Source organism: Nostoc sp. ChiQUE02, assembly GCF_034531305.2.
Taxonomy (GTDB): Bacteria; Cyanobacteriota; Cyanobacteriia; order Cyanobacteriales; family Nostocaceae; genus Nostoc.
This window is the reverse complement of record NZ_JAVRBN020000011.1, coordinates 57,672-115,342: the sequence shown is the minus strand read 5'-3', so window position 1 is coordinate 115,342 and position 57,671 is coordinate 57,672. Positions and strand designations below refer to the sequence as shown.

General features: G+C 42.4%; 54 protein-coding genes and 3 pseudogenes (2 of these 57 cut by a window edge). 36 read left to right on the top strand and 21 right to left on the bottom strand.

Annotation, left to right across the window (positions count from 1 at the left end; translation table 11 throughout):
• A protein-coding gene (locus RM347_RS14310; RefSeq protein ID WP_322717241.1) for an NADH:flavin oxidoreductase crosses the window boundary here: on the bottom strand, nt 1-974 show its 5' portion. 421 nt of this gene lie to the left of the window's left edge; only the first 974 of its 1,395 coding nucleotides appear in the window; its start codon is at nt 972-974; the stop codon falls past the left edge of the window.
• 654 nt (nt 975-1,628) lie between these two features.
• On the opposite strand from RM347_RS14310, the gene RM347_RS14305 reads away from it, so the two are divergent.
• The 4 genes from RM347_RS14305 to RM347_RS14290 all read left to right on the top strand — a co-directional run bounded on the left by RM347_RS14305 (nt 1,629) and on the right by RM347_RS14290 (nt 7,533).
• Nucleotides 1,629-3,638, top strand: a complete 2,010-nt coding sequence (locus tag RM347_RS14305) for a hypothetical protein (RefSeq protein WP_322717240.1) — start codon at nt 1,629-1,631, stop codon at nt 3,636-3,638.
• A gap of 290 nt (nt 3,639-3,928) precedes the next feature.
• Nucleotides 3,929-5,401, top strand: a complete 1,473-nt coding sequence (locus RM347_RS14300) for a lipase/acyltransferase domain-containing protein (RefSeq protein ID WP_322717239.1) — start codon at nt 3,929-3,931, stop codon at nt 5,399-5,401.
• A gap of 153 nt (nt 5,402-5,554) precedes the next feature.
• A complete protein-coding gene (gene ccsB, locus RM347_RS14295; protein ID WP_322717238.1) occupies nt 5,555-6,553 on the top strand; it encodes a c-type cytochrome biogenesis protein CcsB in 999 nt (332 codons plus the stop codon).
• Nucleotides 6,554-6,741: 188 nt separating this feature from the next.
• The gene (locus RM347_RS14290; RefSeq protein WP_322717237.1) at nt 6,742-7,533 is read left to right on the top strand and encodes an SDR family NAD(P)-dependent oxidoreductase; all 792 of its coding nucleotides are present in this window, start codon (nt 6,742-6,744) and stop codon (nt 7,531-7,533) included.
• Nucleotides 7,534-7,666: 133 nt separating this feature from the next.
• On the opposite strand, the gene radC is transcribed toward RM347_RS14290, so the two are convergent.
• Nucleotides 7,667-8,398 carry a RadC family protein gene (radC, locus tag RM347_RS14285; protein WP_322686525.1) on the bottom strand — a complete coding sequence of 244 codons (732 nt, stop codon included), beginning with the start codon at nt 8,396-8,398 and terminating at the stop codon, nt 7,667-7,669.
• 170 nt (nt 8,399-8,568) lie between these two features.
• Here radC and RM347_RS14280 point away from each other — a divergent pair, with 170 nt between their 5' ends.
• Nucleotides 8,569-9,132 (top strand): hypothetical protein, encoded by a 564-nt coding sequence (locus RM347_RS14280; RefSeq protein ID WP_322717235.1) that lies wholly within the window; start codon nt 8,569-8,571, stop codon nt 9,130-9,132.
• Between the two features lie 207 nt (nt 9,133-9,339).
• Entirely contained in the window at nt 9,340-9,939 is a 600-nt protein-coding gene (locus tag RM347_RS14275) for a hypothetical protein (protein ID WP_322717234.1), read from the top strand.
• A 119-nt stretch (nt 9,940-10,058) separates the two neighbouring features.
• On the opposite strand, the gene RM347_RS14270 is transcribed toward RM347_RS14275, so the two are convergent.
• On the bottom strand, nt 10,059-10,997 hold the full coding sequence (locus RM347_RS14270; protein ID WP_322717306.1) for a phosphoribulokinase: 939 nt from the start codon (nt 10,995-10,997) through the stop codon (nt 10,059-10,061).
• A 197-nt stretch (nt 10,998-11,194) separates the two neighbouring features.
• Nucleotides 11,195-11,629 carry a CoA-binding protein gene (locus tag RM347_RS14265; RefSeq protein ID WP_322717233.1) on the bottom strand — a complete coding sequence of 145 codons (435 nt, stop codon included), beginning with the start codon at nt 11,627-11,629 and terminating at the stop codon, nt 11,195-11,197.
• A 217-nt stretch (nt 11,630-11,846) separates the two neighbouring features.
• Here RM347_RS14265 and RM347_RS14260 point away from each other — a divergent pair, with 217 nt between their 5' ends.
• The gene (locus RM347_RS14260) at nt 11,847-12,509 is read left to right on the top strand and encodes a class I SAM-dependent methyltransferase (protein WP_322717232.1); all 663 of its coding nucleotides are present in this window, start codon (nt 11,847-11,849) and stop codon (nt 12,507-12,509) included.
• Between the two features lie 84 nt (nt 12,510-12,593).
• Here the strand turns inward: RM347_RS14260 and RM347_RS14255 are convergent, their stop codons facing one another.
• The 3 genes from RM347_RS14255 to RM347_RS14245 all read right to left on the bottom strand — a co-directional run bounded on the left by RM347_RS14255 (nt 12,594) and on the right by RM347_RS14245 (nt 17,904).
• A complete protein-coding gene (locus RM347_RS14255) occupies nt 12,594-14,000 on the bottom strand; it encodes a family 2B encapsulin nanocompartment shell protein (protein ID WP_322717231.1) in 1,407 nt (468 codons plus the stop codon).
• Between the two features lie 140 nt (nt 14,001-14,140).
• On the bottom strand, nt 14,141-15,550 hold the full coding sequence (locus RM347_RS14250; RefSeq protein ID WP_322717230.1) for a family 2B encapsulin nanocompartment shell protein: 1,410 nt from the start codon (nt 15,548-15,550) through the stop codon (nt 14,141-14,143).
• Between the two features lie 92 nt (nt 15,551-15,642).
• On the bottom strand, nt 15,643-17,904 hold the full coding sequence (locus tag RM347_RS14245; protein WP_322717229.1) for a family 2 encapsulin nanocompartment cargo protein terpene cyclase: 2,262 nt from the start codon (nt 17,902-17,904) through the stop codon (nt 15,643-15,645).
• 1,406 nt (nt 17,905-19,310) lie between these two features.
• Here RM347_RS14245 and RM347_RS14240 point away from each other — a divergent pair.
• From RM347_RS14240 to RM347_RS14215, 6 genes are all read left to right on the top strand, one after another.
• Entirely contained in the window at nt 19,311-21,020 is a 1,710-nt protein-coding gene (locus tag RM347_RS14240; protein ID WP_322717228.1) for a fumarate reductase/succinate dehydrogenase flavoprotein subunit, read from the top strand.
• 15 nt (nt 21,021-21,035) lie between these two features.
• A complete protein-coding gene (locus RM347_RS14235) occupies nt 21,036-21,731 on the top strand; it encodes an HAD family hydrolase (protein WP_322717227.1) in 696 nt (231 codons plus the stop codon).
• A gap of 64 nt (nt 21,732-21,795) precedes the next feature.
• Nucleotides 21,796-22,578: a class I SAM-dependent methyltransferase gene (locus RM347_RS14230; protein ID WP_322717226.1), complete on the top strand. Its 783-nt coding sequence runs from the start codon at nt 21,796-21,798 to the stop codon at nt 22,576-22,578.
• Between the two features lie 200 nt (nt 22,579-22,778).
• Nucleotides 22,779-23,006, top strand: coding sequence for a 4Fe-4S dicluster domain-containing protein (locus RM347_RS14225; protein ID WP_069068766.1), 228 nt, complete (start codon nt 22,779-22,781; stop codon nt 23,004-23,006).
• Nucleotides 23,007-23,043: 37 nt separating this feature from the next.
• Complete coding sequence (locus RM347_RS14220; protein WP_322717225.1) at nt 23,044-24,006, top strand: HEAT repeat domain-containing protein; 963 nt, start codon at nt 23,044-23,046, stop codon at nt 24,004-24,006.
• A 19-nt stretch (nt 24,007-24,025) separates the two neighbouring features.
• Complete coding sequence (locus RM347_RS14215) at nt 24,026-24,097, top strand: DUF4058 family protein (RefSeq protein WP_416211881.1); 72 nt, start codon at nt 24,026-24,028, stop codon at nt 24,095-24,097.
• Nucleotides 24,098-24,230: 133 nt separating this feature from the next.
• Here the strand turns inward: RM347_RS14215 and RM347_RS14210 are convergent, their stop codons facing one another.
• Complete coding sequence (locus tag RM347_RS14210) at nt 24,231-24,551, bottom strand: 2'-5' RNA ligase family protein (protein WP_416211880.1); 321 nt, start codon at nt 24,549-24,551, stop codon at nt 24,231-24,233.
• 311 nt (nt 24,552-24,862) lie between these two features.
• On the opposite strand from RM347_RS14210, the gene RM347_RS14205 reads away from it, so the two are divergent.
• The gene (locus RM347_RS14205) at nt 24,863-25,894 is read left to right on the top strand and encodes an Mrp/NBP35 family ATP-binding protein (protein WP_322717223.1); all 1,032 of its coding nucleotides are present in this window, start codon (nt 24,863-24,865) and stop codon (nt 25,892-25,894) included.
• Here RM347_RS14205 and RM347_RS14200 read toward each other — a convergent pair.
• Entirely contained in the window at nt 25,872-26,453 is a 582-nt protein-coding gene (locus tag RM347_RS14200) for a beta-class carbonic anhydrase (protein ID WP_322717222.1), read from the bottom strand. The two genes, RM347_RS14205 and RM347_RS14200, sit on opposite strands and share 23 nt — an antisense overlap.
• Nucleotides 26,454-27,022: 569 nt before the next feature.
• Here RM347_RS14200 and RM347_RS14195 point away from each other — a divergent pair.
• On the top strand, nt 27,023-27,469 hold the full coding sequence (locus RM347_RS14195) for a hypothetical protein (RefSeq protein WP_322717221.1): 447 nt from the start codon (nt 27,023-27,025) through the stop codon (nt 27,467-27,469).
• A complete protein-coding gene (locus RM347_RS14190; protein WP_322717220.1) occupies nt 27,466-28,104 on the top strand; it encodes a GNAT family N-acetyltransferase in 639 nt (212 codons plus the stop codon). The genes RM347_RS14195 and RM347_RS14190 overlap by 4 nt, the downstream gene beginning before the upstream one ends.
• 16 nt (nt 28,105-28,120) lie before the next feature.
• Here RM347_RS14190 and RM347_RS14185 read toward each other — a convergent pair whose 3' ends face one another.
• The 7 genes from RM347_RS14185 to RM347_RS14155 form a co-directional block, all read right to left on the bottom strand.
• Nucleotides 28,121-28,774: an HAD family hydrolase gene (locus RM347_RS14185; protein ID WP_322717219.1), complete on the bottom strand. Its 654-nt coding sequence runs from the start codon at nt 28,772-28,774 to the stop codon at nt 28,121-28,123.
• Between the two features lie 84 nt (nt 28,775-28,858).
• Nucleotides 28,859-29,452, bottom strand: a complete 594-nt coding sequence (locus RM347_RS14180; RefSeq protein ID WP_322717218.1) for a glutathione S-transferase family protein — start codon at nt 29,450-29,452, stop codon at nt 28,859-28,861.
• Nucleotides 29,453-29,621: 169 nt separating this feature from the next.
• Entirely contained in the window at nt 29,622-30,530 is a 909-nt protein-coding gene (locus tag RM347_RS14175; RefSeq protein ID WP_322717217.1) for a hypothetical protein, read from the bottom strand.
• A 28-nt stretch (nt 30,531-30,558) separates the two neighbouring features.
• The gene (locus RM347_RS14170) at nt 30,559-30,705 is read right to left on the bottom strand and encodes a hypothetical protein (RefSeq protein WP_322717216.1); all 147 of its coding nucleotides are present in this window, start codon (nt 30,703-30,705) and stop codon (nt 30,559-30,561) included.
• A 221-nt stretch (nt 30,706-30,926) separates the two neighbouring features.
• Complete coding sequence (locus RM347_RS14165; RefSeq protein ID WP_322717215.1) at nt 30,927-31,841, bottom strand: TauD/TfdA dioxygenase family protein; 915 nt, start codon at nt 31,839-31,841, stop codon at nt 30,927-30,929.
• Nucleotides 31,842-31,914: 73 nt separating this feature from the next.
• Nucleotides 31,915-32,781 carry a CmcJ/NvfI family oxidoreductase gene (locus tag RM347_RS14160; protein WP_322717214.1) on the bottom strand — a complete coding sequence of 289 codons (867 nt, stop codon included), beginning with the start codon at nt 32,779-32,781 and terminating at the stop codon, nt 31,915-31,917.
• Between the two features lie 84 nt (nt 32,782-32,865).
• Nucleotides 32,866-33,537, bottom strand: coding sequence for a glutathione S-transferase family protein (locus tag RM347_RS14155; protein WP_322717213.1), 672 nt, complete (start codon nt 33,535-33,537; stop codon nt 32,866-32,868).
• A 268-nt stretch (nt 33,538-33,805) separates the two neighbouring features.
• On the opposite strand from RM347_RS14155, the gene RM347_RS14150 reads away from it, so the two are divergent.
• Genes RM347_RS14150 through RM347_RS14140 form a run of 3 tightly spaced genes read left to right on the top strand, consistent with a single transcriptional unit; the run spans nt 33,806 to nt 36,139 of the window.
• On the top strand, nt 33,806-34,555 hold the full coding sequence (locus RM347_RS14150; RefSeq protein ID WP_322717212.1) for a maleate cis-trans isomerase family protein: 750 nt from the start codon (nt 33,806-33,808) through the stop codon (nt 34,553-34,555).
• A gap of 44 nt (nt 34,556-34,599) precedes the next feature.
• Entirely contained in the window at nt 34,600-35,448 is an 849-nt protein-coding gene (locus RM347_RS14145; RefSeq protein WP_322717211.1) for a class I SAM-dependent methyltransferase, read from the top strand.
• A 58-nt stretch (nt 35,449-35,506) separates the two neighbouring features.
• Complete coding sequence (locus tag RM347_RS14140; protein ID WP_322717210.1) at nt 35,507-36,139, top strand: HAD-IA family hydrolase; 633 nt, start codon at nt 35,507-35,509, stop codon at nt 36,137-36,139.
• 121 nt (nt 36,140-36,260) lie between these two features.
• On the opposite strand, the pseudogene RM347_RS14135 reads toward RM347_RS14140, so the two are convergent.
• Nucleotides 36,261-36,389, bottom strand: a pseudogene (locus RM347_RS14135) (4Fe-4S ferredoxin); the annotation flags it as partial.
• A gap of 66 nt (nt 36,390-36,455) precedes the next feature.
• The gene (locus RM347_RS14130) at nt 36,456-37,511 is read right to left on the bottom strand and encodes an LLM class flavin-dependent oxidoreductase (protein WP_322717209.1); all 1,056 of its coding nucleotides are present in this window, start codon (nt 37,509-37,511) and stop codon (nt 36,456-36,458) included.
• Nucleotides 37,512-37,750: 239 nt separating this feature from the next.
• Between RM347_RS14130 and RM347_RS14125 the strand changes: the two genes are divergently transcribed.
• The 16 genes and pseudogenes from RM347_RS14125 to RM347_RS14050 form a co-directional block, all read left to right on the top strand.
• On the top strand, nt 37,751-39,010 hold the full coding sequence (locus RM347_RS14125) for an MFS transporter (protein WP_322717208.1): 1,260 nt from the start codon (nt 37,751-37,753) through the stop codon (nt 39,008-39,010).
• A 434-nt stretch (nt 39,011-39,444) separates the two neighbouring features.
• Nucleotides 39,445-40,533, top strand: a complete 1,089-nt coding sequence (locus RM347_RS14120; RefSeq protein WP_322717207.1) for an LLM class flavin-dependent oxidoreductase — start codon at nt 39,445-39,447, stop codon at nt 40,531-40,533.
• Between the two features lie 64 nt (nt 40,534-40,597).
• Entirely contained in the window at nt 40,598-41,413 is an 816-nt protein-coding gene (locus tag RM347_RS14115; RefSeq protein ID WP_322717206.1) for a hypothetical protein, read from the top strand.
• A 415-nt stretch (nt 41,414-41,828) separates the two neighbouring features.
• Nucleotides 41,829-42,911: an aliphatic sulfonate ABC transporter substrate-binding protein gene (locus RM347_RS14110; RefSeq protein WP_322717205.1), complete on the top strand. Its 1,083-nt coding sequence runs from the start codon at nt 41,829-41,831 to the stop codon at nt 42,909-42,911.
• 136 nt (nt 42,912-43,047) lie between these two features.
• Nucleotides 43,048-43,200 (top strand): hypothetical protein, encoded by a 153-nt coding sequence (locus tag RM347_RS14105; RefSeq protein WP_322717204.1) that lies wholly within the window; start codon nt 43,048-43,050, stop codon nt 43,198-43,200.
• An 18-nt stretch (nt 43,201-43,218) separates the two neighbouring features.
• Entirely contained in the window at nt 43,219-44,556 is a 1,338-nt protein-coding gene (locus RM347_RS14100; RefSeq protein WP_322717203.1) for an LLM class flavin-dependent oxidoreductase, read from the top strand.
• Between the two features lie 114 nt (nt 44,557-44,670).
• Entirely contained in the window at nt 44,671-45,705 is a 1,035-nt protein-coding gene (locus tag RM347_RS14095; protein ID WP_322717202.1) for a sulfonate ABC transporter substrate-binding protein, read from the top strand.
• Nucleotides 45,706-45,768: 63 nt separating this feature from the next.
• Nucleotides 45,769-47,007 carry an acyl-CoA dehydrogenase family protein gene (locus RM347_RS14090; RefSeq protein ID WP_322717201.1) on the top strand — a complete coding sequence of 413 codons (1,239 nt, stop codon included), beginning with the start codon at nt 45,769-45,771 and terminating at the stop codon, nt 47,005-47,007.
• Nucleotides 47,008-47,400: 393 nt separating this feature from the next.
• Nucleotides 47,401-47,532 (top strand): annotated as a pseudogene (locus RM347_RS14085) (DUF4351 domain-containing protein); the annotation flags it as partial.
• Nucleotides 47,533-48,262: 730 nt separating this feature from the next.
• A complete protein-coding gene (gene kdpA / locus RM347_RS14080; RefSeq protein WP_322717200.1) occupies nt 48,263-50,008 on the top strand; it encodes a potassium-transporting ATPase subunit KdpA in 1,746 nt (581 codons plus the stop codon).
• Between the two features lie 266 nt (nt 50,009-50,274).
• Nucleotides 50,275-52,416, top strand: a complete 2,142-nt coding sequence (kdpB, locus tag RM347_RS14075) for a potassium-transporting ATPase subunit KdpB (protein WP_322717199.1) — start codon at nt 50,275-50,277, stop codon at nt 52,414-52,416.
• 6 nt (nt 52,417-52,422) lie between these two features.
• Nucleotides 52,423-52,692, top strand: a complete 270-nt coding sequence (locus RM347_RS14070; RefSeq protein WP_322717198.1) for a potassium-transporting ATPase subunit F — start codon at nt 52,423-52,425, stop codon at nt 52,690-52,692.
• Nucleotides 52,692-53,330, top strand: coding sequence for a K(+)-transporting ATPase subunit C (kdpC, locus tag RM347_RS14065; protein ID WP_322717197.1), 639 nt, complete (start codon nt 52,692-52,694; stop codon nt 53,328-53,330). Before RM347_RS14070 ends, kdpC begins: the two co-directional genes overlap by 1 nt.
• A 428-nt stretch (nt 53,331-53,758) precedes the next feature.
• Nucleotides 53,759-54,157 carry a TrkA C-terminal domain-containing protein gene (locus RM347_RS14060; protein WP_322717196.1) on the top strand — a complete coding sequence of 133 codons (399 nt, stop codon included), beginning with the start codon at nt 53,759-53,761 and terminating at the stop codon, nt 54,155-54,157.
• 129 nt (nt 54,158-54,286) lie between these two features.
• Nucleotides 54,287-54,685, top strand: coding sequence for a hypothetical protein (locus RM347_RS14055; protein ID WP_322717195.1), 399 nt, complete (start codon nt 54,287-54,289; stop codon nt 54,683-54,685).
• A 207-nt stretch (nt 54,686-54,892) separates the two neighbouring features.
• A pseudogene (locus RM347_RS14050) lies at nt 54,893-54,994 on the top strand (potassium-transporting ATPase subunit C); the annotation flags it as partial.
• Nucleotides 54,995-55,047: 53 nt separating this feature from the next.
• On the opposite strand, the gene RM347_RS14045 reads toward RM347_RS14050, so the two are convergent.
• The 3 genes from RM347_RS14045 to RM347_RS14035 form a co-directional block, all read right to left on the bottom strand.
• On the bottom strand, nt 55,048-56,172 hold the full coding sequence (locus RM347_RS14045) for a phosphatase PAP2 family protein (protein WP_322717194.1): 1,125 nt from the start codon (nt 56,170-56,172) through the stop codon (nt 55,048-55,050).
• A 131-nt stretch (nt 56,173-56,303) separates the two neighbouring features.
• Nucleotides 56,304-56,951, bottom strand: coding sequence for an HMA2 domain-containing protein (locus tag RM347_RS14040; RefSeq protein WP_322717193.1), 648 nt, complete (start codon nt 56,949-56,951; stop codon nt 56,304-56,306).
• A 173-nt stretch (nt 56,952-57,124) separates the two neighbouring features.
• The gene (locus tag RM347_RS14035; protein WP_428850555.1) at nt 57,125-57,400 is read right to left on the bottom strand and encodes a hypothetical protein; all 276 of its coding nucleotides are present in this window, start codon (nt 57,398-57,400) and stop codon (nt 57,125-57,127) included.
• A 146-nt stretch (nt 57,401-57,546) separates the two neighbouring features.
• On the opposite strand from RM347_RS14035, the gene RM347_RS14030 reads away from it, so the two are divergent.
• Nucleotides 57,547-57,671 carry the start of a WD40 repeat domain-containing protein gene (locus tag RM347_RS14030; RefSeq protein WP_322717192.1) on the top strand. Its footprint extends 2,245 nt past the window's final position, so only the first 125 of its 2,370 coding nucleotides appear in the window; its start codon is at nt 57,547-57,549; the stop codon falls past the right edge of the window.

Sequence of the window (57,671 nt, the reverse complement as noted above, 5' to 3'; positions counted from 1 at the left end):
AATTGCTTTTTGACTCGATTCCATAAAAGATTAAAAACGGGATGCAAAAATGATTTGCGAAATAAAATGTAGTTGCGTGTGGTCTCTACGCCACTCGACAACATGGTGTCATAAGTTTTACTAATTACATCGAAATTAAAATCACCAATGGGATTGAGTGGGTGAGGAAATAAACTACCAGTTGATACATGAACGCCATCAGCCCCAGCTTCTTCTGCCCATTTACAAACTTGGATGGAATCTTCTATAGTATTACCTGGTTTTTCCCAAAAAGTGACGGCGTTGTTATAGTCAACAGCACTAATTTTGAATTGCAGGTGAAAGTCGTTGCCTACTTCTTTGCGAATTGCTCTAATTACATCTAGCAAAAACCGTGCTCGATTCTCTAATGAACCACCATATTCATCTTGACGGTCGTTAATTCCAGAACTGAGAAATTGGTTAAAAAGATATCCATTAGCACTGTGCAATTCTATTCCATCCAAACCTGCTTCACGGACACGTCTAGCACCATCAGCAAAGTATTGGATTGTTTCTTTAATTTCTGCTAGTGTCATTGCTTGACACAGAAATCCGTGGAATGGCTCAGTTTTGCTGGTAGAACTTAACGCTTTTTTCCCTAAGTTTTCTACACCACCGATATCCTGCTGTCGCCCAGAATGACTTAATTGCAAGATAAATTTACAGTCATATTCGTGAACTTTTTCTCCTACTTTTCGCCAAAAGGGAACAGTCTCATCGCTATGAATAGTGGCGTAATTGGGCATAATTCTTCCTCGGATGGCGACTGGGACAAAGGAAGAAATAATAGCCCCTACACCACCACGAGCAAACTTTTCTTCCCAGTTGATCCGGGCTTGAGTACCTGAACCATCATAGTTATCCCACCTTCCGGAAATACTAGAGCGAAATACCCGGTTTTTGACTGTGAGATTCCGGAATCTCAATGGTTCAAAGATAATATCGTTTTCCATGTGTTCCTCTGTTGTGTTGTTTCAGCAATAGGATTCGGCTTTAGAATTCTTCGTAGCACTAATAGCCTCGCCAGAGAACTGTTATTTTCAACGTCTCTGGGAGGGCAATTTTTTTATGTCTACAAATCCACAGTGCAGCTTTTCGGATGCGATCGCTAAGTGTTAAGTTTTTGTTACTTAGGTTTCAGCATGGATGTTTATCGATATTGTTGGTTTTCACAGTTATATAAAGACTTTTGCACTTTGTAAAGCTACAGTACCAACCAACAACCTTTACAAAAAATGAAAATCTTCGTCTTTGATTTCTCTTAAAAGGTTAAGAGAACCTTAAAAGAAGCTCCTAAAAATTTGTTACAAACTTAACCAAGTGCCTAGTTAATCGATATAACCATAGCAAATGCGTTATTGAACACCGTTGTAAATTTACAATTTTTTAAAATTTTGATTTAGAAATGTATAAAAGTTTATTAATGACGTTTTGCAAACTTGTGTAGTAAGTTCATATATAACGAACCTCAGTAAGGTACATTTTAAACATCAAAAATATCCCAAGACTAAATCCGGAAAATGGGAAATTAGTGATGGAGCATTAGTGTACCTCTGAAAACGTGAGGTGCAGTGGAGAAGGTTTAGGTGTTACAACCAGAGAGTTTTATGAAAAAGACAAGTCTAATTTTGAAGGGCTGTCTGCTCCTCCTGTTCGTGGCTATGTTTATAGTCTGCGGCTTTTATGGAACGCCTACAGCTCTAGCTAATGAGTATAGTGAAACACCTGCGCCCATAAGTATTGGGTATTCTGATACGGGTGTAACCGAATACCCTGATAACTGTGAAGGTATCGGTTATCTCCCAGAGTACACAAAGGAGAATTTGACAGATGCCGAGAAACGGGGTCGTTGCACCTGGTACTTATGGACTGGCGGTAACGCCAAGTACTATCGTGATTTAGCGAAGCGAACGCGTGGCGGTGCTGACCTGCTAAAGCTGATTAACTCGGATAAGCATGACGAGCGATTCAAACTCTATGGCGCAATTAACGATCCTGGATGTGAAAAATCGACAGAAAAAGATGAATACGGATTGCTGCTAGATAAGTGTAAAGACCCGCTCTCAACTGGGGTTATTGGGTTGCGTAAGTTCCCAAACCCCAACTTTGACTCGACAAAATGGAACCCCGACGAGTATTTCAAAACCTCACAAGTCGAGCCTCCCTACTTGATCGGGCAATCGTGTGCCATCTGTCACGTAGCGTTAGATCCCCTCAACCCACCCAAAGACAAGGAACACCCAAGATGGGAAAACCTTGTACCAGCATTGGGTAATCAGTACATCAAGGAAAACAAATTCTTTGGAACCAGCGTTGCGGACAATAGTTTTATTAAGCAAGTACTTGACTCTCAGAAACCGGGGACTTCTGATACTTCGCGGATTGCGACCGATCACATCAATAATCCGAATGCGATTAATGCCATTTTTAATTTAGGCGATCGCCCCAGATATCCAGAGGTGATGAACGATGGTTCAACCAAGGATGTTAATCATATTCTCAAGGATGGCGCGGACTCCACAGGAGTAGCAAATGCCTCACTACGCGTCTACGTCAATATTGGGATGTGTGGCGATTACTGGACAAGTCTTCATGAGCCTTTATTAGGCAGAACTCCCCAAAAACCTTTTGATATCGAAAAGGCACGGAAGGAGTGCGAAGGCTGGAGACAGACAGAAGCACGCATGGCTGATGCAGAAGCATTCCTGAAAACCATCAAGCCGATGCACCTGAAAGATGCACCAGGTGGTGAAGAGTTCTTAACTAAAGACGAGGAAGTTCTCAAACGTGGCAAGCTTGTTTTTGCCAGCACTTGTGCTGGTTGCCATTCCAGCAAAAAGCCACCTGCTGCGATCGCTGCTGACCCCGAACAGGCTCAGAAATGGTATGAAGAGTCTGTACTCAGTAGTAATTTTCTCGACCACAACTTCTTGTCTGATGACCAGCGTTATCCAGTCACACTAATTGGTACTAATGCGGCGCGATCGTTAGGGACAAATGCCGCCAAAGGGCATATTTGGGATCAGTTCTCATCGAAGACCTACAAAGAACTACCGTCACCAGGTACTTTGACGCTGTACAACCCCTTCGATGAGAAAAAACCCATCGAATTTAAGATACCGGATGGCGGTTTGGGATATTACCGTACTCCTTCGCTAGTGAGTATTTGGGCAACAGCACCACTTCTTCACAACAACACACTAGGACTTTACAACGAAGATCCTTCAGTGAAAGGACGTGTAGAAGCCTATACGGATGCTATAGAAAAGTTGTTGTGGCCTGAAAAACGTGAGGGAATTATCAGCAGGACAGATCGAGATACTAAGTTAGAGCTTCCCCCAGGAGATCCGAATCCGAGATTTAGGATTCCTATTCCTAAAGGTACACCTGTGAATTTGCTGGCAAGCATCAATATTAGAGAAGCGATTACATCTCTCAATATCGGCAACCTTTTTCAAGACTTGAAACCCAAGGATGGAATTAAGGGTAAGTTGGCACGCGTGCTTTTAAGAGCTAACAAATCTCCTGACTTTGTTGAAGATGAGGGTCATTATTTTGGCTCAAATCTGCCAGATGAAGATAAGAAAGCCCTAATTGAGTTTGTGAAAACGTTCTAAGACCAATATGCTTGGGTTCATGATAATTAGCCCTGGAAGATCCCTCCAACCCACGCCAGTCGCTCCACTTGGGGAGACCCCATCGCGAAGCGTCTCGTAGAGAAGACCGCGCTGGCTCCCCTTCAAAAGGGGGGCTTAATTCCCTCCTTTTTAAAGAGGGTTAGGGAGAATGAAGCCTTAATCTAAGCGTATTTATTTGGTTCTAAGACAATTTGTCTGGATGCTCTGTACTCGTTCCCAGATTAAATCTGGGAACGAGCAAAAATATTTATTAAATAGTGAGGATATATATGCAGTATTTACCAATCATCTTCGTTCGTGGATATGCAGGTACACAAAAAGACGTTGAGCAAACGGTCAATGATCCGTTTTATGGATTCAATAGCGGTTCAACCCATATTCGAGTAGATGAGAAAGAAAATCCTCAGAAGTTTTTTTTCGAGAGTCCATTGCTGCGGCTAATGACCGATCATGGTTATCAACCGATTGTTGACAATCAGAATGTAAGCAATCAGATTAAAAGATTGTCTGGGCAACTTCATAAAACTATTTGGGTTTACCGATTTTATGATATAACTACACGCAGTTTTGGTTCTCAGACCGAAGTCAGACAGGAAATGGAGGAGATAGCGAAGGGTTTAAGAGACCTGATCAATAATGTCAAGCAAACGACGGGTGCTGCCAAAGTTTATCTTGTCGCCCACTCAATGGGAGGTCTTGTTTGTCGCAGCTTGATTCAAAAGATTTATCCAGAACAACGCCAACAAGCTACCGATCATATTGACAAGTTCTTTACCTACGCTACACCTCATGGTGGCATTTATTTTGAAGTCGGGAGTGGCTTACTTGAAGACCTGAGAGACCGGTTCCAATTGAATAATTCTGATGACTTTGGTCCCCAACGGATGTACCAGTATTTAACACCTGGTGTCAAGCCAACCACTGAGTTACCTAAGGGCTTTCAGCTAGAAAAATTACAAAGCCTAGAGAATGCATTTCCGCCAAACCGCGTTTTTTCTCTGATCGGCACGAATGCACATGATTATGAGGAGGCTTTTGGTATTTCACGGAAGACAGTCGGGGTGAAAAGTGATGGTCTAGTTCAGCTCGATAAAGCCTACATCACGGGATCTCATCGTGCTTATGTTCACCGCTCTCATGGTGGGCGTTATGGCATATTGAACTCGGAAGAAGGTTATCAAAACCTGCAACGCTTTTTGTTTGGTGATATTCAGGTGAAACTCTCTCTGAGCAATGTTGAGTTAAAAGACCTGGACAAGAATTTTTATCAACTGGAAACTAGGGTTGCTTTGCGTGGTCTTCCTATTCCCATATATGAGCAAGCGATCGCTCATTATTGCCCAATCACACAAGAGTTAACCAGAACAGATAAACCCATTCCCCTATTTACAGCCTTTTTAATCCCAAGAAACTCATCTAGTGACAATAATGTCTGTAGATATGCGCTGCGTTTAGCACTGCATTCTTTCACAAAACAAGAGACGAATTGGTTACGTGACAGTCATCTTGACCAAGTACCCGTGTGGTCTGACTATCTAATTACTGATGTTGCCGAATCAAATAGTAGATACGAGGCACAGTACAGTTGGAATTCCGATGAAAAAGAGCCACTAACGAAGTTAAATCCCAATCAGGAATCCAGTTCAAATGCATATATTGCAAATGTTCCACTACCTGAACGTGGGCAAAAAGTCTTAGGAACAAATGCAGCAGTTCGCTTGGAAATTTCGCGATGGCAATAAATATGATTGTTAAGTAGTAGTCAGTCAAGCCAACTTTGAGGGGTGAGAGTGGGGAATAGGGAGTAGGGAAAGCTTATTTCGTTTTGTTAAATTTTTCGATACCTAAGTTGCTTTGGTGGACTACTAAGTTGCTGCAAATGAGGTAGAAATTCAATGGATTTAGTCAGATTAGAAAACTGGTTGGATAATGGGGCGTTTGCCGTGCTATTTGTTACCATGCTGCTGTACTGGGTGGGAGCAGCTTTTAAGGACATACCTTATCTATGGACTTTAGGAACAGCTGGGATGGCGATCGCTAATTTGTCTATTGCAACTCTACTTGGGGCGCGATGGCTAGAAGCAGGCTACTTTCCTTTGAGCAATCTTTATGAATCTCTCTTTTTCTTAACTTGGGGGATTACAACCATCCATTTAATTGCCGAAAACAGAAGTGCTAGTCATCTTGTGGGAGTAGTTACAGCACCTGTAGCAATGAGCATTGCTGCTTTTGCAACTTTAACTTTGCCCTCTTCAATGCAGAAGGCAGAACCTCTAGTACCTGCGCTCAAATCCAATTGGCTAATGATGCATGTGAGCGTGATGATGCTCAGTTATGCAGCGTTGATGGTTGGTTCACTGCTAGCGATCGCCTTTTTAATTGTGACTCGCGGTCAAAATATCCAACTACAAGGTAGTTCCGTAGGCACTGGAGGGTATCGCTTGCATAAATCTCCCACGCTAGTTGTTCAATCAGAAGTAGCTGTTTTTGCAGCCAGCAGCAGTACAACCGTTGTTTTAGATAAAGTCAAAACATCCCCAATCGTCAATTCTCAACCTCTTTCACCGCAGCGTCTTAGCCTTGCAGAAACTCTTGACAATATCAGCTACCGCGTTATTGGTCTGGGTTTTCCGCTCCTGACCATTGGCATTATTGCTGGTGGAGTATGGGCAAACGAAGCTTGGGGTTCTTACTGGAGTTGGGATCCAAAGGAAACTTGGGCGCTAATCACTTGGCTAGTTTTTGCTGCCTACCTCCACGCCCGGATCACTCGTAGTTGGCAAGGGCGTCGTCCTGCCATTTTAGCGGCAATCGGCTTGGTTGTGGTTTGGATTTGCTATTTGGGGGTTAATATCTTGGGGAAAGGACTACATTCCTATGGGTGGTTTCTTTGAGCTATTACCATACAAAAAGTGATGTAAATTTTAATATTTGTTTAGCAAAATACTGCTTGTTATTCTGTAGTAAGTGATTAGTTATGGTTAGCACTTTTTAATTATTCTGCCGAGAGAATAATCAAGGTTAAAGAGCGTTAGGTTACTAATGATTCATTTGTTTTCAGGTTGTTAAGAAAGGAAAAATTATGCAGAGTAATCGCAAAGAAACAGCTCTTATTACTGGTGCATCTGGCGGCATCGGTTATGAATTCGCAAAGTTATTTGCTCAGGATGGTTACAATCTGGTGTTGGTAGCTAGAAGCGTGGAAAAGCTGAATAAAATCGCCAATGAATTTAAAAATAAATTTGGTATTGGCGTCAAAGTTATTTCCAAGGATTTATCCAACCCATCAGCCCCAGAAGAAATTTTCACTGAGCTAGAACAAGCATCTATCAGAGTTGATGTGCTGGTGAACAATGCTGGATTTGCTACCTATGGATTGTTTCACGAAATTGACGTCAATGCTGAACTGCAAATGCTACAGGTTAATGTTTTATGTCTCACACATTTAACCAAGTTATTCCTCAAGGGTATGGTTAAACGAGGGTCTGGAAAAATATTAAACGTGGCTTCGACTGCTTCTTTTCAACCAGGGCCGCTGATGGCAGTATACTACGCTAGCAAAGCCTATGTCTTGTCGTTCACAGAAGCGATCGCTAATGAATTAGAAGATACAGGTGTGTCTGTAACGGCGCTTTGTCCAGGTCCTACCGAATCTGGTTTTCAACAAAGAGCTGCAATGGAAGATTCAAAGTTGGTAAGCGGTCAAAAAATTATGACTGCGGAAACGGTAGCCCAGATCGGCTATCGTGGTCTATTGGAAAACAAAACTGTTGTTGTTCCTGGAATTAAAAATAAACTCCTGGCTGAATCTGTAAGATTTACTCCCAGAAAACTAGTAACAAAACTAGTTAGAAATATGCAGGAAAGTAAGTAATAAGTAGGTCGGCGTAAATAATTAAGGCAGGGACAAGGAGAATTGGGGACAATGGGAAAAAGTTGTTGCAAGTTCTCACCTCTTGTCCCCCCTGCCCCCTGCCCCTCTGCTCCCCTGCCCCCCTGCTTTTTCACTAATCCCCTTGCGGATGTTCATCCCACAAGGTTGTCAGTTCCCGTAAACTCTGATGATTGCCATTGCCCAAAATCAGATGATCTAGTACTGGAATGCCCAAAAGCTGCGCCCCTGCTAACAACTGGCGCGTTAATTCTATATCTTCTTGGCTGGGTTCAAGGTTCCCAGAAGGATGGTTGTGGGCAACTATTACCCGCGTTGCGCCTTGACGAATAACTTCTCGAAAAATATCACGGGGAGAAGCTAAGGTTTCGGTTGCTGTGCCAATGGTAATTACTTGCGTACCCAGCAAACGATTCTTGACATCTAACAGCACCACTGCAAAACGTTCTTGTATCTGCCACATCAAATCTTGGCTGAGGGTAGCAGCAGCAGCAAGTGGGCTATCAATTAATGTGCCATCATTGGGACGTGATTGAAAGGCGCGTTTACCCAATTCAATTGCTGCTAAAATACTTGTCGCCTTCGCCGGGCCAACACCAGAAATTTGCATCAACTCAGCAGGGCTAACTTCCCGCAGAACTACCAAAGGATCGCGTTGGTGTTTGCCTAATTCGCTCAAGATATATTGTCCCAAACCCACAGCAGATAGTTTTCCTGGCCCTTGACCAGTGCCTAGAAGAATTGCAATTAACTCCGCTGTGGCTAAAATTTTTGCACCATGCGTCATTAATCGCTCACGCGGACGCTCATTTGTAGGTAGGTCAGCAATTCTGAGGCAATAGGTCATATTAAACTAAGAAAATAGCACCACACATAGAACTATCCTTAGTTATCCCTTGTTTGCTCTCAAAATCATCTTTATTTGAGAAAATCTTTAACCTTGATAAGTTTGTATAGGTAATTTCATTTGCAACTTTTAAAGGGAAGACTAAAAAAAGATGATTTAGGGCGATCGCCATGTTCGATGATTTATTCAACAATCTCAAAGGTTTTATTGACTCTAAAATTCAAGAAGTCGGTAACGATCTGCAAAAACGTTTCGGCGTTCCCGAACCCGCAGAGCCATTTGTGCTGATTCGTCGATTCACACCTGCCGATTCCACGGTGACAAGGGGATGTATTGCAATTGTCGGAGAAAGCTGGCAAATTGAAGCTTATGACGATAATAATCAGAGCTTTTTTACAAATAGTGCAGATCCTTTGCGAAATGTCATCTTGTTTGAAGTTGCAGAACCCGATATCCAAGAGTGTGTTTTTGCTTGTCAATTTAACGCGAAAGCGCTAAACACAGAAAAACCAATTAAAGTTAGCTTAGGTTTTCGGAGAACGGGACAGTGGGGCACAATGAGGGAATTCTGGCCAACAGAAGTTTTACTAACGGAAGATTTTCAGCCTTATGAAGCGCGTGCCTATTTAAAAAAAGAAGCAGATGCTGCCACAGTTCAAATCAGTGTGCAATTTGAGAGTAGTGGCATTCTTCAAATTAAAGATATTGAATTGCTGCAAGCGCCTGTAAATTAACAATCATGAGCAATACCTGAAATTTGAGTAATTAGCAAAGTGCGTAGTTTACCGCCGTAGGCATCGCTTTATATTGTCACAGACAAAAATCGTAAAGTCGTAAATCAGACGTAATAAAGGATGTTTGAGCGGATGAACAAGAACGCCCAAATATGACAAAAGGCTACTATTTCAAAGGGAATACTAAAAATAATATAATTTAGGGCGATGCCTACGGCAGTAAACTACGCTATGTTTGACGAGCTATTCAACAATCTGACAAATTTTATTCTCTCTAAAGCTAAGGAAGCCCTTAAGGAGCTAGAAAAACCCCTCGCTATTCCCGAACCCGCAGAGCCATTTGTGCTGATTCGCCGATTCACACCTGCCGATTCCATAGTCACGAAGGGAGGCATTGCAATTGTCGGAGAAAGTTGGCAAATTGAAGCTTATGACGATAATAGTCAGCGCTTTCTAACTAATAGTACAGATCCTTTGCGAAAAGTCATCTTGTTTGAAATTGCAGAACCCGATGTTCAAGAGTGTGTTCTTGCTTGTCACTTTAATGCGAAAGCGCTAAACACAGAAAAATCAATTGCAGTGAGTTTGGGTGTAGGTAGACCACGAGAATCGGGCGGACTGAGAACAACTTCATGGGGTAGAGGAGTTTCACCAGAGGAAAATTTTCAGCCTTACAAAGTGCGTGCCTATTTTAAAAAAGAAGCAGATGCTGCCAAAATCCAAATCATTGTGCAATTTGAGAGTAGTGGTATTCTTCAAATTAAAGATATTGAATTGCTGCAAGCCCCCGTCAAGTCGGAATCATGAGTAATATCTCAAAGCTTGAGTAAGCAAAGTGCGTAGTTTACCGCCATAGGCATCGTATAATTCAGCAGCCCAACACTACATGCGATCGCAAACCCGTTAAACCCCTCCATCTTCGCTGATTACTGATAAATTTGCGTTGCTTTCAGCATGTGGTAGGTAATGATCAACTGAGTCAGAGCCAGAGGATAACTTTGCAGTGTTTCTCCAGTTGTACCAGCAATTTTACCCAGTTCTGGATTACTTTCGCGATCGCAAATATTTCGTAAATGGGGCATATCAGAACAAATAATATGCTCTAGCTTATTCACCTGGTCTAAGTTTGCATGGCCATCAACTTCTAAGACATCTACAGGCTTACTCATATCTCTGTCTAGCCCCAAGCGAATCGCTGAGTCAGAATTACCATAGCCAGAGTTGACAATCTGGGTAAAATCTGGATGGGGAATTGTCGGACGTAATACCAGACGGACATTGAGATGTCCATTGGTTTCATCATCTTCCCCGGTGGGTGGGTAGAAACTGATTACTATATCAGACCATTGCCGCTGCGGACGGATAAAGTCTGCTGAATCTGGTTCGCGTTTTTCTAATTCCGCCAGCACCTGTTCAGCAGTGTAGCCCCGCTTTTGCGTGTCTCGTTTCACTTTCCACTTAGAGCGTAGTGTTTCTGGAGGAGCAAGATAAACTTTAACATCATAGGAATCGCGAGCCGCACGGGTTGAATAACCGAGTAATCCCTCAATAATCACGAATTTATTAGGCTTGATATACTGCGGTGGCTCGAATGTGCCGGTTTTATGACTGTAAACTGGCTTAAGAATTGGCTGTCCTGTGCGTAGCAGCGACAAATGTTGCTGCATAATATCTAAGTGATTGCAGTCGGGGTGAAGGGCAGTGATCCCAATTTCTGCACGTTGTTGGCGATCGTAACGGTGATAATCATCTGTACAAATAAGCGTAACATTCTCTGGGCCGAGTACCTGAGCGATTCCTCGCGTTAGTGTTGTTTTTCCAGCAGCGCTGTCACCTACAATACCAAGAATTATTGGACGGCTCATCATACCTCCCAGAATAAAAACAAGTTTAGTAATAAAATTCCCAACAATAGTTTTTATTCTAGAAGGGTTTAAGCAAGTAACTCAAGTAAAGGCTTGGTATGCAATATCTCTACATGTTTGGGCGATGGTTTCTTGCATAATCATTACAATCTAGATGGCTGTTAGAGTAATCTGTACGCATAATGATAGATGGAAAATTAGACATTCCCTGTTGAATCTACCTGCAAACGCAGATACTCTATTTTGATACAGGCATCCATCACCACTTTCAGTCCTGCATCTACAGCTTTTTGTGCTGATGCTTGATGCCAGACACCTAATTGCGCCCACACAGTTTTGGCGTTGATGGAAATTGCTTCATCTATAATTTCTGATAAATACTCAGAACGGCGAAACACGTTAACAATGTCCACGGGTTCGGGTATTTCTTGGAGTGCAGCATAGCTAGGTTGACCGTCAATTTCTTTAATTAGGGGGTTGACGGCATAGACTGTATAGCCTGACTGCCGCAAAAATTGGGCGATTTGATAACTGGTGCGATCGCGTTTATCAGAGTGACCAACAACAGCAATGGTTTTGGCTTGGGTCAACACCTCGCGCAGGGCGTTATCATCTTCTTTGAGGTTTGGCATGATCTAAGTAGGAGGCAGAAAGCAAAAGCCAGTTTTTGGGTGGATTTCACTTGCTGGAATTTTATATTTAATTATGTCCACCTACGTAAAATATTCTGAGCGATCGCTTTGCTCATCATAGCGAGTTCGATTTCAAAGATATTACTTATTTTAAGGAGAAGGAAAGTTCAAAGACTCGTCAGCAAGCATCAAAAGCTCATCCCCAATGCCGAATATCATGACAACTCAAACACTAGGACTCGAACAAAATTTATATGAATATTTACTGTCAGTCTCTCTCCGAGAACCGGAAATTTTGACCCAACTGAGACAGGAAACAGCCCAGTATCCAATAGGTAGAATGCAGATTGCTCCCGAACAGGGGCAGCTTCTCGCGTTGCTGGTGCAGTTGTTGGGAGCTAAGAAAACTTTGGAAATTGGGGTATTTACAGGTTATAGTTCCCTGGTGGTGGCATTGGCGTTACCGAGTGACGGTCAAGTGGTAGCCTGTGATATTAGTGACGAATTTACAACGATCGCTCGGCGTTATTGGCAGCAAGCAGGAATTGCGGATAAAATTCAGCTGCACATTGCCCCAGCTTTGGAGACTTTGGATCGGCTACTCACAATTGGAGAAGCGGAAACTTTTGATTTTGCCTTCATCGATGCAGATAAGAGCAACTATGATGGCTATTATGAGCGATCGCTGCAATTAGTGCGACCGGGGGGACTGATTGCGATCGATAATGTCCTCTGGTCAGGCAGAGTTGCCGACCCGCAAGCGCAAGATAACAGAACTAAAAGAATTCGTGCCTTTAATCAAAAGCTGCATCAAGACCAGCGAGTTAATCTTAGTGTAGTAGCGATCGCAGATGGCTTAACTCTGGCACTGAAAAAGTAATGTATTTACGCCATACCCCAATGTTTGCAAATCGCTACAGATACTTGGTTATCTCCTTAGTGTCTAGATGCGCTAACCCTTCCCTCAGCGCCCAATTTCGACATCTTCGAGGATGCCAAGTGCGTCAGGGACGAGGACAGCTGCGGAGTAGTAGGCGGTGACGAGGTAGGAGATAATGGCCTTTTCGCTGATGCCCATGAATCGGACGGACAAACTGGGTTGGTATTCGTCGGGGATACCAGTTTGATGTAAGCCAATGACGCCCTGATCTTTTTCACCAGTGCGGAGTATAAGGATAGAACTGGTCTGGTTTTTGGTAATCGGGATCTTGTTACAGGGCAGAATCGGTACATTGCGCCACGTGATTATCTTGCTCCCATCCATGTCGATGGTGTCTGGATAGATGCCCAGACGGTTGCACTGGCGACCGAAGGCTGCAATAGTGCGAGGATGAGCCAGGAAGAACCTCGACTTCCGCCGACGGGTGACCAGTTCATCCAGGTCATCGGGAGTGGGGGGACCGCTGCGGGTGTAGATGCGCTGTTTGAGGTCGGCGTTGTGCAACAATCCAAATTCGCGGTTGTTGATCAACTCGTATTCTTGACGTTCCCGCAATGCCTCAATTGTCAGCCGCAATTGTTCTTCCGTCTGGTTGTACGGTTGATTGTACAGATCCGCAACACGAGTATTCACTCGCAACATAGTCTGAGCAATGCTTAACTGATATTCGCGGGGTGAGAGTTCGTAGTCAACAAATGTCCCCGGTAACGTCGTCTCTGTGCTATGACTGGTTGACAACGCGATCAAAGCTTCCCCATACTTGTTTTGTGGAAGTTCGGCGCGAGTCCGAAACTGCTCAACCTGAGCCTGCAACGCTTGTGACTGGTTGAGCAGTTCCCGAAATGCCTGTTGTGGTAGCGCCAATACCGTGCATCGGGTCACAGCCTTGACCGTGAACTTCCAATTACTTTCTGAATCCACCAACACGCGATCGCCAAAATAATCACCGTCAGCTAGCATATCCAATAGAGGCTGCTCGTCATACTTGCCAATACCAATCTTGTTTACCTTGCCATGTGCGATCAAGAAAAGCTGATTGGCTGGCTGACCTGACTGGACTATGATATCACCAGGTGCAAACTCCTGCTGAACAAACCGACTTGCCAACGCCCTTAGCACCTCGGTGTCGTCAAACCCTCGCAGCAAGGGCAACTCACCAAGTTCCTGGGGAATCACCTGCACCTCAGCTCCGGTGTTGGAGAAACTCAACCGCCCATCACCCACGGTATAGGTCAACCGACGATTCAGTCGATAAGTGCCACCCTTCGTCTGCACCCACGGCAACATCTTCAACAACCACCGCGAGGTAATTTCCTGTGTCTGCGGTGCAGATTTGGTGGTCGTGGACAAATTACGCGCAGCATCTTTACTCAAACTCAGTTGAGGTTGTCCGCTCTCAACATTGAAATTTGATTCAATAAAATCCGTCATCACCTCATCCTCTAGTTACTAATAAAAGTGCCATTCAGTGCTGAGTGCTGAGTTAAAAGACCGCCCACTTTCTTGCAGGGTATCAACAGTCAGCCCTAATTTTTACTCACTCAACACTCAGCACTCAGCACTCCTGATATTTAGCGCCCGATCTCAACATCTTCAAGGATGCCAAGTGCGTCAGGAGTGAGGACGGCTGCGGAGTAGTAGGCGGTGACAAGGTAGGAGATGATCGCCTTTTCGCTGATGCCCATGAATCGAACAGACAAGCTAGGTTGGTATTCATCGGGGATACCAGTTTGATGTAAGCCGATTACCCCTTGTTTTTCTACACCAGTGCGGAGCAAAAGGATAGAACTGGTGCGGTTATTGCTGATGGGGATCTTGTTGGAAGGAAAGATGGGTACGCCGCGCCAAGATGTGACCTGAACGCCGTTCACATCTACGCTTTGTGGATAGAGACCCAGGCGGTTGGCCTCACGACCAAAGGCAGCGATCGTGCGGGGGTGAGCCAGGAAGAATCCCGGCTCCTTCCATACTGTCGCCAACAGCTCGTCAAGATCGTCGGGGGTAGGTGCGCCGCTACTGCTGTAGATACGCTGTTTGAGGTCGGCGTTGTGCAGCAACCCGAATTCGCGGTTGTTGAGCAACTCGTGTTCTTGACGTTCCCGCAATGCCTCGATAGTCAGCCGCAGTTGTTCTTCAGTCTGGTTGTACGGTTCGTTGTACAGATCGGCTACTCGGGTACTTACTCGCAACACCGTTTGAGCAATGCTCAACTCATATTCCCTGGGTTTGAGTTCGTAATCGGCGAAGGTTCCCGGCAACTCAGCCTCTTGGGGATGATTAGCCGCCAGCTCAATAGCGGCTTCACCTTGGGGAGTCTGTGGCTGGCTCAGGCGAACGCGGAACTGTTCAACATGAGTTCGCAACTCTTCAGACTGATTGATCGCCCTTTCAAACGCCGCTTGGGGAAGTGACAAAACGATGGTTCTGGTAATGGCCTTCAGGGTGTACTGCCAAGTATCCTCGGACTGCACCACAGTTTCATCGCCGAAATGGTCGCCGTCAGCTAGCACATCGAACACGATCTGCTCGCCATACTTGCCAACACCAATCTTGTTCACCTTGCCACGAGCAATCAGAATCACGCGATCGGCAGGCTGGCCAAGTTCGACGATTACATCATCTGGAGCATACTCCTGCTGAACAAACTGGTTTGCTAACCCGATCAATACGTCAACGTTGTTAAACCCTCGCAGCAAGGGCAACTCAGTAAGTTCCAGAGGAATCACCTGCACCGCAGCTCCAGTGTTGGTGAAAGTCACCCGCCCATCACCCACGGAATAACTCAACCGACGGTTGACTCGATAGGCGCCACCTTTCGTCTGCACCCACGGCAACAGTTTCAATAACCACCGCGATGTAATTTCCTGGGTTTGCGGTGCAGATTTGGCCGTTGTCGCCAAATTCCGCGCCGCTGCTGTACTCAAGGTTAAATGGGGCTGCTGATCTTCTACATTCAAATTGGGGTCGTTAGAATACGTCACAACTTAATCCTCCACTTTTTAGTTACTAAAAAAACCGATCTCACGCGATCGCATACTGACCTTGAATTAACTCACCGACAAAAAACCTAACTTCATTGACCGAGTAATGACCTTAGACTCCGCTCACCGATCAACGAGCCAATACGCCTAGCTGAAGTACCCAGCCCTCTGGGACCGCTAAGTAGCCGCCCTGTTAACGAATTACGCAATTCAAATTCCTTATAGCGGTCTACCGTTATATGCCACTTGAGGACGCCGCACATCCACTGCTCTAGTTTCTTGACGTATCCGAGCAGTTTCTCGCGGGTACTTGCATCCAGGTTGAAATCATCGAAAAGAACTGGCAGTTCGGTGGCGACGATGAGTTGAAACTGGAGCGCCCTAGAGGTCATCAGATTGTTGACAACTTCAACGGCCTGCGGCAAATCGCAGTTGAGGAAATTCTGAACGACCAGCACACAATTATGGATTTCGCCCTCGAATTCGATTTCTTTCTGATAGGAAAAGATATCGTTGGTTAAACAGGCGAAGTCGGCGGCCGAGTTATCCAGCGATCGCATCGTTCGGGTGCGGTAAATCTCCTGCGGGATCTCGCTCCCCTGAGCTAGCCGCGACAGGCTCATGGTCAGATCCGAGCCAAAGGTCTTACGGCGCATCTCAACATAATCTATCGGGTCGGGAATCCGATTTTGAATCTGGTTGGCGAGTTCCCACACCCAGCTGTCAGTCATATCCTGGATTGCGCGGCGGAACTGAGTCCGCGCATTGGCAGACATGGGGCCAGCTGTGCGAGACCAAATATCTGCCAAGCCCGCTTCCACCGGATTGGTCGGAACCTCGCTGGGGGTGGAGTCATCCAGAGGCATGAACGCCGACAGTCGGGCGTTGAATACTTTCGCACCAGCCATGTTGCGGTTATTTCCGTAGAGCGCTGGGAAGTAATCGTCGGCATAGGTTCCCCAAACAAGCCAGCACGCTGTCAGATTCAGCTCGTGACCAGACCCATTCGGATGGATCAACGCACCACAGAGGGCTACGTCGGCAACATCAAACTTGTGGTCATCCCAGATGACGGCATCAGGAATCCCAGGTAGTGATTCCAGCATCCCCATCTGACGCGCCCATTCCTTGGAATGCTTCCGCGCGGCATTGAGATGGGGATTCAAACTTGTAGTGAACGGCATGTAAAACTTCGGCAGTTTCACTGGTCCCACAGGCTGGTATGGAACATGAGTGAAGCTCTTAAACCTTCCCAAACCCAAGGTGCTGTATAACGATCCAATCCGTGCAGCCGATGTGCCTAGCCCTGTTGCTCCCCCTAGAAGTGTGGATGTGGAAGAATTGTCTCCTCCCTTGTTCATGTAGCGGCTCGATCGCATGTGCCACTCGTGACCGCCCGACTGCCAGTCCTGAAGTCCTTTGATGTAAAGGAGAACGTTCACACGAGCCACTGGGTCTAATCCATACTCCTCAAAGAGAGGGGGCAACTCGGTGACGGCAGTGTTATCAAACTGGTATAACCGCGAGGTCAGCAGTTCGTTAGTGAGGTTAGCCGCCTCCTGAGTACTCACATTCAAGAAGCGCTCCAAGACCAATACGCAGTTGGCGTTTTCGCCTTCATCCTCCACCTCTCTCTGGTAGGAAAATAGGTCGTTGCGAAGATGCACTCCATCGGCAAATGTGTCTTTGAGTACACGCATTGGCCGAGTCGAGGCAATGTCAGCCGGAATCTCTATAAACACGGCGTGTTCGACGAGATCCGCTGACCACGGAGCGCCACCAACCTTGCGGCGCATCTCAATGTATTCGATGGGGTTAGCGACTCGATCCTGGTTGATATTGGCGAGTTCCCACAGAGACTCTTCCAGGAGGTTCTTGGTACTCTCGAAGAATCGAAGTCGCCAGTCCACAGATTTAGTAAAGGCGGTACGAGACCACAGGTCAGCCAAGCCGCGCTCTACTGGGTTGGTAGGTACTGGGGGGGTTTCGGTGGGGTAAATTGGCATGAACATTGGTAGTCTGCCGAGATACTCCTTCGCCCCAGCCATGTCTTGGGTACGCTTATAGATTTCAAGGAAGTGATCGTCGAAGAAGAACACCCAAACATACCAGTCGGTCACTAGGTCAAGCTCCGTTCCTGGTGCATCTGGATGGGTATACGAGCAAAGCAAGGCGTAGTCGTGAGCATCAAATGTGCGCTCGTCCCAGATAACCGAGCTTTCCGCTTCCTCTTCTGAGCCAAGTATCCCCATCTGGTAAGCCCAGGCTTTGGAATGCGATCGCGCCGCTTCTAGGTTTGGGTTGAGCCGCGCGGGCCAAGGCATGTAAAATTCTGGCAGTTCAAAGGGTTGCATGATCTGCGCTAAACCTCCTCTGGGGTCTTCTTGCTATCTTTGTTTCGTGGCTGATCTGAACATCGTTGCAGTTCACAAGTATCACCACCCAGCTAGATCCCCACATCTGGTTTGCTCATGGTGGCTTGTTTCAAGGCGATAATACAAGATGCTCCTAATTTAAATAACGACCTATGTACGTTTTATTTGAAGTTTCCCATATCGAAAGAGCAGGCATTTGAAAAAGCTGTTGAAGTCATTACTTATTTCCGATGTTGGCAGATGAATTTTTAGTGATTTTATGATATTGCTCTCATAATTTTTCATAGTTGTAGCTAAAAAGCAATACTTAGACTAAAGCAGTTAGGTAAGCAATCGAATAATTAATTGAAGAATTAGAGGACAGTTAAGACAGTTAAGACAGTTAAGCAGATAATTAAATCAAAAATTGAAGAATTAGAAGACAGTTAAGACAGTTAAGACAGTTAAGCAGATAGGTTAAAACATTTAAAACAATTATTAAAGAATAATTTCTAATTGTTAATATTTTGCATATTTTGAAGAGCATCTACACAATCGCCATCCCAGAGGTAGTATGAATAATGCGGGTTTGGGACTTTTAACAAAGATTTTTTATCTGGATTTTATGGATATCTAGGCTCCAATATTCAACAATTCCCAGAACAAGCAAAATAAGAAGCTTGTATTATCCTGCGGAAATTAAACCTGCTGATAGTATGCTACATACTACATCGTTGATAACTACAATCAGTGAATTGATGCTTGCACTGGAAATAAAACAAGATTTCAATGCTGACAAGCAAGATTACCTGCACTGCCAAATTTAATTAATAAATGGCATTTAGATACTTATTTAATCAAAAAGATACGCCGCAGCATTTATAAAGATGGATATGTAAGCTTTGAAAACATTACTACGCCATGATATTTTAAGGAGAAGCTGATGCAAGAAGCGTCCCTTTATCTAAAAATCATTCCAAAACTATGCTTCAAGCTAAAGTCTCGATCGCTCGTCGCCTACCCATTAAATTAGAGCAACTGCGATCGCTTGCCAATGTGGAAGTTTGGGCTTAATTTTTATCTAAGTCCAGTTAAGCCTTGTGAGCTTTATTATCATATTTTGTGTCAGGTTAAGTGTTTTACCCGTAGAAATAGTTTTTCGGTTCTTGCATTTGCGGCTTATCTATGTGAATATCTATCAATAAAGTACGATAAACTGCCAGATTTTTCGTAGTATTATATTGTTTGTAGTTTAAATCTACGTATATTCACGAAGTATTTACCAAATCGACTGATGAAGATTGTCAGTAGCTTTCTTCAGAATTAGTTCCCAAGCAAATCCAAGTCAAAGATATCGTTTGGAACGGTAATAAATCTTAGAAGTTCCTCCCTACTCCGAAAAGCTTATGGACATCAACACCCAACAAATAAAAACTGATGTACTTGTCATTGGTGGCGGTACAGCCGGGACAATGGCTGGAATTAAAGCCAAACAAGCGAATCCCAATGCAGAGGTACTGATTTTAGAAAAAGCTAACATCCGACGGAGTGGTGCGATCGCAATGGGTATGGATGGAGTGAATACCGCAGTTATTCCTGGTCATTCCACCCCAGAACAATACGTCCGCGAAATCACCTTAGCTAACGACGGTATTCTCAACCAAAAAGCCGTATATCAAACAGGCAAATTAGGTTACGAAGTCATCCAAGAATTAGAAACTTGGGGTGTGAAATTTCAAAAAGATGCCCAAGGCAACTATGACTTAAAACAAGTGCATCGTGTGGGTAAATATGTCTTACCCATGCCAGAAGGTAAAGACCTCAAAACCATTCTTACCCGCCAAGTCAAACGCCACAAAGTCAAAGTGACAAATCGCGTCATGGCAACCCGTATCTTAGTCCAAGAAGGACGTGCTATTGGTGCAGTAGGATTTGATGTCAGGAACGGTGATTATATTGTCATTCAAGCTAAAGCCGTCATCCTCTGTACAGGTGCTTGTGGCAGATTAGGATTACCCGCTTCTGGCTATCTCTATGGCACTTATGAAAATCCCACCAATGCCGGAGATGGCTATTCAATGGCTTATCATGCAGGTGCAGAACTCAGCAATATTGAATGCTTTCAAATTAATCCTTTAATTAAAGATTACAACGGCCCCGCCTGTGCTTATGTTGCTGGGCCTTTTGGCGCACATACAGCCAACGCCGAAGGAAATCGCTTCATTAGTTGTGACTATTGGAGTGGTCAAATGATGTTGGAAATCTGGAAAGAATTAAATTCTGGGAAAGGACCAGTCCAATTGAAAATGACCCATCTTGATGAAGATACAATTGCAGAAATTGAATCCATACTTTGGGCAAATGAACGACCAAGTAGAGAACGCTTTCATCAAGGTAGAAATGAAGATTACCGCACTCACGGCGTAGAGATGCACATCTCAGAAATAGGCTTATGTAGTGGTCATAGTGCTTCTGGTGTATGGGTAAATGAAAATGCTCAAACAACCATTCCAGGTTTATATGCAGCCGGAGATATGGCTAGCGTTCCCCATAATTACATGATTGGGGCATTTGTTTTCGGTCGCATAGCCGGAACTGATGCTATTGAATATATACAAGATATAGATTTTTTAGAACCAGATACGAATTTTTTAGAAGCTGAAAAAGCTAGAATATATGCACCTTTAACTCGTCCGAATGGTGTACCTCACACCCAGGTAGAATATAAATTAAGACGCTTAGTTAATGATTATCTACAACCACCAAAATCAGGTAATAAAATCGAGATTGGTTTGAAACAATTTGTGCAATATCAAGAAACATTAGATTTAATGGGCGCTCGTGACCCTCATGAATTGATGCGTAGTCTAGAAGTTCACTTTATTCGCGACTGTGCAGAAATGGCAGCCAGAGCATCATTATATCGTCAAGAGACTCGTTGGGGGCTTTATCATTATCGTTTAGATTATCCAGAGAAAAATGATGAAGAATGGTTTTGTCATGTCAATTTAAAGAAAGATGAATTAGGGGAAATGGTATTGTTTAAACGTCCTGTAGATCCTTACATTGTGGAAGTTGATGCAGTCAAGGATGTATACAGTGTTGCTGTTAAGTGAAATGACCTTTATAAAATGCTCTACAAAGCAATAATTTTCGATCTAGATAATACACTGTTGAATTTTGAGCTATGTGAACGCCAAGCTATTCTGGGAGCGTTGGAAGATTGTGCAGTATCTTTAGATTTAAATGGAGTCAGTGAGACTATTTTTCTTCAAGTCTTTGAAACTTATAATTCCAAGTATTGGAAACAACGAGAAACTTTTTCTCCTAATGAATTAATCGAGATGTCTTATCGAAGTACACTTGCTCATTTAGATATACAAACAGATCAAATCAGCAATCTTAGTCAAAGTTTTTGGCATATTTTTAATCATTCTGCTGTAATGGAACCTGATGTAAATAAAGTATTAACTATTCTCGCACATAATTATCGTTTGGCTGTTATTACCAACGGTTTTGTATCAGCACAACTACCGAGAATGCAAGCTGCGGGAATTGAGCATTTTTTTGAGGAAATTGTAGTTTCTGAAGCAATTGGTTTTGCTAAACCATCTCCTGAAATATTTCATCATGCGTTATCGAAATTAGATTTAACACCAGCAGAAGTCCTTTACGTAGGAGATTCTCTCACTCATGACTATGCGGGAGCAATGCAAGTTAATATTGATTTTTGCTATTACAACCGAAAAAGCCAGAATTTAATACAAGAAGTGCAACCAAAATTTATGATAAGTGAACTCTTAAAATTAGTAGAATTGGTTAACTAACAGATTTTTTGTTTATACATTTAAAGTTAAATATTAAATTAATTTAAGTTATTTTATACTAAATATGTCTGTTTATAATTCAATCGGTCAACAATACTCAAAAACTCGCGTTCCTGATATCCGCATTATTAATAAATTAATTGATTTACTCAATTTACCCAAAGGTAGCATTATCGCTGATATTGGTGCTGGTACTGGTGGTTACAGCCTAGCCCTAGCTAACAAAGGATTTCTTGTTAATGCTATTGAACCTTCTTTAGTAATGCAAAAACAAGCAGTGAAACATCCACAAGTTAAGTGGTTTGCTAGCTATGCAGAAAACTTACCTCTCCCAGATAAGTCTGTTGATGGCGTTTTAAGTATCTTAACAATTCATCACTTTACTCATCTCGAAAAGGCGTTTCAAGAAATGCAACGAATTATTAGGGATGGAGCAATAGTTTTGCTAAGTTTTGATATTAGGTTTGCTCAGAAAATATGGCTTTATGATTATTTCCCGTTTTTGTGGGAAGATGCTTTACGATTTTTACCTCTTCACGAACAGGTTAATTTAATTCAGAGTACTACTAAAAGGCGTGTTGAAGCCATACCCCTTTTGTTACCACATGACGTGTCTGATTTATTCGCAGCAGCAGCCTGGAGAAGACCAGAGTTATATCTTCAACCAGAAGTACGTGCGGGAATATCATCTTTTGCGTTAGCAAATCAAGATTTAATTGAACAAGGAGTAAAGTTACTTGCCGTAGATTTAAATAGTGACAAATGGAGCAAAAAATATGGTGATATTCACGATTTGACAGAGATTGATTTAGGTTATCGTTTTATCCGCGCAACGCTGGTGAGCTAAATAACTGTAATTTTAAATTAAATTATGAAAAATTAATGATTACTGGAGTTAACCACATTACTTTATCTGTCAGAAATTTAGAGAAATCTCTCACTGCTTCTGATTTAAACACCAGAATAAAAAGTGCTAAAGCATCTCCGTGGGAAGGGTTGGAATTTTTCATTTAAAGTTGATTAATTGAATTAAGGAGTAATAAATGTATGGCTTTAATCACACAAAGAATAGATGTTCCTGTCATCGTTGATGAATCTAAATGTTTAGAAAAATGTACAGCTTGTATTGAGGTTTGTCCTTTAGATGTGTTGGCGAAGAATCCAGAGACAGGCAAAGCTTACATGAAATATGATGAGTGTTGGTTTTGTCTACCTTGTGAAAAAGAATGTCCTACTAATGCAATTACAGTACAAATTCCCTTTTTATTACGTTAAAGATTCTCTATAACTCTGTGCTTCTGTGGTAAAAATCATGAATGATGACCTCAAAAATTGGCTAGAGATGCTGCGATCGCCTGAAGTAAATGACCGCTTAGTAGCTGTCAAAACTTTACAACATTTAGGCGATGAAGAAACAATAGACGCTTTAATTATCGCTTTGAAAGATGAAAATATTGCTGTACAAAAAATAGCCATATCTGCCCTTTGGGAAATTGCCGATCCTGTGGCAATTCCTGCTTTAATTGAATGCTTAACTTCAGCAGATTCAGATATTCGCGCTGAAGCTGCATCAGCATTAAATGAATTGGTGACACAAGATGAGTTGTTACTTTTATTAGATAACTTAAAAATTAATGATGTCAATATACAACTAAATATTTTAGTGTTGTTGCGAAAGATTCATGATATTCAATCTTTACCGTATATTTTACCCTTTTTAGAATCAAAAAATTCTGAGTTAAGAGAAGCAGCAATTACTACACTTCGATATATAAATCAAATAGAAAAATGTCCACAAGCTTTGGATTTAATCTTTGACCAAGAACCAATTATCCGTCGTGCTACTGCTTTAACTTTAGGGCATTTACAAGATACACAAGTAATTACAATACTTGCTCAAGCACTTACAAATGATAGTGACTGGCAAGTTCGCCGTAATGCAGCCAAATCTCTAGCTATTCATGAAAATCAGCAAGCAACTTCAGCATTAGAAATAGCTTTAGGTGATGAACATTGGCAAGTACGGAAATCAGCAGCACAAGCTTTGCAAAAAATCCCAAATATTCAAGTTATGCCGAGATTAATTCAAGCATTAACAGATGAATATGCAGATGTCCGTAAAGAGGCTGCGATCGCACTTGGTAATTTAGCTCATCCTGATGTTATTAACCCACTGCAACAAGCCTTAGACGATCCTGACAAAGAAGTGTCCATCCAAGCGCAACGTGCAATTCAGAAGATTCAAACAGATAGAATAGTCTCAAGGGAGCAGTAAATAACTAAGGAAAAGTGCAATGAAAAATCTATTTCCTGGAATAAACCCGTATTTGGAACAGCCTGAACTTTGGCATCAACACAACCTTTAAAGACAGTGCGTAGGCGTAGCCAGCCGCAGGCATCGCCCTAAGAAGAAGCTTAGATGAGAGGAGTTTTGCAGAGGTTCTAAATCAGAGCGATCATTCTTGATAACTCAGGAATGCTAACCCGTTCAAAGATTCGCTAATTTCGCAATACAAATTCTTTACTCCAAATTATTGACCTCTGCTCATCAGCAATATTTATTAGGTGGACTTTATCGACAAAACAACAATAATTTAAATCTAATTTCTGTGCTTCTTCTAAAACCTGCAAAAATTGAGCTATATTTTTTGTAAATCTTCCTAACGTTAAATGTGGAATAAATGGTAAGTTATCTCTGCAATATTTAGCTAATATCCCTGTATATAATTGATTATGTAATTTTATCATATCTACCTTTCCTTCCTCAACCATTAGAAACAGATATTCATCCCATGATTTTTGCAATCCTTTGAGACAAATAGGAAATCTTTTCTACTTACTCAAGATATTATCAATATGAACAATGAAATTGTTTTCATTAATAGACTCAATTATGGGAAATACAAGTGTAATATGTGGTTTTATTAAATAAACTTGTGGATCATATTTCTTCCTTATTTGATTGATATCCTCTGTGTTAATATTGGGGTAATGTACGATTGCATAAGACATATTCATAAATTATTAAAAGTTATACAGCAAACTTCAACTTCTCTACTTCGCATAGCGTGTCGGAGACAGAGGCTACGCTAACGTGAGGTACAGAAATACCCTTTTAACATCCAGAAGATATGACTACAGTCCATCAGCAAGAAGTCGTCCCATTACTCAAACAGGTTATCGAACCTACCTTAAATAATGACATCGTTAGTTTGGGAATGGTACGAAATTTACGCATAGTTGATGACTATATTTACTTGCGTTTATATATTGGTTCTCATCAGCACCAATTACAGCCAGAGATTGAATCTAAATTATCATCTCTATCTTGGTGTAAAAAAACTTATATTCAAATTTGTACAATTCCCGGTGTTAAAACAACTCTAGGCATTTCTAGTGGTAAAGGTGGTGTGGGTAAATCCACAACAGCCGTTAATATAGCCGCAGCTTTAAAATTACAAGGTGCAAAAGTAGGATTATTAGATGCTGATGTTTATGGCCCCAATATTCCTCAAATGTTAGGTTTAGGGAAAGCTGATATTCAAGTAATTAATACTCCCACAGGTGATAAGTTTTTACCTCTAGAAGCTCAGGGAATAAAAATAATGTCAGTGGGTTTACTTGCAGAAGCAAATCGTCCTTTAGCATGGCGGGGGCCTGTATTACACAAAATTATCACGCAATTTTTGCAAGATGTGGAATGGGGTGAATTAGATTATTTATTGATAGATTTACCTCCCGGTACAGGTGATGCTCAAATTACAATTATCCAAGAAAGCCCAATTTGTGGAGTCATTTTAGTGACAACTCCTCAACAAGTGGCTGTTGCAGATGTACGACGTAATATATATATGTTTCGCCAAGTGGGTGTTCCTGTCCTTGGCATCATTGAAAATATGAGTTATTTAATTTGCGGTGATTCTGGTTCACGCACACCGATTTTTGGTAGTGGTGGCGGCGAACAATTGGCCGCAGAATTACAAGCGCCTCTGTTAGGACAAATTCCCATTGATTCCCGCATTTGTCGCGGTAGTGATACTGGAAATCCGATTGCAATGAGCGAATACGCTTCACCAGCAAAGGAGGTTTTTATAAAAATAGCTACTTCATTAAATACTACTTTTACAATACACGACGAGACTACGCAGCTTGACCAAGCTTAGTAGCTTCAGGAACTTCAATCAATTGCCCTGTTTTGACATCGTAGATATAGCCATAGATAGGAATTTCATTCGGAACCAATGGATGCAAACGAATCCGTTGTACATCTGTATAGACGCTTTTGGCTTGGTCATCAATAGTCAACCAATTGATAAACTTGCCTTCGCCTGATCCTGACCCAGATCCAATATCTGACCAACCTATTTCATCTAGCTTGGCTGTTTTGAGGCTACTAGAAAGTAAATTGCTGATGATTTCATTAGTGAAGGTTTCCATCCCACAATTAGTGTGATGAATTACAAACCATTCACGCGTACCAAGTAATTTGTAAGAAATCACTAAAGAGCGAATCGCATCATCGCTAGCACGTCCACCTGCATTACGAATTACATGGGCATCTCCTTCAGCTAGTCCAGCAAATTTAGCTGGGTCAAGCCGAGCATCCATGCACGTGAGAATTGCAAACCGACGAGATGGGGGTATAGTGAGATTACCTTTATCACCGAATTTATCAGTGTAACTAAGATTAGCTGCCAGAACTTCTTCTACAATTTGGCTCATTTTGAGTTTATGTGGGCGATCGCTTGATTAGCAAACCAAAAGCTAAATTTATATCTAGTTACCCTAGTTGTGATAGAATCAGTCATTTCAACTACAGTAAGTCGATAGGAATATGCTATTTATATAGAGTAATTTGCCACAAATCAAGACAAAAAGCAAGTTATATCATGTCTGGCTAATTAGTTATCGTCAAGGTCGGCAATGGTCTTCAATCCATGTTGATTGAGAACAGATGTGATCGCCTGCGCCATGTCACCCAATACTTTTCGGATAAACCCAACAATCTCTCTTTTGGTCTGAGGAAAGGTTAATGGGCTTGCCGGTAAAGGTAAATTCAAACCCTTTCCATTTCCCCTTAACCGAAAAGTATTGCCATATTACCAGGACTTAAAATACCAACAGTTTGGATTTATATGGAAATCTTGATTGTTAACTGTATTCAGCTTTTGACTAATAGGCTGATTTTAGTGATTGAGTTATGAGATAAAGTACGCTAAATTGATAAAATTGCCGGAATTAATCTAAGTAGAAACTTACCATACATCATTCCCTGGAAGCAAGCTATATTAATGACTCAAAAAGTAGAATTATCTCGATTTGTCCTAGCTTTCGTGGCTGGATTTATTGCAGTACTGGTATTTCATCAAGGCTTGCTGGCGCTGCTTCATGCAATTAATTTTGCGCCCCGTCCGGCCTATCAAACTACACCCACACCGCCCTTTGGTATACCGCAATTTCTATCAGGTGCGTTCTGGGGAGGAATTTGGGGTTTAATTTGGGCTACTGTGACACTGCGCTGGCAAGTGAATAGAAATTATTGGTTAGCATCGCTGCTTTTTGGCGCTGTTGCACCCACATTGGTTGCTTGGTTTATTGTTGCGCCATTGAAAGGTTTACCCATTGCCGGAGGTTGGAAACCAGCAATTATGATTACAGGTTTACTAGTCAATGGTGCTTGGGGAGTAGGAACCGCTTTATTGTTCAGTTGGTTTGGGAGAAAGCAAGTATTGCAGTGAAAGCAGTAATTAGACTAGTCAATGAAAACGATGTTCTACAAATGCTGGCAATTTATGCGCCAATTGTGTGGGAAACTGCAATTTCCTTTGAAGTAGAACCACCCAGTGAAACAGAGTTTCAACAGCGGATCAAGAGCTATCAACAGCAGATGCCTTGGCTTGTTTGCGAAATTAATCAAGAGGTTGTAGGCTATGCCTATGCTAGCCCTTACCGTACCCGTGCTGCTTATCAATGGTCTGTGGAATCATCTGTGTACGTCAGTGCTAATTATCGCAGAAAAGGAATTGCTAAAGCCTTGTATACTTCTCTGTTTAAATTGCTGCGACTGCAAGGATTTTATAACGTTGTTGCTGCGATCGCTTTACCCAATCAACCAAGCGTGGCTGTACATAAGTCTGTTGGTTTTTCACCTATAGGTGTCTTGCGTCGAGTTGGGTATAAATTTCGACAGTGGCATGATATAGGTTTGTGGCAATTATCTTTACAACCAGAGTCATCTTTCTTGACTGATGGCGACATTAACACACAATCTATAAATCCACCTATTTCTCTGGCAGAAATCCAGAAATCACCTTTTTGGAATGAAGCTTTAAGGAGTGGGTTTTTGCTAATTCGAAGTGATTTTCCTAATTAAGATTTAAGTCACTTTACTAACCATGAGCAAGCAATTTGGGAATTTCATCTGGAGTATGGGCAATTAAATCAGCACCGTGAGCCTTTAACTCTTCCTCTGTTCCGTAGCCGTAGGTGACACCAATTGCAGTAAGATGATTGTGCTTGGCTCCGATTATGTCGTGCGAGCGATCGCCTACCATAACCACATGAGAAGGTGAAAGCTTTTCTGTAACTAAGATGTGATAAATCAAGTCAGCTTTTAGACTCCGCGTGCCGTCCAGTTCACTCCCATAAACCCCATTGAAAAGCGACGACAAGCCAAAATGTTCAATGAGCTGTGTAGCATAAATATGTGGTTTAGAAGTCGCAACAAAAGTTTTATAACCAGCAAAACGAATAGCGTTTAAGGTTTCTGAAATCTGCGGATAAAGGGAGTTTTCAAATAATCCTATCGTGGCAAAGCGACTGCGATAAAGTGAAATGGCTTGTTCTAAAACTGCGTCATCTGAAGTTTTCAGTAGCAGCGAAAAACTGTCTTTGATTGGAGGGCCAATACACCAATGTAATTCATCAGCATCGGGTGGTCTATAACCGAGTTCAGATAAAGCAAACTGAATGCAGCGAGTAATACCAGGTTTGGGATCTGTCAAAGTCCCATCTAAATCAAACAGAATAGCGGAGGCAGACATAATTGGTAATTCGTAATTCGTAATTATTATTCCAAGAGCAAATAACTCGTAATTGAAATCTTAACTACAAATTACTAATTATCTTTAGGAATCTGGTTTTGTCGCTTGCAAGGAAGGTTGCCCAGAAAATTCATTATACCATTGTGCAAGTTTGGGGTAGCTTAGTCGCCATTGCAGTTCAGGCAGACGGCTCTCTAGCCCCAGCGCTGATGCGAGGGTGATATGAGCAAGCTTAGGAGTTTGGTCGAATTTATCAGAAATCTTCTCAAAGTAGTCCAAGATTCTTAAAGCACGCAATCGCTCTAACTCGATTATTCGTGATGATTGCTCACTTGAAGAACGCCATAACTCCCGTACCCAGACAGCAATACCATCTATAAACCCACTAGCTATACCTTCAAGTTGCTGTAAAAAGCCATCAGAAATATCAGCAACTAATTTGATTTCGGGATTTAATTGATTTAAATAAACGCATATTATGCGTGTTTCACTCAAAATAAATCCGTCATCAGTTGCTAGTGTTGGAACTTTACCTGTAGGGTTGTAATTCAGTAGCTCGCTGTTCGGATCTCGTACAGTGACTTTTTGCATTTCGATGCGATCGCTAAGATTCAGTTCTAGCGTTGCTACCCGTGCAATGCGTGCATACGGTGAGTTAGGTGTATAGAAGAGCTTCATAAAAAAGTGCGATGTCATTAGATATTGGGTTCAAATGTTTATCGTTTTAACATTTGAAAAAATCTGGTAAATAAATTAGAAAATATTTGAAAGATATTTCAGTATAATTTACTAGTTTGTCAAGTTTAAATGGATGGATAAATAAGTCCTTACTACAAACTTTTCATTACTAGCTTGACAAAGTGCTACTTTGAGTTTGTGTCCAAGCTGAATCAGCATTACCCCATTGGCTCAACTCGGTTAGGAGTTCGTTTCGTCGCTCCCGTGATGTAAATGCTACCTTAATGGCATTACGAGTTATGCCAAGCAATTCAGCAGCAGAAAAACCGAGGGCATGGGCTACTGTATACTCTCGCCCAATGGTAGTACAAATTTGGACAGGATCATCTGTGCAAAGGGCGATCGCAATACCAGACTCTACAAGTTGCCGAATCGGATGCTCTGTATAAGAAGCGACGGCTCCTAGAACGACGTTACAACTAAGGGAACACTCAACGGTAACGCCGCTCGTTGCCAGCAGTTCTAACAACTGCGGGTCACGAACAGCCTGTGTTGCGTGACCGATCCGGGTCAGTCCAGGGACGCGCAAAGCAGCTGCAATATTGGCCGTGGAGAATTCGCCCGCGTGTGCGGTAATACCTAGCCCCACCGCAGCAGCCCGCTCTGCGATATGATAGGCAGTTGTCCAATCCGCCTCGGTGTCATACGGTTCGTACAGAAAATCTATACCGCCTAGTCCCTCATCTGCTGCCTGAATACAAGCTTGTAAAAGTAGCTCAAGGCGATCGCGATCAAACCGTCCTAGTAGGAAAGTGAAAATTGCTTCGGCGCAGATTTGCGGATATCTCGTTTGAACACGACGCTCGGCTTCTCGAAACAATCCCATAAAGTCTGGTCTTAGTACCGCTTCGTTACCAAAACGGACTTCTACCAAAATGGCTCCGTCTGCTGCCGCTTCGTCCAGCAAATCCTCAATCCGTGCGATGAAGTTTTCTGGTTCGGCATCGACATCTCGCGCTACTGGGAAAATGCTAGCCAGGTATCGGAGGCGCTGCATTCCAGGCGGTGTTTCAGCCATCAGTCGCTCTGCCAAGTGCCGCCAATTATTAAGATGTCCGCCCCTCGCGCCTTGCCAACACCCGGTCAAGGCGCTGCGACCACTCCTGATGGATGTGTAAGTCTGCCTTGGGAAGTGCAGCAATAACTGGATTCGGCTCTATTTCAGCAAGCGGCATAATGAATGCAGTCTCCATTTAACCACCCAGTCTTAATTGTATCTTTGTGATACTCATTCTCTTGTCATTACGCTTGACTAAAGTATCCACTATTGTTTCCAAAATAGTGGCACGTGTATCACCCATGTATAGCTTCCCTGCTCAAGTATGGAACTTGCAGTTTACTACCAATGAAAATTTTGAATCTTCTACTTCATAGAGATTGTCTACCTGGTATTTTATTTTTACGCGAGTTTCTATTACGCAGTCACTGCCTCACGTCGGTTATATGCAGAAGAATCTCCCTTAATAGCCTCACTCTGCTTACCATCAATACCAACAGGAATATCACCCACAAGTGTGACTCGCTGAACGTGGCGAGGTTGATTACCGTAGTCTGCGATCGCATAATGTTGAGTAGCGCGATTATCCCAGAAAGCCACATCGCCTACTTTCCAACGCCACCGGACTGTGTTCTCAGGACGTGTGACATAAGCTTGGAACAATTTCACGATTTCATCCGATTCATTCTGTGATAAACCACGCAGACGGCGCACGAACCCACCAATAAATAACCCACGTTCACCGGATTCAGGATGGACGCGGACAACAGGATGCAGGGTTTCGTATAAAGTCGAGGAGAAAACAGCCCGATACTCTAAGACTTCTTTTGGTAAGTCAATTGTAGCTGCTGCATAATCGTAGGCATTGCTGTGTACTGCCCAGAGTTGGTCAGCAAGATTACGTAGGTGAGTTGGTAAATCTTCGTAGGCAGTCACAGAGTTTGCCCAAATCGTATCACCTCCTGATGGTGGGATGACAAGCGCCCGTAAAATTGAACCAAGGGGAGGACGATCTACAAATGTGACATCGGTGTGCCAGGTATTGGCGCGGCTCACAGTCTTGCCGTAATTCAGGTCAAGAACTTCTGGGTTTTCTGGCAATGAAGGAACGGTGGGATGAGCTGTGGTGACTTCTCCAAAGCGCCGGGCGAAGGCTACTTGTCCTTGAGCGTCAAGGTTCTGATCTCGGAAGAAGATGACTTTGTGTTTAACTAAAGCTTTACGGATATCGCTGATGATTTCATTGCTGAGGTTACTGCTCAAGTCAACACCAATGATTTTTGCACCGATACGTCCGGCGATTGGTTTGATGTCAAAGTGTTGGGAAGTCATAATATTTGTGTCTCCAAGAGTTAATTAATTTATTTCACGCAGAGAGTAGGAGTTCGAGACAAGTTTTTGCTATCTATGCGGGGTAAAAGACTAATGTTCGGAGTTCGATGCTTTCTCGTGGGGGAGCGTTGGCTGGGCTGGTGGGGTCTTCAAAGGCTGTATGGGCGGCAAAACGGGCGTGTCCGTCTTCTGCGGAGTCGAAACACTTGATAAATAATGCTTCGTCTCTGTGCATTTGCGGGAAGTAGAACCATTTATGTTTCGAGCTATACGTGACCCCGTATGTTTCACCGACCCGATCGCGGTACACTAAATCACCAGCGACAAGGTCTGTTATTGCAATGCTTTGCGCGTCACACACTGCTAATGGTGACTCTTGAATTGGTTGTGCGATCGCTCGCCAAACATTGATGATGGCAAATCGTTGTTTTAGTAGTGCATCAATGTCATCTATCCCCCGCGCTGCTAGTTCCAAATGGGCGCGAGTATAGCCTGATTTGGCGGTGAAGTCGTTGTGTACACGCTTGGCAGGTTCTTTAATATTATTCTCACCTGGCTTGGAGTTACCAGCGTTACGAAGGGTGTGATCGAATATCACTACCTTCGTTGCACCTGTCACCTCTTTTAACAATTGCTCGGCTTCTGGATAGTAGACGCGGTGTACTTCGTCTTCATCGTAAAAGTTGCGGACATTAGTATTATGTTCAGTAAAAGCGAATCCTTCTCTATCTAACGAGATGTTCTCTGAGATAAAACGAGCATTGTAAATTGGCAGTTTGTGCGTCTGATAAGTTGCGTTCGTGCGGGGAATCCCTGGTGGTGGTTCATAAGTATAGTTAACAGGTTTTTCTGCCATTGGAATCAGGTAACTGAGGTTAGCTTCTACGGATGGCAGATCCTGGGAAATCGGTCTGTCTAGAACTTGGTTATTTAAGCTCATAGGTCATCCCATTTTGAATTTTGGTTAATTTTTGGTCAATACTCAACAGTTAAGGATTCACTCCCATCACCACGCCCCTGTGTCCTATTTTTGTGCTGCACCAACGGGAACAGGTTCACCGAGAACTTTGGCGAATCTTTGCAAATAGAAGTCCACAGGATTTTCTACCGCTTGAATTGAGGAGCGATCGCGTACCAGATTCCACCATGTCTGCAAACGAGGTGTTTCTGCTGGTAGTGTGAATTTGCGGAAGTGTTCTAAGAGTGGTAAACGTTCAAACCAGGGATAGAAGCTGATATCAACAAGGCTAAACTGATCTCCTAATAAGTAATCACCTTTGCCTAATCCTTCTTGTTCGATATATAGAAGTGCTTCTATGAACTCTTTTCGTCCTTGTTCCTGTTCTTGGCTATCTTTACCGCGCAGAAATTTGTTAAAAGCTGGGACAAACCGAGTATTGGCGTAGTCTATCCAAATCCGAGCGATCGCTTTATTTGCGGGATCGCGGGGTAACAAAGGTGGCTCCGGGAAGACTTCATCTAGATATTCATTGATAATAGCGGACTCGTAAATTTCAACATCCCCATGTTTGATAGCTGGGACTTTGCCATAGTGGGAAATCTGTGTGTACCCATCTGGTTTGTTTTGTAAGTCAATTTCTATTGGGGTAAAGTCAATGCCTTTTTCCAGTAAAACTACACGAGTCCGTTGAGAGAAGGTAGAGGCTTTGGCGAAGTACAGTTGTATGTTGCTCATGAAATCTTTTCCTTGTAATCATCGTGGATGCAGACTATTTGAGATTGCACAACTCCAACTAAAGCAATAAGACAGAGATGTGTTGATTAGTGCAGTTAAATAATTGACTGGTAGGTATCTACGTCAGTTAAATGATATATTACAGTTTATCGGTCGACTTAGCGTACTTTAAATATTGTACAGTCTTTATGAGAATATGTATACCTAATTATTAGTGTAACTAAATAAATATCTAGACGTAATCAGGCTGATCAAAAAGAGGTATTATATGTACTCGAAAGCTGACTCTAATAGGCAGATCCGTCTCGGCTTGCTAGTACCCGCAGGTAATACCACGTTTGAGCCTGACTTTCACTCAGCTTTTTCCAGACAAGTCAGTATTCATAGCCATCGCGTGATTGCTCAACGCTCACACGCCTATGAGAGCTATGAATCAATGGATGACATCAATGAAGAAGCTGTTAAGGAAGTAGAAAAATTAGCTAGAGCCGGGGTACATTTTGGGGCATACGGCTTCACCACAGCAACATTTTACCGAGGGCGAGTTTTTGCCGAACAATTAGAGCAACGTTTGACGCAGGCGCTAGGAGTACCTGTTGTTGTGCCTGCTCTGGCTCTATTAGAAGCCTTGGCATATCTAAAGATTAAGAAAATTTCTGTAGTCACTCCTTATCCAGAATGGAACAACCAAACGCTAAAAACATTTTTGAGTGAAGTGCCTTTTGAAATAGTGGGGTTTAAAGGTGATGAACGCTCAACAGAAGTAGCAAAAAAGAATTACCTTTGGCATCAGTTACCCAATGAAGCCGCAACTTTTATCAAAGAGGTATCTCACAAAGGTGCAGATGCTATTGTGTTGCCCTGTACAGCATGGAGAACATTTGAGGTGATTGAGGAATTAGAAGCAGATTTAAAGATTCCTGTAGTTACAGCAAATCAAGCCACAATATGGAGTTTAGCAAGGCGTGCTTCTATTGAATCTGCACTTCGTCCGAGAGGAAAACTATTTGCTATTTAGTCATAGAGGTTTTCATAGATTAAATCTTAAAAAGAGGAAATTTTATGTCAGACAAGTCTAATTTACAAAACCTGCTTTTAGATGAAGTACTAGCTCATTATGAGCGTGGTTTGGAGGCTGAACGCTTATCAAAGCGTACAAATCCGATTGAACTAGTTCGCACCCAAGAGCTTCTTAGCCGCTACTTACCTCCTCCTCCCGCAGTGATTTTCGATGTTGGCGGCGGCTCAGGCATCTATGCTTGTTGGCTGGCCCAGCTAGGGTATGAAGTTCATCTTATTGATCCAGTTCCCTTGCACGTAGAGCAAGCCCGTTCTGCTTCTCAGGTTCAGCCAGATTATCCACTTGCAAGTGCAGAGGTTGGAGATGCTCGTCAGTTAAATCAAGCAAACAACAGTGTTGATGCTGTTCTTTTATTTGGGCCACTGTATCACTTGATCGAACGTAGCGATCGCCTCGCAGCGTTACACGAGGCCAATCGTGTTTTAAAAAGTGGAGGTCTTGTCTTTGCCGTTGCTTGTTCTCGCTTTGCTTCGCTCTTAGACGGTTTATTTCGGGGATGGCTAGACGATCCAGAGTTTGTGGAAATTGTTCATCGGGACTTGCTTGAAGGGCAGCATCGTAATCCAAGTAACCATCCTGCTTACTTTACAACAGCCTTCTTTCATCATCCTGATGAACTAAAAGCAGAGGTAGAAGAAGCAGGGTTATCTTGTGAAAAGCTGTTAGCCATAGAAGGCCCAGGCAAATTACTACAAAATTTTGAGGAACATTGGAGTGAACAAAGTCGCCGTCAAAGACTCCTACAAGCTATTCGCTGGCTAGAGACTGAACCTTCTACACTAGGTGTGAGCGCTCACATTATGGCTATTGCTAAAAAGGTGGCAGTCTGACAGCAAGATGCACATTAACCTTATCAAACCTTAGTTAATTAAGAAAAATAAATATTAAGTGCAAACAGAACTGGTTATTTTCGACTGTGATGGAGTGTTGGTAGACAGCGAGACATTGGGTAATCGTATTCTTGTTGAATTTGTCGCCGAGTTTGGCCTGATATTGAAACTTGAAGAAGCCATTTTGTTATTTAAAGGTTGCAAAATGGCTGATTGTCTTGCTGTCATTGAGCAAAAACTGGGGAGAAAGATGCCACAAGATTTTGTGACTCAACTTCGTGCCCGTACTGCCACAGCATTCGAGCGTGAACTGCTTCCTGTACAAGGAATAGAGGCGGCTTTAGACAAAATTAATTTACCTATTTGTGTTGCTTCCAGTGGCCCAATTGAAAAAATTAAGTTAGCACTGCGTGTGACTAATTTGTTGCCACGATTTGAAGGGCGTATTTTTAGCTCCTATGAAATTGGTAGTTGGAAACCTGCACCTGATTTATTTTTATATGCAGCTAAAAATTTGGGAGTTAATGCTCCATTTTGTACTGTTGTAGAAGATAGTATCTTGGGTGTACGTGCAGGTATTGCTGCTGGCATGAAAGTTTTAGGTTACAGCAGTCAAAGTGAATTTACTCAACTCGAAGAATGTGGAGCGCGTGTTTTTTACTCTATGTATCAACTGCCTGATTTACTTTGATTTATAGTCAGCAGTCTTCATAGATTAAATCAATTTCATCTTACACTGAATATTGCTATAAAGTGGAAGGTTAATTTCAATTCCAATCGCGGATTGGTTTGTCTTTTTTTCTTTCATGCAACAAAGCCTCCGCAGGACAATATGCTTCACACATGAAACAAGTTTGACAGTCCTCCTTACGAGCGATCGCAGGTGGTTGGTTGGGTACGGAGTCAAAAACATTAGACCGAATGGAAGAGAGAAAATAAATTCTTTCCTCCTACCTCCTACCTGGTTGTTGAGCGTAGTCGAAACACTGCCTCCTTTCAATCAACAACTAAGCAACTTTTTGCAAGTGTTGCACGCGAGGCATAACTTCTTGGGCAAAACGTGTCATCTCCCCTAGAAAGGGATTAAATTGCAGCATGAAAGTGTCGATACCTGCATCAACGAAAGCTGCAACGCGAGTTGCAACTGTATCATAGCTGCCAACCAATCCTGCGGCTGTGCCACCATTGCCGCCAACAGCCGGATTTTTAGCGAAGAGTTTAAACATGGCAGCTTCTGGGTCAACTCCTTTAGCAACACTTAACTTATATTGTTCTTCCAACTTTTGCAGTGCCATGAGTCGTTCTAGTTCTGCTTGCGCTTCTTCGTCTGTAGGACGAGAAATTACAAAGGCTGGCAGACCAAAGCGAACTGCTTGGGGTAGGAAACGTGGTCGGTCCAAAACTTGTTTAATTACTTTGCGGACATCTTCAATTGGCTGACCGTTGATGAAGTAAACATCGGCTTGTTGGGCTGCTAAAATTTGTGCTGGGTCTGATGCTCCTCCCAGGTAGATACGAGGATAGGGTTGAGCAACAGAAAAGGGTCGAAGGCTCAAATCTTGGATTTTGAAATATTCACCCTCGAAGTTCACCCTCTCACCGCTCCACAAAGCTCTAACAACCTGCAACCATTCACCAGAATAGCGATAACGTTCATCATGGGGAGGGAAGGGGATATTAGTACGCTCCATTTCTGGGCGAAACCAAGCACTAATTAGGTTTATGGCAAAACGTCCACCACTGATTGCATCAATACCCAAGGCCATCTTTGCTAGAACGGCTGGATGAAATAATAAAGGTTTAATCGCGGCGATAATTTCTATACTTTCCGTAGCTTCAGCCAATGCCGCACAAGCTGTCCAAGTTTCCAACTGTTCTAAATCCAGACTACGAGGATTGGCAAGGTGCTGTGCAACTAAGGTTGTGACATATCCTAAACGTTCTGCTTCTAATACTAGCGATCGCGTGCGTTCATAACTAGCATCAATCGGTTCATCTGGTGTATTGAGAGGGCCAAAGTTACCCCCAACAGGAACCCAAATACCATAGCGTGGTTTTGACATTTTTACCTCCAAATTAAATGGGACCGGGGAGATATACCTTGTTTTTTATCCTCACCTATGCAAATCTCATAATATACTACTATAAATCTATCGATTTACAGTATATTTATTCTAGGTACAAAACATAGATGGCAGAAGCCACAAACTTTATCGAGATTATTACAGTTGTTGAGCCATTACTATTTCATCCCCTGCCTTAGCAAAGATGACCTTCGGTATATTAGAGGTATCTACTCAACATGAGTGTGAACCAGAGTTTGCAATCTTTCAAGTCTAGAAACTACCGTCTATTTTTTGGTGGTCAAAGTTTATCTATGATTGGTAGTTTTATGACAGAAACTACCTATGCATGGCTAGTTTATTCTCAAACAGAATCAGTAGCTTTACTGGGCTTAATTGGTTTTCTAAGCCAGGTTCCTAATCTAATAGTTAGCCCTTTAGCTGGTATTTGGATAGAGCGATTTAATCGACGTAATATTCTAATTACCGCGCAATTTATTATGATGATTCTCTCGTTAACTTTAGCAATTATTGCTTTAACAAGAACAATCAGTATTTGGCAGATAATTTGTGCAAGTGTATTGCAAGGTTTACTCAGTAGCATTGAGACACCTACTCGTTATGCCTTCATGATGGACATAATTGAAAAAAAAGAAGATATTACTAATGCGACGGCTCTCCATTCTTCTTTACTTAGTGGTTCGCGGATTATAGCTCCGGCGATCGCAGGTATTGTAATTACTAATCTTTCTCCCGGCCACTGTTTTTTAATTGATGGTATTAGTTACATTGCTATCATTTCGGCATTGTTAACAATTAAATTCAATCAGCCAATAATATTTCCTCAAGAACATCAAAATAATATCTGGAATAATTTAAAAGAGGGCTTTACATACGCTTATGACTTTTTCCCGATTCGCTCCATCTTATTATTAATAACATTACTCAGTTTTTTGGGAATGCCGTATTTAAGAATTATGCCTGTTTTTGCTATCCAAGTTCTTCAAGGAGATTCCACGACTCTGGGTTTTTTAACGGGAGCATCAGGGCTAGGAGCATTCTGTGGTGGTATTTATTTAAGTTCCCAAACAAATTTAGTTAGGCTTGGTAAAATTATTGCCTTTGCTCCGGCTATATTTGGTACAGCATTAATTACCTTTTCATTGTCGAGAAGCTTTTGGTTTTCTTTAATGATAGTTCCAATAATAGGTTGTAGCTATATTTTAGCGTATTCATCTAGTAATTCTGTTTTACAAATAATATCAGATGATAAAAAAAGAGGTCGGCTCATGGGTATATATAATATGTCAGTTATGGGAATTATTCCATTTGGAAATTTATTTATAAGTGGATTAGCAAGTATATTTAATGCAACAAATGCTTTAATTTTTGGAGGCTTGTCTTGTATTCTTGGTTCAATTATTTTTTACAATATGTTACCAAAAATTGAAAATTTATTGCACCCAATTTATATCAGTAAAGGAATATTGGATGAATAATTTATACTACAGTTTATTGTAAGCAAATGGAGCACATAGATAGGAAAACAACGTTGTTTCCTCACAATCATCTGTACCTCACCCTACGGGTGACGCTCCTGCCTGCGTCGCTAACGCTGCGCTAACAGCATTTTGCTATCGACGGAAAATGCCAAGACAGCAAGTGCTTCACCGCGCTGCTGAACCAAATTGCAATCTGCTGTAATTGACCATCTTTATTTTTGGCTAGATGTTTTTGTCTCATTAGTTTATTAATTATTCTCCTTTCCTCAAGTTCCCTGTCCCCAACCACAGAATCCAGATACCTCCCTTGTTTTTTATCTTCATCTATGCAAGCCTATAGAATATTACGGTAAAACGATTGATTTATAGTAGAATTTAAATCAGGTACAAAAATAAAGTTTTAGTGCTTACTACAAAGGTTCTAGAAAACTATGTCTGAACCACGCTATGGGATTTGGATTCCTGTTTACGGCAACTGCGGTGTGATGAACCATCCTCTTGAACCTCGTGATGCTAGTTACTCACGAGCCAAGAATTTAATCCAGTTGGCCGAAAGGTGCGGGTTTACCACAACTTTAATAGCGCAACATATCATCAATCCCAGGAACCAAGAACTTGACCAGCTAGAAACCTGGACAGCAGCAGCAGCTTTGGCAGAAGCAACAAACTCTATCGAAATTATTGCAGCTGTTAAGCCATTACTGTTTCATCCCGCCGTCTTAGCAAAGATGGCTTTAGGTATTGATGCTATAAGTCATGGACGTTTTTCTATTAACTTAGTAAGTGCCTGGTTTAAGCCAGAAATGGAAAAACCGGGGATAAATTTCCTTACCCACGATGAGCGTTATCGTTATTCAAATGAATGGATTAGGGTCGTAAAAGCTTTGTGGAGTGGAGAAAAAGTCAACTTCTACGGTGAATATTTTCAGATCAATGATTTGAAGCTCAATCCCCCACCCATAGCCAAACCACATCCGCGTGTATATGTAGGCGGAGAATCAGAACAGGCTCAAGAATTAGCTGCAAAAGAAGCGCATACATTTTTCCTCAATGGTCGTCCGATTGAAGTCATCCGCGAAACCATTGCTCAAGTTGCTCAAAAAACTAAGTTTCGCTCTCAAACTCTGGGCTTCGCTATGTCAGCTTTTGTCATTGCTCGACCAACAGACGAAGAAGCGGAAGCGGAATATCAAAACCTCAGAGCAATGGTACTAGCACAAGACGATCGCTCAGAATTACTCAAAGGAGTAGATTCTGAAGTAGTTATGTTCAAAAACATGGCTAAGTACCCTGGTGTGGGGAGCAATGGCGGTACAGCAGCAGGATTAGTTGGTAGCTATGAAACTGTAGCCCATCAGATTGCTGAATTTACCAAAGTAGGAATTGATACTTTCATGCTGCAATTCCAGCCTTTTGCCATAGAAATGGAGCGTTTTGCTGCGGAAATTATACCAAGAGTGCGAGCGTTAAAAGTAGATAGTGAAGCGATTGCCAATTTGAAAATAGGGGCTAGAGGCTAAAAATTTTAGATTTTGGATTTTAGATTAAATTGTTCTCCACTCCCCACTACCCAAAGGAAACTCTATGACAGCAATACTCACTCATCCAGCTTGGACTACTGATTTAGAACTGGAAATTTTTGACAAACTGCTTGAGAAACACGCCCCTCACATTCCGAAAAAGCGATTGCAAGAACCAAGACCGCCGGAAACTGATGAGGAAAGAGAGAATTTTTACCGCTTCCGTGTGGCTGGTGCAGCCCATGACCTGTTTATTGTGCAAGTCTGCGCTAAGATAATTGACTCCTTTGCTGACCCAGAATTACAGCTATTTTTGAGTAGACAAATAGGTGATGATGGCGCACACGCTCAAAATACTCGTTTAAGAGCGCAGGCTATATCGGGACGTGACCCAATTGAGGATATCCAAAAGCAGGTGCAGAAACATTGGGATTATATGGGTGATTTACCCATTCGTAATTGGCAAGGCTTTTTAGCATTTGAGTTGCATTACGAACTTCATATTGTGGCTTTGTTATTCATCAATAGCCGTACCAGCAAAATCAACGACCCAGATTCAGCGAAGTTTGCAGCAGAAAGAATCCTGCCAGATGAAGCAGTCCACCGCCTAGGAGTTGTAGATTGGTGGCAACGTAAATTTGATCGAGCTTCACCCGTAGAGAAAGAGGATTTAATCGCACAAGTCACAGAAGCAGATGAAGAAGGTCAACGCCGACGCAATCCTTACCTTCGGGATCATTGGCAGTTGAGTCAAAAAGCTATTGGTATTGAAATTGATGATTTGCCAGTACTTTATAATGCTTGGCGGCGAGAGGTTCTTTCTTACTTTTTGGATATCCCTATATCTAGACTACCCAAACTTGTGAGTGTGAATGATTGATGATAAAAAACTGCCCTTTGAGCTTTAATTTGAAACAAGCCTCCAAAAAAGAAGCGATTAACCTCTGCGGTTTACCATGTTAACACATTGATTTTTTATACTTTATAAGATTTTAAATGTTACTAATCTCTTGATGATTAGTAACATTTATCATTACTAAATTAACCTCCTAATATTTGATATAAGCTTGTTAGTCATTATTAAATATTTATTGATTCAATATAAAATAAAAAATTATGTATTTTTGTCGTTAATAACACTATATTTTTAATATTTAGCATCTATCATATTTTATATAAAAACAATAACTTTTTTGAAAAAATTAGATATTAAAATTGAGCTATAAATTTGCTTTTTGTAGATATAACCTTGATTTCAAATTTAGACAAAAATGCTTAATAGGCAAAGTAAAAATATGTTCACTGGATTGATAAATCAGTTTTTAGCTGCTATCAAGAAAAGAAGCTTATTTCAGCATCACGATATTAAAACTTTTATTCTATTCTTTGTTATTAGTATAGCTTTCAATTTAGCGATCGCTTCTTGTACTCCTAGTAATTCAGCTAATGCACCTGCACAACAACCCCAAGCACCCAAACTAACAGTACTGAAAATGGGACATCAAAAAGGAATGGCACTGCTGAATATTGTGAAAGCGCAAGGAAGTTTAGAAAAGCGCTTACAACCCTTGGGTATTTCTATTACCTGGAATGAATTTTCCTCTACAGCACCTCTATTGGATGGGATGGGTGCAGGTGCGATCGTTTTTGGTGGCGGTGGCGGTACAGGAAGCGTCTTTGCTCAAGCAGGAGATAAATCATTTGTCAGAGTTGCAGCCGGTACAGGTAGCACTAGAGGTTCAGCTATTTTAGTCCAAGAAAATTCACCGATTAAGACTCTTTCTGATTTGAAAGGTAAGAAGGTTGCTTTTGCAAAAGGTTCTGGTCAGCACTACATTATTGTGCGTGCTTTAGAGAAAGTAGGTTTGAAATTTAGCGATATTAAACCTCTCTACCTGACACCAGCCGAGGCTTTACCAGCGTTTGAACGTGGTGATATTGATGCGTGGTTAATTTGGGATCCTTATACTGCTGAAGCTGAACGTAAACTTCGCACTCGTCTATTAGCAGATAATAGCACTGTATTTGGAGACAAAGCTCCACTAGAAAGCCCAAGCTTTTATTATGCTGCTCCAGATTTTGTGCGCGATCATCCAGATATTCTCAAGACAATTTTACAAGAGTTAGAAAAGGCTGGTGCTTGGTCTAGAGACAACTATCGGGATTCCGCCAAACTCCTTTCTAAGCTGTACAAAATTGATTTAAAAACAATGGAAACTGTAGAAGAACGTGGTGGTCAACGTCAGGTATTACCTGTAACAGATGAAGTTCTGAGTGGATTGCAACGTATGGCAGATACCTTCTATGAACTCAAAATTATTCCTAAAAAAATTGATGTCAAAGATAAAAATTACAACTGGTTTCCTGAGCAGAAGTAGTAGTTTGTAATTCGTAGTTCGTAATTAAGATATGAATTGTTGCTCACGTTTTTGTTGATTAGAGTAGGCGATCGCGTGAAATTTACCAGCCATCCTAACTTTCGCTTCTTTTTAATAGCCTTTACATCATTTTGGCATGGCTAACAAAAATTATGCGGTAGGTTTAGCAACTGTACAATCAAAAGCAAATGATCCTAATATCCAAAAACTAAATCAATTGGTTGTCGATCTCAAATTGAAGGACTATATCAATAACTACTTCAAAGGGACGATTGCACCTGTATTTTAAACTTGATACGGAGGGCTAATGAGCAAATCGAAGCAATTAAAACTGGGTGCGTTTATGCGCCCGGTAAGCATACATACAGGCGCTTGGCGCTATCCTGGGGCTTTGCCTGACGCTAATTTCAACTTCCCAGCGCTGAAACGATTTATCCAGAAATTAGAGCAAGGCAAGTTTGACGCATTCTTCATGGCTGACCACTTAGCGGTGCTGAATATGCCAATCAACGCACTGAAGCGCAGCCATACTGTCACATCCTTTGAACCTTTCACCCTACTTTCTGCCCTCGCCAGTGTCACCGAACATATTGGGCTGGTAGCCACCGCTTCCACGACCTATGACCAGCCTTACCACATCGCTCGTCGCTTCGCGTCTCTCGACCATATTAGTGGCGGTCGCGCTGGCTGGAACATCGTCACCACAGCCAATCCAGACGCAGCACTCAACTTTGGATTAGAAGAAGAGATAGAGCATGATGAACGCTATCGGCGGGCTAGAGAATTTTATGATGTTGTCACGGGTCTTTGGGATTCCTTTGCTGACGATGCGTTTATTCGGGACGTGGAAGCAGGGATTTATTTCGACCCTGCAAAGCTTCACGTTCTGAATCATCAGGGAAAATATCTCTCGGTGCGAGGACCATTGAACATCGCCAGACCTGTCCAAGGCTGGCCGGTAATCGTTCAGGCAGGCGCATCCGAAGCCGGACGGCAATTAGCTGCCGAAACCGCCGAGGCTGTGTTTGCACCTGCTAGTAATCTGGAAGCTGGTAAAGCTTTATTTGCAGACATTAAGGGACGGGCGCGGGCGATCGGACGCGACCCAGACAGTATAAAAATCCTTCCAGGTGCCTTAGCGATCGTGGGGGAAACTGTCGCTGAGGCACAGGTCAAGCGTCTTCATTTGGATAGCCTAGTACATTATGACAGTGGAATTGCTAGCCTCAATAGTGCGCTGGGCTACGATGTTTCGGGTTTTGATCCCGATGGCCCCTTGCCAGAAATCCCACTGACTAACGCTGGTCACTCTTCACGAGAAAGAGTAATAGCCTTAGCGCAACGTGAGAACTTGACTATTCGACAACTGGCTCAACGCGTCGGCAGTTACGGCGGACTAGCTTTTGTGGGCACACCCCAAACCATCGCCGATGAAATGGAGCGATGGCTGTTTGAGGAAGGCTCTGACGGTTTCAACATCATGTTCCCTTTTATTCCTGAAGGGCTGAATGATTTCGTTGACAAAGTTGTGCCAGAACTCCAACGGCGTGGGATTTTCCGCCAAGAGTATGAGGGTAAAACCCTGCGTGAAAATCTCGGACTGGCACGCCCTGCTAATCGCTTCTTCCAGACTAGTTTGGTGTAAGGTGCGATCGCTTCGCTAGCGATCTCGTTTGCAAGATTCCCGACTCCTTAAAGAAGTCGGGGATCTGACCACCGCGTATCGTGTATTTTAAACCTAGAAAATTGGCAATACATCATGGTAGCAATATTTAAAAAACGCAGCTTTCTTATGTTTTTAACGGCGGGAGTATTTACCCTCTCTACAAGCCTTGTTGGTTGTAGCTCAAAAACTACAGAGAAAACTGCTGTTGCCTCTAATAGCATCAATACCAAGACCAAAGTTTTAAAGATGGGCTATCAGTCAGCTGGAGATATAGTCAAGGTTAAAGGAGTTCTAGAAAAGCGTTTAAAGCCACTGGGTATTTCTGTAGAGTGGTCGAAATTTGCCGCCGGGCCGCAACTTCTAGAAGCCATGAATGTAGGAAGTGTGGATTTCGGTTCTGTTGGTGAAACTCCACCTATCTTTGCTCAAGCCTCTGGTGTTCCTTTCGTCTATGTTGCTAGTACTAAACCTGGTACTGGTGAAGCAACTGCTGTTGTAGTAGATAAAGACTCTCCAATCAAGACTGTAGCTGATTTAAAAGGTAAGGGACTAGCTTTTCAAAGAGCCACTGCACAACAATACTTCGTTGTCAAGGTTTTAGAAGAAGCCGGACTAAAACTTAGTGATGTTAAACACATAAACCTTACACCATTAGAAACTCGTGCCGCATTTGAACGTAAGAGTGTTGAAGCGGCAGTGATTGGCGATCCCCATTTGGCTTTATTTCAAAAGACTGGTAGCGTTCGCATTCTCCGCGATGGTAAAAATATTACTACCCAAGGAGGCTACTGGTTAGGTTCGCGCACGTTTGTTAAAGATAACCCTGAGCTAGTCAAAGCCATTTTGGAAGAGATTAACAATATCGGTAAATGGGCTGAAACCAACCCAAAAGAGGTTGCCGAACTAATTTCACCCGAAGCAAAAATTGATGTTCCCACATTGGAATTAGTTTCAAAGCGGCGGCGTTACACTCTAAGACCCCTTAGTGAAGACGTTTTATCAGGACAGCAGACGATTGCTGACTTGTTCTATGAGCAGAAATTTATCACAAAGAAAATCAACGTTAGGGATGCGACTCTCTCTGCTGAACAGTATGCTGCTTTTACTCCAACAGATGTCAAGCCTTAAGCAACAATAGCCCTACCACTCACCAACATAGATTTTTCATAAGATATTCGGAGATAAAAACTAATGATTAAGAGTCCAGAGAAACTTGCAGATACGACAATTAAATTTTCGGCTCCCGTGAGAGCAAACTCGCCGGAACTCCAGCAGCTTTTTGATTTTATTGCACTGGGAGCAAGTGAGCGCGATCGCGATCGCATCCTTCCTTATAATGTGGTTGAATTAATCCGACGTTCCAGGTTGGGTGCATTGCGAATCCCCGTTGCCGAAGGTGGTGGTGGTAGCACAGCGCGTGAACTATTCGAGGTCGTGATTCGGCTGGGGGATGCCGATCCAAATGTCGCTCACATTGTACGGAATCATTTCTCTATAACAGAGCGAATTTTGCGTTCTGAGCGCACCCAAAGGAATCAGCGATGGCTGAAAGCCGTCGTCGATGGCGCGATTATTGGACTTGCTTCTACCGAACTGGAAGTTAAGCGAGCTGGTGGTGGTCAAGTCGTGAATACAAAATTAACACCTGATGGCGATGGCTATCGTCTAAATGGGACGAAGTATTATAGCACTGGCAGCCTTTATGCAGACTTGATTTTCGTGCGTGTGCTAGTACCCGATGGCACTAAAGCGTTTATACTCATTCCTACAAACCGCGAAGGGATTGACCTTGTGGATGACTGGGACGGGTTTGGTCAAAGGCTTACAGGCACTGGAACGACAACATTTAAAAATGTCCGTGTAGAGGCTGATGAAGTAATTTTTGAGACAGACACAGACAAAGACAACCTGCCCTATAACATCGTCCCGCAATTATTCCTGACAGCAATCAACGCGGGAATTATTCGCAGCGTTCTACGCGATGCAACAGCCCTCGTCCGTACCCGACCCCGGACTTTCTACCATGCTGTATCCGAGCAAGCCTCAGAAGACCCAATCTTGCAGCAGACTGTCGGGCAGATTGCCGCCAATGCCTTTGCTGCCGAAGCGATCGTTTTAGCAGCAGCTGATGGTCTTGATCGCCTTCCTGCTGCCCAAGCTCAGGGTGAAGAGGCAGAGACGGCTGCGGCACTGGCAACTTCTCTGAGTGCATCCAAAGCCAAATTGATTGTTGATGATTTGGCTCTACGTTCAGCCACTTTGCTGTTTGAAGTTGGTGGGGCTTCCACAACAAAGAAAAGTTCCAACTTTGATCGTCATTGGCGCAACGCCCGTACCTTATCCTCACACAATCCAAATCATTTTAAGGCTCGTGCGATCGGGGACTACGAGATCAACGGTACACCATTGCCGCAACGAGGATTCTTCTAATTTTGTTCAGATCCCTGACTTCTAATATACGGGAAACCACTTTATGAGTATTTATCAGAAGTCGGGAATCTTGCAGCCAACCGAAACCGTTGAGAGGAACTATGAGTGCAATTGATATTAGTTCTTTAAGAGCAAGTAAAGAGGCGATCGCCTCTCCAACAGACTATCCCCAAAGCCCATTATCAGTAGAAAACCTTGATAACTGATTTGAGAGGTGCATCAATGCAAGGACAAGAATTACTACAAAGCTTGTTGCTAGCCACTAGTGAAACTTTTTACATGGTAGATATATCTGCCCTGGTTGCAATAGTCTTAGGCTTGCTTTGGGCTTGTTGCTGGTGATGACAGGCCCCAGAAACTTGCTAGATTTTCCGCAAGTGCATAAAGTGCTGGGTGCGATCGCGCATTGAAAGCCTCTTTCTAGAAAAATTAGAAAATCTTGGTGAAGCTTTGTTAGATTTTCAGGCGATGCCTACGGCGGTAAACTACGCAGATTTAGAAGCCTGGTTCATTATATTAAAGTAGCACCAGCCAATCTTATTTTCTGATTTTGGATCAAGTCGAGCTTAGGTCAATTTGATATTTTATAAAACAAGCAATAAACCTGCAAATAAACAAGCTATGCGTAGCGTCTAGTAGAGAAAGTGATTCGATAAATTAACCTTTTTGACGAATTGTGCGTAACTCGTGGTTTTGTTTTTGTGGTTGCAATTTATAACCACATTTTTAAGTTTTCTGCTCATTCTCTCCATAGTCAACAAAGCTAAAAATCGCTGGAATTAATCCTGAAATCTCAGTTGTTTTTAGACTTATATAGCTATTCGTTTAGTATTTGGCTGTCCTTCTATATTTGCAGATATATATCAAGATAAACGCTCTGAAGAATTATATATATAGAACAATATATTTCTTAGATAGGCTAGTTTAAATATCAAATTATACCTTGTGTTTTTTAACAAAAAGCTCCATGATTGATTGAGAAAGCCCATTACTCTAGGTTAATTAGTTAATAATTATGCCGATATAGGAATCCGATTTGATTTCTGAAAAAATCTAAGTATCTGTAGAGTGTGTTATCGGCGAGAGTACGGCACCAAAGCCTTCGGACGGTGCGTTAGCCAGAGGCATAACGCACCCTACGTATATTTCAAAAATCAAATATGAGTCCTATATACTTCATAGAATTTTCCGATTAATAGCAAGATAATATCTGTGATTCATCTCATTTTTACTCATATTGGAGTTTGATTAACTCATGCTAGAAGGATGGATTCAAATTGGATTAACGCTACTAATTGTAGTAGCAATCACTCCCTTTTTTGGGCGCTATATGGCGCGTGTCTACCTAGAGCAAACTACTTTTATCGACCCGATTTTGAATCCGGTTGAGCGAGTGCTTTATTCTTTGATTGGTGTTAAAACCAAAGAAAATATGACTGGCTGGCAGTATGGGCGGGCAATCTTATACAGTAACCTAGCAATGGGGTTGCTGATTTTCTTGATTATTATGAATCAAGGATGGCTGCCATTAAACCCAACCAAGATAGACGCCCCAACCTGGGATACAGTGCTGCATACGACTATTTCCTTTATTACTAACACCAACCAGCAGCATTATTCTGGCGAAACCTACATGAGCTATGGCAGCCAAATGTGGGGACTTGGTTATCACATGTTTACCTCTGCTGCGACTGGGTTAGCGGTGGGGATTGCCTTTATTCGGGGATTGACTGGTAGATCGTTAGGCAACTTTTATGTAGACCTGATTCGCTCGATTACCCGAATTTTGCTGCCTATTTGTATTGTGGGCGCGATCACTCTCATGGCAGCTGGCGTTCCCGAAACACTGGGGGGTGCGGTTGTATTCCCCACCTTGGAAGATGCGAATATTAGTCAAGCGATCGCTCGTGGCCCTGTTGCCCATTTTGAAATTATCAAACAATTAGGAGAAAACGGTGGCGGCTTTTTCGCCATCAACTCGGCACACCCCTTTGAAAATCCCAACGGATTTTCAAACTTGATTCAGATTGTCGCCATGCTTTCGATTCCTACATCCCTAATCTACACTTATGGGTTGTTTGCGAATAATACTAAGCAAGCTTGGTTAGTCTACAGTATGGTAGGCATCCTCTATCTAGTATTTATCATCGTTACTGCCATTGGTGAATACAACGGCAATCCAGCTGTGAATGGACTACTGGGTAGTCAGCAACCGAATTTAGAGGGAAAAGAAGTCCGGTTTGGTTGGGCACAATCTGCACTATTTGCAACCAGTACAACTGGTACTATGTGCGGTGCAGTCAACAGTTTACACGACTCCTTCATGCCCAACGGCGGTTTTATTACCCTTTCAAATATGTTCCTGCAAATTATTTGGGGTGGACAGGGTACGGGAACTGCTTATTTGTTCGCTTACCTAATTCTGGCTGTGTTCGCCACAGGGTTGATGGTGGGACGCACCCCAGAATTTCTCGGACGCAAGATTGAGAAGCGCGAGGTTGTACTTGCTAGTTTTCTGATTCTGCTGGTTCACCCGATTGCAATTATGATTCCCGCAGGTATCGCCTTGGCGTTTCCCGATCAACTAGCAGGAATTAGTAATCCAGGCTTCCACGGCTTTGCTCAAGTTATCTATGAATACGCCTCAGCTGCTGCTAACAACGGTTCTGGGTTTGAAGGTTTGGGAGATTCACAACCGTCTCCTTTTGCAATGTCTACAGGTACAGCACCAAATGTAACCGCTTTGTGGTGGAACTTGAGTACCTGCTTCAGTTTAATTGCTGGACGCTATATTCCAATCATCGGTTTGCTGTTTTTGGCAGATAGTATGTCTCGTAAGCAAGCGGTTCCTTACACAACTGGTACATTGCGAACCGATACCGGACTATTTACAGGCGTTACCGCAGGCGTAATTTTAATTCTGGGCGCACTTACATTCTTCCCAGTCTTAGCATTAGGCCCCATCGGTGAAGCTTTCTTTATCGCTAAAGGTATCGGCTAGGGATTGGGGACAAGGGGGACAAGGAGAATTAAAAACTGGTTCATCCACCTCAGAACTCCGTTCATCGATCTCGGAACTTTGTTTATCGATCTCGGAACTTTGTTTATCGATCTCGGAACTCCGTTCATCGATCTCGGAACTCCGTTTATCGATCTCGGAACTCCGTTTATCGATCTCGGAACTCCGTTTATCGATCTCGGAACTCCGTTCATCGACTTCAGAACTCCATTTATCGACTTCAAAGACTCATGCTCAAAATTTAATGTATGCCAATTACTACTGATTCTCCCTCCCCTCGTATTCCATCTGGAACTCGTGACTCGCGCAAACACACTCCCAAAACAGATATGCGGGGACTTTACCAGAGAGCAATTCGTGAGTCATTTATTAAGCTCGATCCGCGAATTACTGTCAAAAACCCAGTTATGTTTGTTGTTTGGGTAGGGACAATTGTCACTTTGCTTGTTACCCTAAACCCAAATCTGTTTGGCACCATCCAGGCAGATGTTAACCAACAACGCGTTTTAAACGGGTTGATTACCTTTATTCTCTTTTTCACCCTCGTTTTTGCCAACTTTGCCGAAGCTGTAGCCGAAGGACGCGGTAAAGCACAAGCTGATTCATTAAGATCGACGCGATCTGATACGATCGCTAACAAAATCCTCCCTGATGGTTCGATACAACAAGTCAATTCTACGGAACTGCGACGGGGCGATTTGGTAAAAGTGCTTGCAAATAACATGATTCCCGCCGATGGAGATGTAATTAAAGGCATCGGCTCGGTGGATGAGTCTGCAATTACTGGGGAATCTGCCCCGGTGCTGAAGCAACCAGGTACAGATATTGCCAGTTCGGTGACAGGCGGTACACGCCTACTCTCCGATGAGTTGACAATTCGCATTAGTGCCGATCCTGGTCAAGGCTTTATCGATCGCATGATTGCCTTGGTAGAAGGAGCAGAACGCAGCAAAACTCCTAATGAGATTGCTTTGACGGTATTGTTGGCTGTGTTAACGCAAGTATTTCTGATTGTGGTGGCAACTATGCCTCCCTTCGTGGGCTACATCGCCAGTTTTATCAGCACAGCCTTTGGTGTTGAGGCAGGAAACAGTTTGCGGGCGGGTGCTAGCGTTGCTATTCTCATCTCGCTCTTGGTAGCATTAATTCCCACAACTATCGGTGGTTTACTCAGTGCGATCGGTATTGCAGGGATGGATCGGGTTGCTCAATTTAATGTCATTGCGACCTCTGGTCGAGCAGTAGAAGCTTGCGGCGACATCAACACCTTGGTGCTGGATAAGACAGGCACGATCACCTTGGGAAATCGGATGGCTGACGAGTTTATTCCCTTGGATAATCACTCAATAATAGATGTGGCGCGAGTCTCCCTAGCTGCTAGCTTGTTTGACGAAACGCCAGAAGGCAAGTCAATCGTAGTTTTAGCAGAAAAATCCCAGGCTGGGGTAGACTTTAATATTGATAAAGCCGAAGGTGTAGAATTTTCCGCCAAAACCCGGATGAGTGGCACGAATTTACCCGATGGTAAACAAATTCGCAAAGGTGCGGTAGATGCCATTAAGGGATTTGTCCGTTCCCGTGGCGGCTACGTTCCTGATGATATAGATGCAGCTTATGAGCGAGTTTCCCGGTTAGGCGGTACACCCTTAGCTGTCTGCCAAGATGACAAGATTTATGGTGTCATCTACCTCAAAGATATTGTCAAACCTGGTTTGCGGGAGCGATTTGACCAACTCCGCCGCATGGGTGTTCGCACCATCATGCTCACAGGTGACAACCGAATTACCGCTTCGGTAATTGCCGAGGAAGCTGGGGTGGATGATTTCATTGCCGAAGCGACTCCAGAAGACAAAATTGAGGTGATTCGCTCGGAACAATCTCAGGGTAAACTGGTGGCAATGACTGGGGATGGTACGAACGATGCACCTGCTTTGGCTCAAGCAAATGTGGGCGTGGCGATGAATTCTGGGACGCAAGCTGCCAAAGAAGCTGCTAACATGGTGGACTTAGACTCAGATCCCACGAAGTTAATTGACTTAGTAACCATAGGTAAACAGTTGCTAATTACTCGTGGGGCGTTGACAACATTCTCCATCGCTAACGATATTGCCAAGTATTTTGCGATCATTCCCACTATCTTTGCCGCCGCTGGAATCGGCGCACTTAATATTATGGGATTAAAGAGTGCCCAATCTGCGATCGTCTCGGCGCTGATTTACAATGCCTTGATTATTCCGGCATTAATTCCGCTAGCACTCAGAGGGGTGAAGTTCTTACCTTTAACAGCAGATCAATTGCTACGTCGTAACATCTTTATCTTTGGTCTTGGCGGTATCGTTGCTCCCTTCATTGCCATCAAACTGATAGATATTATCCTACCTTTGTCTTAATTTACTATGAAACCTGTTCATATCCGACGCACTATTGCTACATCCCAAGTATTAGAAGAAATAACTGAAATCTGGTGTCAATGGCGTAGGCAAAAGCTGCCACTGTATTTGTTCTTGGCGATGTGTTTCAACCTAGTGGTTGCACCTGTAGTCTATGCAGCTACTAATGAACAACTTTCCCGCAGTCAATCTTGGGGATTGGGACTGTTAGGACTAGTGACACTGGGACTTTCCATCTATCTATTTTTTGTAATGTTTGTACCGGAGAAATTCTAATGAGTTTTGCACGCGAAGCTAGTAGAGCCGTTCGTTCTACCTTAGTACTCTGGGTTATTGGAGCGATTATTTATCCTTTTGCGATGATTGCCATTGGGCAGATTGTGTTTCCTTTTCAAGCAAATGGTAGTCTCCTGAAAAATGCTACAGATCAAGTTGTCGGTTCTGCTTTGATTGGTCAACCTTTTAGTAGCGATCGCTATTTTAACAGCCGTCCCAGTACCACCAGCTACAGCACAGCCGATCCCAAAAAAGACGATGCGGGAGTTTTGCAAACCGGAGTTTCCGGCGCTAGTAACTTGGCTCCCAGTAATCCCGCATTAATGGAACGCATTAAGGGTAAAGATGATCCAGATCCCAGCAAAAAAGTTGAAGGTGACTTCAATCGTTTGAAAAAAGCAGGTGTGCAGCCGACTGGCGATTTAGTTTACACCTCTGGTTCCAGCCTTGACCCGCATATTACCCCGGAAGCTGCGATCGCGCAAATTGCACGAGTAGCCAAGGCGCGAGGAGTTCAACCGAACCAACTCGAAACTTTAATTTCCCAAAACACCGACGGCCGCTTTCTCGGCATCTTTGGCGAACCTGGAGTTAATGTGTTAAAGCTGAATTTAGCTCTGGATAAGATTAAGGGATAAAGGCTTGAGAGAGTGCTGCTGATTCTTGCTATGCCTCCTATTCGGAATAGTTATCTATAGTAATCCTTAATGATTACTTAAAATCTAAATGTTTGATTCTCGGCTTATTTAATAAGTCGAGAATCTGATTTTTAGTAGGTATATATAATATCATGTCTGGCTAAATACTTGTCATTACGAACGCAGCGATAGCGGAGTGAAGTAATCGCATCCGAAGTGATTGCTTCTCTACGAGACGCTCCGCGAACGTTCCACTCTGTTCCACTCGCAATGACATATCGTAAGTGATTAAGCGGACTTGATATAAAATCTATATCTCTAAACATATACCTGTTTAGCTAATTAATAAATACATACTCTATTTACTTAATACATTTTATATATCTTCAAAATATATCTCTGCAACAGCAGATTTTCCTGGTAAAGTATTGGACAATACTATTAGAGTTAAAAAGCATTTTGTGTTGAAAAATAAAAAAGCTTTAGAACCAAGCCTGTTTGGTGTTTTTATCGAAGATAATAGCGTTTACTGTGGCATTCATTTAAATGATATTAAGTTACCGAATCAATGCGTTTTTCTAGGAGTTTTAAGAGAAACTCAAGTCATTTCAGCAACAGATAATCCTAGTATTTTCGCCGGAGATTACATTTTAGCAATAGCAACCCATCCCATGATGGTTCCCGCTCTCAAAGTGACTCTTAAAAAAATCCATTCTGTTTACTATTCTCTCAATAGTTGCTTATTGGAAGCTCGACCAACAGACAGTAAATCTGTTAATTCAGATTACTCAGACCTATCAAGTACTTTCAATTCCACATATTATTAGACAGATGAATATTTACTGAAGAAAAGTAGAAAACAGTTCGAACTGGCAACATGAGGAAGAAAATATATTTTTGCCTCCTGCCTCCTTAACTTTACTAAATCTGAGTTCGACTAACTAAAGGTTATTAATATGCATACTTCGGAGTTTTTCCGACTTTATGTATCCGTCCAAAAAAGTGTTCATCAGTCCACCCTGATTGAAGCTAACCTGGCTAAAGCAACACATAATGACACAAAACCACAGGAAGGAGACATTCCCTTTGTAGCAGTGTTTTTGGCTCATATTTCCTTCATGCTTGTTTGGGCAATTGTCGTTTTTCTCGTTTCCTATGTCTGCAAGGCGCTAGAAGATCCCCCAGAAAATGCGGCACAAGATAAAGACGAAATAGTAAGTATCAAACATTTACAGCAACATTCCTGTAAAAACTGCCGATTTTTTAACAATAACTATTTTCTAAAGTGTGCAGTACATCCTACCACTGCTCTAACGAAACAAGCACTCAATTGCTCTGACTACAGCCCTAAATAGGTGAGTTTCCCGCTATGCATAAAGCGATCGCTTTATTCCATGCTTCTCAATTATGACCACAAATCAGGGTTAAAAATAAGAAGGTAAAGTCTAGAAATGGTGCCAAATCTAGCGAAATTCCCGTATAACCGCGACTTTGGCAATAACTTAATATTATGGCATTCAAAAGTGTCCAATCTGCGATCGCCTCGGCGCTGATTTACAATGCCTTCTAGTAGCGATCGCTATTTTAACAGCCGTCCCAGTACCACCAGCACAGCCGATCCCAAAAAGGACTATGCGGGAGTTTTCAAAACCGGAGTCTCTGGTTTAGCTACTTATAATTATCCGCCATTATGCAACGCCAGGGAAGAACCTACAGATCAGCCTGCTTCCAGTGAGGAGCGATATTTTTGCTGCGATTCTAAGCTAAGAATACAGACAATCAACCACACTAAACCAGCGGCATAGCCAGCTGTCACATCAGTTAGCCAATGTACTCCAAGATAAAGCCGACTGAAACCAATGGCAGCAATTAAGACAATAGTCAAGCCATAAATCCAAAAGCGCCATTCAGGAAACTGCTTTGCTAGAATATGGCCTGTAAAACCGTAAATCACTATTGAAACCATTGCATGACCGCTGGGAAAACTGTGTTGACCCACATTAATAATATGCTTCCACAGTGCTGGACGCGCTCTACCAAATAATAGTTTCATCAAACAATTTAGCAAGATTGCCCCAACTCCAGCGATTCCCAAAATACTTGCTTGCCAGCGACGATTACAATATAACGGACTAATCGCCAGCCCTAAAGAAGATATCAGCATTACTACTGGATCGCCCATAAAAGTGATACCAAGCATGAGGCGATCGAGCAGTGGTGTATGCAACTTCTGGATCAAGAGCAAAATGGCTTCGTCAAGATTATATGCGTACAATACTCCGGTGCCACATACAAGAGCGCCAACAGCCCCCAATACCGGAATAAGTTGACTACCTGTTTGGTTTAATTGTCGCTGCATAGATATTTGAGACAGTACGGCTGAATCAAATACGTTTCGATTATTACCCCCAACAAAAGCAATATTTTCTTTAGTGCCAAAGGAATGCAAGTTACTGTCTCCAATGACTGCGGCAGAAGCAACTGATTTACTGCTTTTTTTCCGATAATCTAAGACAATTTCTTGAATGAGGAGGGCGATGGTCGTTCGCGTAGCGTCTCGAAGAGAAGACCCGCCTTGTCCTGTCGGACACACTTCGCGAACGGCGTTCGCCTTTAAACTCTTATCTGGATGGAAAATAACAAGAACATTCCCTGTGTAACTATTAGCACAAGCTTGTAAGATTATTTCCTCCTCTAATAATCTCGATTCAAGATATCTTTTGAGAGCTTCTGAATGATAAAGCCCATTTACCTTATATCTAGCTCTTCCTTTAACAGCAGTATGTATTGCTTGAACCCAATGATTTTCATTAAAAACTTGATGAAAGTGAGGATTACTCATTTTTTATTAAAAATAAAATGCTTGGACTGAAGACTAGAGAAAAAGATTTTTAGGAGTTATGGAAAATCCCAGTTGTTTAAGGGCTACTTACTCTTAAGCAGGAATAATTTTAATGGTTACTGTATTAGCAACTACACAAGATCGGGTTCGCTGGCAGATTTCAGTTTCAAAGGCTGGGAGTTTGACTCGGCATTGCTGTGCAATCGCCATCGCTTGTTAGGCAAAATAAACATAGTGGCAGATTTTAGTCTCTTAACTATGCTTCTTGAGGTAGAAAGTATGCGTTCCCAAACGTCTATCCTAACCCTTCGATATACAATAACATTACGTGCTTGGTTGATCTTGCGTGTACTATCAATTAAGTTGATTAGAGCATCAAAAATAGTCCCCACGATTGATTTTGCCATTACCTCTTTTGGCACAACTACATCTTGGGCAGTTTGAATAAGGTTGACCAGATGCTGGCGCATTTGATTATCTGAAATTACACCTACTTTATAATTGATGACGATAGATGCAGCTTTTGGGTTAGCACGGACATTTGTAACTCTAGGATCGGATTCTATCGCTAATTTGAGTTTATCAGTATACTCAGTATCTCTGGCTAGCAGAGGAATACGAAAACGAATGCGTCCAGGAATTGTATGGACAATGCCATAGAATATCTTTTGGGATGGTGCTGTTTTCTTAGCTACGTTTTTAGCTGCCTTTTTTGGTGGTAAACGCAGATTAAGACTAGCACTTTTGTCAGAGTTAGACCGTTTTCTAGAAGTCATCATACTAATTTTTAATTTCAAAAAACAAAAAATGGAACCATGCTTATAAAATTATCAATTGATATTCTAGGAGAGCGTTTTATTGAACTGCATAGCATTACTTTAGTCATACCTATTTTTCTGAATTAAAACATCTATCTCAGTAGTGAATCTAGCTGTCGCTGCTATCAGCTTGATTAAGTTTCTTTAACACTGTGCTTTGCTAATAATAATGGAATAATCAAGATGAGACACTTTGAATAAGGCTGAAGGCAAAGGGCATTTAGCAATATATTTGGGAATTCAGCATCGTACTTAATTAAATTAAAGCCACTAAATCCAAGATTTGGCTTTTTGCTTAAACCCCTGCTTCCTCTTGCCCTCTGCCTTACTAATAAATGCTCTCTCCCCTCTCTTCTTAGATGATTATCATTTTTATTTACAGGTATTTCACTACAGAGACTTATTGACATATAAGGCTTTTAATGTCTAGCGGTTGAGTTACTATATTCTCAAGTAGTAAGATTAAGAGGATGTATGAATTTACTCGATGGGAGTATTACCCTGATTTCATGCAAGCCTTGCTTATTTATTTTATTTAGTTTCTAGGTATGTGTTTATGCAGGAAGGGTTAAGGTTACTAATTCAACTGGTACTAGAGTTTGCACCTGTTGTTGCAGAGCTAGTACAAAAGAGAAGTCAAGACAGTTTGGCTCTGAATAAATATGAACCAATTGAAGCAAT

Bases quoted from the DNA above. Each gene is read 5' to 3' on its own strand.
- RM347_RS14305 (WP_322717240.1), top strand. From the start codon at position 1,629: ATGAAAAAGACAAGTCTAATTTTGAAGGGCTGTCTGCTCCTCCTGTTC.
- RM347_RS14300 (WP_322717239.1), top strand. From the start codon at position 3,929: ATGCAGTATTTACCAATCATCTTCGTTCGTGGATATGCAGGTACACAA.
- ccsB (WP_322717238.1), top strand. From the start codon at position 5,555: ATGGATTTAGTCAGATTAGAAAACTGGTTGGATAATGGGGCGTTTGCC.
- RM347_RS14290 (WP_322717237.1), top strand. From the start codon at position 6,742: ATGCAGAGTAATCGCAAAGAAACAGCTCTTATTACTGGTGCATCTGGC.
- radC (WP_322686525.1), bottom strand. From the start codon at position 8,398: ATGACCTATTGCCTCAGAATTGCTGACCTACCTACAAATGAGCGTCCG.
- RM347_RS14280 (WP_322717235.1), top strand. From the start codon at position 8,569: ATGTTCGATGATTTATTCAACAATCTCAAAGGTTTTATTGACTCTAAA.
- RM347_RS14275 (WP_322717234.1), top strand. From the start codon at position 9,340: ATGCCTACGGCAGTAAACTACGCTATGTTTGACGAGCTATTCAACAAT.
- RM347_RS14270 (WP_322717306.1), bottom strand. From the start codon at position 10,997: ATGAGCCGTCCAATAATTCTTGGTATTGTAGGTGACAGCGCTGCTGGA.
- RM347_RS14265 (WP_322717233.1), bottom strand. From the start codon at position 11,629: ATGCCAAACCTCAAAGAAGATGATAACGCCCTGCGCGAGGTGTTGACC.
- RM347_RS14260 (WP_322717232.1), top strand. From the start codon at position 11,847: ATGACAACTCAAACACTAGGACTCGAACAAAATTTATATGAATATTTA.
- RM347_RS14255 (WP_322717231.1), bottom strand. From the start codon at position 14,000: ATGACGGATTTTATTGAATCAAATTTCAATGTTGAGAGCGGACAACCT.
- RM347_RS14245 (WP_322717229.1), bottom strand. From the start codon at position 17,904: ATGCAACCCTTTGAACTGCCAGAATTTTACATGCCTTGGCCCGCGCGG.
- RM347_RS14240 (WP_322717228.1), top strand. From the start codon at position 19,311: ATGGACATCAACACCCAACAAATAAAAACTGATGTACTTGTCATTGGT.
- RM347_RS14235 (WP_322717227.1), top strand. From the start codon at position 21,036: ATGCTCTACAAAGCAATAATTTTCGATCTAGATAATACACTGTTGAAT.
- RM347_RS14230 (WP_322717226.1), top strand. From the start codon at position 21,796: ATGTCTGTTTATAATTCAATCGGTCAACAATACTCAAAAACTCGCGTT.
- RM347_RS14225 (WP_069068766.1), top strand. From the start codon at position 22,779: ATGGCTTTAATCACACAAAGAATAGATGTTCCTGTCATCGTTGATGAA.
- RM347_RS14220 (WP_322717225.1), top strand. From the start codon at position 23,044: ATGAATGATGACCTCAAAAATTGGCTAGAGATGCTGCGATCGCCTGAA.
- RM347_RS14205 (WP_322717223.1), top strand. From the start codon at position 24,863: ATGACTACAGTCCATCAGCAAGAAGTCGTCCCATTACTCAAACAGGTT.
- RM347_RS14200 (WP_322717222.1), bottom strand. From the start codon at position 26,453: ATGAGCCAAATTGTAGAAGAAGTTCTGGCAGCTAATCTTAGTTACACT.
- RM347_RS14195 (WP_322717221.1), top strand. From the start codon at position 27,023: ATGACTCAAAAAGTAGAATTATCTCGATTTGTCCTAGCTTTCGTGGCT.
- RM347_RS14185 (WP_322717219.1), bottom strand. From the start codon at position 28,774: ATGTCTGCCTCCGCTATTCTGTTTGATTTAGATGGGACTTTGACAGAT.
- RM347_RS14180 (WP_322717218.1), bottom strand. From the start codon at position 29,452: ATGAAGCTCTTCTATACACCTAACTCACCGTATGCACGCATTGCACGG.
- RM347_RS14175 (WP_322717217.1), bottom strand. From the start codon at position 30,530: ATGGCTGAAACACCGCCTGGAATGCAGCGCCTCCGATACCTGGCTAGC.
- RM347_RS14170 (WP_322717216.1), bottom strand. From the start codon at position 30,705: ATGGAGACTGCATTCATTATGCCGCTTGCTGAAATAGAGCCGAATCCA.
- RM347_RS14165 (WP_322717215.1), bottom strand. From the start codon at position 31,841: ATGACTTCCCAACACTTTGACATCAAACCAATCGCCGGACGTATCGGT.
- RM347_RS14160 (WP_322717214.1), bottom strand. From the start codon at position 32,781: ATGAGCTTAAATAACCAAGTTCTAGACAGACCGATTTCCCAGGATCTG.
- RM347_RS14155 (WP_322717213.1), bottom strand. From the start codon at position 33,537: ATGAGCAACATACAACTGTACTTCGCCAAAGCCTCTACCTTCTCTCAA.
- RM347_RS14150 (WP_322717212.1), top strand. From the start codon at position 33,806: ATGTACTCGAAAGCTGACTCTAATAGGCAGATCCGTCTCGGCTTGCTA.
- RM347_RS14145 (WP_322717211.1), top strand. From the start codon at position 34,600: ATGTCAGACAAGTCTAATTTACAAAACCTGCTTTTAGATGAAGTACTA.
- RM347_RS14130 (WP_322717209.1), bottom strand. From the start codon at position 37,511: ATGTCAAAACCACGCTATGGTATTTGGGTTCCTGTTGGGGGTAACTTT.
- RM347_RS14125 (WP_322717208.1), top strand. From the start codon at position 37,751: ATGAGTGTGAACCAGAGTTTGCAATCTTTCAAGTCTAGAAACTACCGT.
- RM347_RS14120 (WP_322717207.1), top strand. From the start codon at position 39,445: ATGTCTGAACCACGCTATGGGATTTGGATTCCTGTTTACGGCAACTGC.
- RM347_RS14115 (WP_322717206.1), top strand. From the start codon at position 40,598: ATGACAGCAATACTCACTCATCCAGCTTGGACTACTGATTTAGAACTG.
- RM347_RS14110 (WP_322717205.1), top strand. From the start codon at position 41,829: ATGTTCACTGGATTGATAAATCAGTTTTTAGCTGCTATCAAGAAAAGA.
- RM347_RS14105 (WP_322717204.1), top strand. From the start codon at position 43,048: ATGGCTAACAAAAATTATGCGGTAGGTTTAGCAACTGTACAATCAAAA.
- RM347_RS14100 (WP_322717203.1), top strand. From the start codon at position 43,219: ATGAGCAAATCGAAGCAATTAAAACTGGGTGCGTTTATGCGCCCGGTA.
- RM347_RS14095 (WP_322717202.1), top strand. From the start codon at position 44,671: ATGGTAGCAATATTTAAAAAACGCAGCTTTCTTATGTTTTTAACGGCG.
- RM347_RS14090 (WP_322717201.1), top strand. From the start codon at position 45,769: ATGATTAAGAGTCCAGAGAAACTTGCAGATACGACAATTAAATTTTCG.
- kdpA (WP_322717200.1), top strand. From the start codon at position 48,263: ATGCTAGAAGGATGGATTCAAATTGGATTAACGCTACTAATTGTAGTA.
- kdpB (WP_322717199.1), top strand. From the start codon at position 50,275: ATGCCAATTACTACTGATTCTCCCTCCCCTCGTATTCCATCTGGAACT.
- RM347_RS14070 (WP_322717198.1), top strand. From the start codon at position 52,423: ATGAAACCTGTTCATATCCGACGCACTATTGCTACATCCCAAGTATTA.
- kdpC (WP_322717197.1), top strand. From the start codon at position 52,692: ATGAGTTTTGCACGCGAAGCTAGTAGAGCCGTTCGTTCTACCTTAGTA.
- RM347_RS14055 (WP_322717195.1), top strand. From the start codon at position 54,287: ATGCATACTTCGGAGTTTTTCCGACTTTATGTATCCGTCCAAAAAAGT.
- RM347_RS14045 (WP_322717194.1), bottom strand. From the start codon at position 56,172: ATGAGTAATCCTCACTTTCATCAAGTTTTTAATGAAAATCATTGGGTT.
- RM347_RS14040 (WP_322717193.1), bottom strand. From the start codon at position 56,951: ATGATGACTTCTAGAAAACGGTCTAACTCTGACAAAAGTGCTAGTCTT.
- RM347_RS14035 (WP_428850555.1), bottom strand. From the start codon at position 57,400: ATGTCAATAAGTCTCTGTAGTGAAATACCTGTAAATAAAAATGATAAT.